The sequence below is a fragment of the Aidingimonas halophila genome, from assembly GCF_900106955.1.
In the GTDB taxonomy this organism is placed as follows: Bacteria; Pseudomonadota; Gammaproteobacteria; order Pseudomonadales; family Halomonadaceae; genus Aidingimonas; species Aidingimonas halophila.
Genome location: NZ_FNNI01000007.1, coordinates 288,358 through 346,028, shown reverse-complemented (window position 1 = coordinate 346,028; position 57,671 = coordinate 288,358). Strand labels below are relative to the sequence as shown.

Genomic DNA, 57,671 nt, shown 5'->3' with positions numbered 1-57,671 from the left:
ATGCGCTTCGGCGAGTCGTTGAGAGAGCGCCTCTGCCTGCGTAGCCTTTTCCTCTTCGGTGAGCTCGCGCGCGTAACCGCCTTCTCCCGACGCATCGACGCCGGTATCGATCATCTTCGCGCCCAACGACTCCACTTGTTCGCGAGCTTCGGCACGGATGTCATATGCCTCGACCTGTGCGCCAAGCCGCTTGGCAGTAGCGATCGCCTGAAGGCCGGCGACACCAGCACCGATGACCACCACCTTCGCCGGTCGAACGGTACCCGCCGCTGTCGTCAGCATGGGAAAGAACACCGGGGCGCGTTCGGCAGCCTGCAAGGCGGCATGGTAACCAGCCACTGCCGCCTGGGATGACAGCGCATCCATGCTTTGTGCCCGAGAGATCCTGGGCACCAACTCCATCGCCAGCGCAGTGATATTCCGCTTACGATAGATTTCCACCTGTTCCAGATTGGCATGCGCCGCCAGCAACCCGACCAGAACACACCCTTCCGGCAACGCTTCCGCCTCCTCAACGCTGGGGGCCCGCACACAGAGCACGGCAGTCGCATCTTGCATCCCCTCCTCGCGTTCCACGACAGCAAGCGGGTCACCATAGTGGTCGTCAGGAAAATGGGCATGTTCCCCGGCACCTTTCTCGATCGCCACCTGACAACCGTCTCGGGCGAAGCGTTTTGCTGTCGCGGGATCCAGAGCGACTCGTTGCTCTCCGGGTCGCCGTTCCCTTGGAATCAGGATTTTCATCATCGGCAAACTCCCTTCCTTATCTCAACGCATGATTACCAGCATCCGCATTCGCCGGCAATGGATGATGCTCCCCTGATACATGGCTGACGATCAAGACAACATCACGACTTACCAAAATGGATGACGTAGTTTTTTAACAAACATCGTTAAATGCAAGTCTTTCCCTGTAAAAAGTCTTCATATGCCTTACCTTATCGAATGCATAAGCTATGTTTTATAGATAATGACAATACCAACTGTCTGATAATAAAGGAGTTACCAAGAATATTAGTCATGAAAAATCCCTTATCATTATCATAAGCAATACGTTATCCTTGCACGCATCGCAAAGCCAATTGGTCTTACCAATACATGGCCATCCTGGATCAAAAATACTGTATCAATGCGTGGGTCGATTCGACTGATGCGCCTAGCGACTCGAGCTGCGCCAGGCTGAACCAGTGGCATGTCTCGGCATCCCAGTATCGACCATGATGATCTTCAAGCGCCAGGCAGGCACACGCATCCTGAGCGATACTCACCGACAGCCCGAGACAGAGGGCATGGCGGACACTGCTATTGACAGCCCCTGTGGTGGAGAAACCAGCCACCACCAATTGAGAAACGCCATGGCGACTCAGCCAGTTTTCCAGGTCAGTGCCGACGAAGGCACTGCTGACATGCTTGGTAACGATGCGCTCCCCCAAACGCGGCTGAACACACGGCTTGAACTCGGCCCCGACATGTCCACTCCGATACAGAGACCCCGGCGCATGCGAAAAATGCCGCACATGTACGATATGCCCATTCCCGCCGCGCCAGCATGCGAGTAGATCCGTCAGGCGTGACTCCATCAATGGATTGCTGCACTCGGTATCTCCGGCCAATTCATCGGTCGCTTGCTGGACATCGACAATCATCAGGGCAGCACATTCGTCACGCGCATCATAAAGACGCAACCGGGCATTGCTGGCATGAACACTCATGGACACCTCCTCCACCACACCCTTGCAGAATAGGAGTTGCAGACCAACCTTGCCCACTTGGCTGACACGATAGCCGCCGTCGAGGACGGGATCGCCTAAGCGATCAAGAAGAACAGGACAGGCAGACAGGAGGGGCATTGCGTGATGGCGCCTGCTGCCACGCTTCATAGCCGGGATGCTCGGTGAAGGGATCGGCAAGCAGTTGACGAAAGGTCTGCAACGGTTCGCTATCACCGGCTTCAGCCGACTCGATCACCGACTGAGCCAGATGGGTGCGCAGTACATAGCGGGGATTGACGCTAGCCATGTCAGCATGGCGCTGCCGGTGAGTACGTGTCTCGTGCTCGAGGCGTTCGGCGTAGCGCTGTAACCATTGCTGTAATGACGCCTCATCAGGGGCACATTCAAGTGCGTTTGCCACTTTTTCGATCGTCGTTGCCGTACCATCGTAATCCCCCAGTGCCAGGAAGGCACCGTGGAAATCGGCGCCGTGCTTCTCCAGCAGAGCGAGCCACGAGGAGACGAGTTCATGATCCTCCTCTCTTTCACAGGCCAGGCCCATGCGGTTCCGCATTTGCCGGGCATAGGTCGCCTGGAGGCGAGGCTCGAACGTATCAAGCGTTTCACGCAACCGTTCCACGTCGATCAGTGGTGTCAATGATTGCGCCAGCACCGCCAGGTTCCAAAGCGCTACACCGGGTTGCTGATTGAATGCATAGCGACCTTCCGTATCGGTATGGTTGGGAACCAGGCGAGGTTGATAACGATCCATGAACGCATACGGACCGTAATCAATGGTCAGTCCCAACAGTGACATGTTGTCCGTATTCATGACGGCATGCACGAAGCCGTATGCTTGCCAGGCAGCGACCAGATCGGCGGTACGCGCTACCGTATCGGCAAACAACGCCTCCAACGGCGCATTGGCATCGCGTAATGATGGCCGATACCGATCGATCACATGCCAGGCAAGACGTTTCATGTCCTCGGGGCGCTGGCGCTGATAAAGCCACTCGAAATGGCCGAAACGCACATGACTTTCAGCCAACCGCAAGAGGGTTGCACCAGGTTCGACACGCTCCCGCATGACCTTTTCGTCATTGACCGCCACTGCCAATGCCGTTGTCGTGGGAATTCCCAGACCGGCCATGGCTTCTCCCGCCAGGTATTCTCTGATCGACGAACGCAACACGGCACGCCCATCACCGAAACGGGAGTATGGCGTCTGACCGGCTCCCTTGAGATGAAGGTCGACAAAACTGTGCCCCGTCACGGCTTCTCCCAGCAGCAAGCCACGCCCATCACCGAGCGCCGGATTGTAGCTTCCGAATTGATGGCCGGTATATTTCTGGGCGATCGGGTCCATGCCGGACAGGAGTTCGCGGCCGGCCATCAACGCTGTCAACGCGGCATGTTCATTCTCATCGCGCCACAGCGCGTCGACATCCAGACCGAGTTGGTCCGCACCTAACGGGCTGATGTCCAGGATGCGCGTCCCCGACCAGGGGGTCGGCATGACACGTGTAAAGAAGTCATCAGGGAGCGTTGCCCAGGCATTATCGAAACGCAAATCGTGAAGCGTCATGGTGTACTCGGCTGGCATGTGCATTGACAGTCACTGTAACGCTAACCCCTCCACCCGACCAAGCTACATCATCTGCAGCTCTCACCAAGTCGGTCGATTCCATGACATGCTGTCGCTCAGCCACGAAAAAACCCTATCAGCGGCATCCCCGCTGATAGGGTTCGATTGTGCAGTACCGCTGATATCAGGTAGTCAGCAACTCATTGAGTCGTTTGACATACGCTGCCGGGTCATCAAGATGTCCGCCTTCGGCGATAATCGCCTGATCCAGCAGGATATGGGATAGATCTGAAAAGGCGTCTCCCTCGGATGACTCGAGACGCGTCACCAGCGCGTGCTCGGGATTGAGCTCGAGAATCGGTTTGACCTCCGGCAATGGCTGACCGGCCGCCTCCATGATACGACGCATCTGGAACCCCATCTCGTGTTCCGGCAATACCACACAGGCCGGTGAATCGGTCAGTCGGTGAGTGATTCGAACCTCCTGGACATCATCACCCAGCGATTCCTGAACGCGCTTGACGAGATCTTCCTTGGCCTTGGCCGTTTCTTCCTGCGCCTGCTTCTCCTCTTCACCCTCGATTTCGCCCAGGTCAAGGTCCCCTTTGGCGATATCCACGAACGATTTGCCGTCATATTCCGTCAGATGGCTCATCAACCATTCGTCGATGCGATCGGAAAGCAGCAGGACTTCGATGCCTTTCTTGCGGAAGATCTCCAGATGCGGGCTATGCTTGGCGGCATTGAAGCTGTCGGCAACGATATAATAGATCTTCTGCTGACCTTCCTTCATCCGCTCGACATAGGCTGCCAGAGACTGATCCTGAGTGGCACTGTCGGTATGCGTTGTCGAAAAGCGCAGCAATTCGGCGATCTTGTCGCGATTGCCATAATCTTCGGCCGGTCCTTCCTTGAGCACGCTGCCAAAGGTATTCCAGAACGTCTGATACTTTTCTTCATCCTTGGACAGCTTCTTGAGCATGTCCAGGGCGCGCTTGGTCAGGGCCGACTTGAGCTTCTCTACCTGAGGATCCTGCTGCAGTAATTCACGCGATACGTTGAGCGACAGATCCTTGGTGTCGATCACCCCTTTGACGAATCGCAGATACAGCGGCAGGAACTGCTCGGCGTCATCCATGATGAATACACGCTGCACATAGAGCTTCAGCCCCCGAGCCCCGTCTCGCTCATACAGATCGAAGGGGGCACGTTCCGGTACATACAACAGGCTGGTGTATTCCAGCTTGCCCTCGACCTTATTGTGACTCCAGGTCAACGGATCCGAGAAATCATGGGCCACATGCTTGTAGAACGCCTTGTATTCGTCCTCGGTAATCTCGGACTTGGGACGCACCCACAAGGCCGTCGCTTCGTTGACGGTTTCCCAGCCATACGTCTCATTGCCCTCGTCGTCCTTGTCGACCTTGGGCATGCGTACCGGCACCTCGATATGATCCGAGTACTTGCGAACCAGGCTCTTCAGTCGGAAATCGTCGGCAAATTCCTTGGCATCCTCTTTGAGATGCAGCACGATTTCGGTGCCACGGGCATCACGTTCGATATCCGCGATGGTGAATTCACCTTCTCCTTTGGAGTGCCATTCAACACCGGCATCGTGCGGGAGGTCAGCGCGACGGGTTCTGACCGTAACCTCATCGGCGACGATGAAACTCGAATAGAAGCCGACACCGAATTGACCGATCAGCTTGGCGTCCTTCTGTTGCTCACCGGAAAGTTGCTTGAGGAATTCAGCCGTACCACTCTTGGCAATGGTGCCGAGGTTCTGGATGACGTCCTCGCGGCTCATGCCGATGCCGTTGTCACGCAGGGTGACAGTGCCAGCTTCGGCATCATGCTCGATTTCGATACGTAGTTCGCTGTCACCCTCGTACAGGCTGTCGTTGTCCAGCGCCTGGTAACGCAGCTTGTCACACGCATCGGCGCCGTTGGAAATCAACTCGCGCAGAAAAATCTCCCGATTGGAGTACAGGGAGTGGATCATCAAGTGCAATAGCTGCTTGACTTCTGTCTGGAAGCCCAATGTTTCTTCATGGGTAGCGGTGGACATGAATCGAGACCCTCATCGATCACTCAAGACATGGATGAATGCCGACACGAAATGCCGGCCGTCGTATCGTGATCGAGATATGGGGCTCTGTTGGCACTTTTCAAGCGTTGAAATCAGTCGGAGGCCACCGCGTCCGGCGGTTCCCCTTTCCAGCGCCGATAGTCATCGAGGCTACGATCGACCCGGGTCAACAGCCACCCCACGATGACGACATCATCCAGCAGGCCAATCATCAGTATGAAATCGGGAATCAGGTCGAGAGGAGATAATAGGTAGAGGGCCGCCGCCGCCATCCATCCGAATGCCGGCCAGGGTACCGGCCGATAACGCCCCTTGACGACATCTGCCACCATGGGCAGAAACCACTGCAGCGCACGTCTCAGTCGCTTCAATGCACCGGCACGTTGACGCAAGCGGCCCCAAAGTACATGACGGGTAAGTTTTGGCATCGATGATCTCCAGTGACCAGACCACCGGGTAGCTCACGATGGTAGAATCGGATTGTCGGCTTCTGGCGACACTACTCAAACGACCTGCTTTCAGCGAGGATAGAGAGCATTCCAGTCCTCGGGCAAGCATAGGAGAGTCACCGGATGTGCAGATCAAGGCCTTTCGGACGATGGAGAGCGGCTTTAGCCGGCTTGGTGCTATGTCTCCCGATGACTACCCCAATGGCGGTCGCAGCCAGCGACAGTGACATGCGCCAGGCGTTGGAAGCCGCGAGAGCCAAGGAGTGGTCGCGTATCGATCAACCTGCGATCGAAGACCACGAACTCGCGGGATACGTCAGCTATCATCGATTAAAAAACCGCCTTCCGGACCTCTCGTCACAAGAAGTTCTTGCGTTCATTGATGCTCATTCGGACTCTCCCTTGTCCCAATGGATGCGCAACCAGGCGATTTCAGCCTATGGGGACAACGAAAAATACGGTGAATTACTGGCTGTCCGCGACGGTGAACCCGAGGGCACCGAACGACAATGCCATTACTATCGTGCGCTACTGGAACGTGATCCCCAGCAAGCGGCAGAGGGAGGACGTCAGTTGTGGCTTAGCGCCCAGTCCCAGCCTTCTGCCTGTGATTCGTTGTTTCAACGACTCCTCGGTAACGGCACGATTGACGACACCTTGATCTGGGAACGCATGATGTTGGCATGGCAAGCCGGGGAAACCGGGCTGATGCGATACCTGGACCGACAGCTTGACGCTGACTGGCAAGCAGGCATCGATGCCATCGAACGCATCCAGGAAGATTACTCCGCCATTACACAGGTCCCTACACGCATTGGCCCAAGCAATGAAGGGGGTGGCAGCCTCTTTGCCGCCGCCATGTACGGCTTCACCCGTGCCGACACTGAAGCCGCCATGGAGGCCTGGCGCAAGATTGCCGATCATGCGCCGGTCACCGAAGAACAACGTCACACCATCGAGCATGACCTGGCCTTCTATTCGATGGTTCGTGATATTCGCAACAATCGGGGCTGGGTCGATCAGGTACTGCCACGTCTGGGTGACCAGGAGTTGTTGACCCTGCGAGTGCGCAAGGCGCTGTCGGATCGCAACTGGCAGAGTGTCATCGACTGGATTCACACCATGCCCGATGAACCCAGACAGGAGGCTCGCTGGCAATACTGGCTGGGACGTGCACTCGAGCAACTGGGGGATCCCGAAACGGCCGAAACCGCCTATGCTGCGGCTGCCGGAGAGCGGAGCTTTTATGGTTTTGCCGCTGCCGACCGCTTGAATCGCCCGTACTCCCTGAATATGGAACGTGCCACCTTCAATGACGACTACCGACGAGAAGTCGCCGAGTGGCCACAGGTCAAACGTACCGAGGCGTTGATGCGAATTGGTGAGCCGGGGCTGGCCAATAGTGAATGGTTTTACGCCATAGATCAGGCGTCACCGCAGGAAGCACGTGCATTGGCAGACTATGCCGCCAATCGTGGCTGGCATCTCAAGGTCATCCAGAGCACAATCAATGCCGGGCTGTGGGATGCCCTGGAGTGGCGCTTTCCCAATGCGTACCAGGATCAATTCCTGAAATGGGGACGCCAGCATGACATCGATCCCTACTTGTTGATGGGTATCGCCCGCCGAGAGAGTTCATTCAACCCCAAAGCGGTATCCCCCGCCGGCGCTCAGGGGTTGATGCAACTGATGACGGGGACCGCCACCCACGTCAGTCAACGGCTCGGCATCGACGACCCGACCCCAAGACAGGTATTGAACCCTGAAACCAATATCCGCCTTGGCAGTGCCTATATCAGCGAGATGCTGAAACGCTATCGTGGTAACCGCCTGGCTGCGGCAGCCGCTTATAATGCCGGTCCCGGCCGGGTCGACCGGTGGCTGCGCGACGGTCCGGAAGATTTCGACTTGTTCGTGGAGAGCATCCCCTACCGTGAGACCCGGAACTACGTTCAGGCCGTCCTGGCATATCGTGTCATTTTCGAAAGCCTGGCCAACGGCGGCGATCCTCAGGGAGTCGCGATGATGACATCCAGCGAACGCAACGTCAGTTACACGGCGTCACTACTGGCCAGGCAATGATGGTGACGGCCCGCGTCAGCGGGCCGCCCATTCAAGCGGGGCGTTGATGCAGCGCCAGTTTGAGGCCAAAAGCGACCAATACCGCACCGGTGACGCCATCCAACCCCCGCGATACCCAGCGCTTGGCCAGCCAGCGTGCGGCGCTTCCCACCATGGCGGCAATCGCGATCTGCCAGATATTGGCAATCACGAAGTGTACACTCGCCAGCCACAGCGATTTGAGCAGCGCAGGTTCGCCCGGTGCAATGAATTGTGGCAGGAACGCCATATAGAACATGACCGTCTTGGGGTTGAGCACATTGGACAGCAACCCCTCACGTAGTGGTGTCCACATCGACACCCTCTGCCGTTCCGTCTGCACGTCTCCCATCGGCAGCTCACGTCCACGGCGGGCCTGATTCAGGCTCTGAAGTCCGAGCCATATCAGATAGGCGGCACCCGCCACTTTCAGTACATTGAATGCCCAGGCAGATTGCAGTAACAGCATCGAAATGCCCAGCGCCGACACGGAGGCATGCACGAACAGGCCGCTACAAATCGCCACGCTCGTCAATATGCCATCTCTCAACCCACCACGGCTGGCATTACGTATGACCAGCAGCGTATCGACACCGGGACTGAGGGTCAGCAATGTGATCGCCGCCAGGAACGAGAGAAACTGCGCATCAATCATTGAAAGATATCCCGCTTGGCATGACGCATCGATATCTGCTCATTGAGCGTCCAGAAGTCGTACAGTACCCCCAGAAGGAATAGACCACCGGTCAGTAAATACACGATGCCGGTTATCCACTTCCCCATATACATGCGATGTAGACCGAACACGCCCAGAAACGTCAGCAGTATCCAGGCTAGAGAATAGTTGGTAGGGCCTGCCTGGAATCGTATGTCGGCCTGGCGATCCATTGCCGGAATGAGAAACAGGTCGATCAACCAGCCGATCCCCAGCAATCCGAGGGTGAAAAACCAGATCGTGCCGGTCACCGGTTTGCCGTAATAGAAGCGATGCGCCCCCAGGAAACCAAACAACCATAAGAGGTACCCCAACAGCTTGCTATGCGTATCACTGGCCGCCATACCCGATATAGCCATACCGAATCCTTGTCATTCACACAGACTGGGTGTTTGCCATAGTGCGCATCTTGACCCAGCCGTGGCCAGACCGCAACGGCAAGGCCGGTATGCCTTGCTGACCTCCCCATGCAATTCTGATCGCCTCTTTGCTGGACGCCTGGCGTTTTTCCATCTACAGTGAATTTGCGGATCACGGAGCCGGCGAGCGGACTGCGATTTTGCTTGACGCGTCCAAAATCCTGCTGCATGATCCGTGGCGTAGGTTTGCAAGTAAGAAAGTCGTCAGTTGTTGATCGATTCCTTCGAGACTCCCCGTGCGCACTTCTTCTTTGCTGGACCCACGCACAACGGGTAGAGGACGTTTCCGTCCGGTCCCGGTAATATCATTTTGTTAGTTAGTTAAGGAAATCGACAATGGCAACTGGCACTGTCAAATGGTTCAACGACACCAAGGGTTATGGCTTCATCTCTCCGGATGAGGGCGGTGACGACCTGTTCGCTCACTTCTCCGAGATTCAGGCTGAAGGCTTCAAGACCCTGCAAGATGGCCAAAAGGTCAGCTTCGATGTCACCCAGGGCAAGAAAGGCCTTCAGGCCGCTAACATCAAGGTCACCAACTAAGTTTGATCTTGATATAGCCGTTAACCGTCGCTTCGCGGTCGATTGACGGCAACAAAGAGGGCCCACCATCGTGTGGGCCCTTTTTGTGTCAGTTGACATATCGACTTGTCATAGAGGGCTTCCCATGGGAAGCCCTCTATGACAACAGGAAACACGAGGGACAGCGATCAGCGGGATTCTCGCTCACTTGAACCGGACTCCTCGTCATCCCCTGTCTCTTCGCCGCTGCTCGGCTCTTCACCGATATCCGGATCTTCCTCAACATCCAGGTCTTCACTAATCTCAGGCTCGCTCTCTATACCTTCGAGATCATCGATATCGTCAATACTTTCCAGCCCTTCGGCAGGATCCTGGCTCTCGACCTCTTCGAACTGCTGATCGATCTCACGCTCGGCTTCATCGAAGCGGCGCTCTGTTTCCTTCAGGAACTCATCGACATCGGACCGACTCGTTTCCCCGGGGAGCGTGTTCTCATCATCGATGGATTCGGGTCCTTCACGCAAGGTCTCGGCTTCAGCGTCTTCCTGATCCTCAACTTCGCCCTCTTCCATCAGCCCTTCCTCATCGGCTGATCGGGATGCCGCCTGCTCGTCATCGGCAGCGCCATCGCTCACCTCGCCGCTCTCGTCATCCGCAGCGCCACCGTCCTCTTCGGCCGATTCGGATGGCTCGCCATTATCCGACTCGGCAACCGCCGCCTCATCTTCCTGAACGCTCGCTTCCGAGCCATTCCCGTCGTCTTGGGCGGTGTCGTCCTCCTCACTGTCACCACACCCGGCTAACCCTAGGGCCAGCACCAGGACCAAGGGCATCCAGGGTTTATTGATCATCCTCGTTCTCCAATCACATTTTCGGGCAATTACATAAAGTAGATGTATTGCACCAAAGCGCCTTGCCCGACGCAAGCGATGCCGGGCAATGTCTCGTGGTTTCTGCCAATCGAGTGGCGCTGTCAGGTTCGCTTACCGGATTCAATGACATCACCGCGTCATTCACCTGGCGAACAACTGGCCCTCGATATCGCGAAATGCTTTGAACTCGAGGGCATTACCGCTAGGGTCAAGGAAAAACATTGTCGCCTGCTCTCCGGGCTCTCCCTCGAAGCGTACATAAGGCTCGATCTCGAACTTCACCCCTTGAGCTCTGAGCCTTTCAGCCAGCGCCTCCCACTGGTCCATTTCCAGCACGACCCCGAAATGGGGTACAGGCACGCCATGGCCATCCACCGGATTCCGGTGCAGGCCGGCTCCGCCCTCGCCCAGTTCAGGATTCAAGTGGCAGACGAACTGGTGACCAAAGAAATTGAAATCGACCCAACGTTCACTCGACCGGCCTTCGGAACACCCCAGCAACTCACCATAGAAACGCCGCGCTGCGGTCAGGTCATGAACTGGCATCGCCAGATGAAATGGATTAGGCATGAGACAATCTCCTCAATTATAGAATCGTTGCTGCATCCAGCACTCACTGGTTAATGGCAAGCAGCGAATCATCCGCTTGCCGAAGACAGAAGCGAAGACGACGAGGGTAAAAGCAACTCCAAGCCGCCCGACATGAGCTCCACTGCAAAATGATCGACTCGAAACGATTCACCATCAAGGGTGATGGGTAAGGTATCTTCACCGTCAAACTGCAGTCCTGTCGTCTGAAAATACGAGACGAAATCACCACTCTGCGGTAATGATTCCAACTCAGTCAGCACTTGCTTGATATCGGCCACCGAATTGAAATGACGCACGACCAGTACATCCAGCAAGCCGTCATCCAACTTTGCAGACGGAGCCAGGCTCTGACCTCCACCAGCCTGAGACCCATTACAGAGCGCGATCAGAAAGAATGGGGTGCTGATATGTCCTTCCGGCCAACTCAACTTCCCACGGTAATAATGATGACTCAAGCCTTTCAAAGCCCCCATCAATGAATAAGCACTTCCACCAAGGACACGTTTCAAAGGCTCTGGCGTCGTCGACGTCACTTCTGCGCCGATCCCGCACGATGCCACATTCAGGAAATATTGCTCCCCCAGCCTTGCTACATCGACCTCTCGAGGGTCGGCCTTCAATGCGACGTCCAAGGCAGACAGTGGCTCCAGCGGCAGTCCGGCACCATTGGCAAAATCATTGGCAGAGCCCAGCGGCAGTATGCCCAGCGGCACACGCCGGTGTTTCGGCAACGACATCAGGCCATTGACGACTTCATTGACCGTTCCATCGCCACCGCCTGCGATGATTCGCTCCACCCCTGCCTCGACCGATTGGCATGCAAACCGTCGTGCATCACCGGCCTCCCAGGTGACAACCACGCCAAGGTCGAAACCAGAATCGCGTAGGGTGAATACCGCTTCTCTCACCTCGGGAAGCTGGGCCGATTTGCCGTTGAGTATCAAACGGGCTGACAGGCATGATTCCACCTTCGTTCTCCTTCGACAGATTCTACGGAGACTTTCACGCTTTACCCCGTCGTGCGCAATATTGGATAGCACGCCATACCGATATTCAAGGATGACCTGTACGTCCCGAAGCGCTAGCATCCCAAGATGGGAAGTATCGGCTATCACTTAGAGGACCGCTTTTGGAACCTGTTTATCTTGTCGCCGCCTTCTTTGGTGGACTTATTGCACTCATAGTCCGCTTGCCGCCCCTGGTCGGCTTTCTCGTCGCCGGCTTCCTGCTCAATGCCTTCGGATTTCCGCTGACGCCTTCACTACAAACCATTGCTGACATCGGTGTCACGCTACTTCTATTCAGCATCGGTCTGAAACTCGACGTCAGGAGCTTGCTACGCCAAGAAATATGGGGTACCGCTACGATACACATGCTGGGCTCTTCCCTGCTCATGATGGGGTTTCTTGGCCTCCTCAAACTCACTGGTCTCGGGATATTACGCGACAGTGACTGGACCGTGCTGGCCTTGTTGGGCTTTTCACTCTCATTTTCCAGTACTGTCTTCGTCGTCAAGGTGCTTGAAAAACGTAGTGAAGCCAAGACCGCCTATGGGCGTCTGGCCATCGGCATATTGATCATGCAGGACATCTTTGCAGTGATCTTCATAACTGCAAGCAAAGGGGACCTCCCAGAGCCGATGGCATTAGCTCTACTACTATTGATACCATTGGCCCCTCTTCTGCAAAAACTGCTGGCCAAACTCGGCCATGGTGAGATGCAGATGATTTTCGCCATGTCCATGGCATTGGTCGCCGGTTACCATTTATTCGAATACCTGGGTATCAAAGGTGACCTCGGCGCACTGATCGTCGGCCTCTTGTTGGCGCCTCACCCAGCAGCCCAGTCACTGGCACGATCTCTGTTCGATTTAAAGGAACTGTTATTAGTCGCCTTTTTCCTATCAATAGGGATGACAGCAACGCCGAATTGGGAAGCTCTGGGACTGGCGCTCTTGATTGTTGTAGCAGTACCAATCAAAACCGTACTTTATATAACATTATTCACACGCTACCGCCTAAGGCAGAGAACTTCTATATTGGCCACATTGGTGCTTTCCAACTATTCAGAATTCGGCCTGATTGTCGGAGCCCTGGCGACACAACAAGGGCTACTAGGCGAGCAGTGGCTGGTTATTCTTTCTCTTGCCGTTGCCATCAGCTTCGTTTTCTCCTCCCTGCTCAATACTGTCAACGAAACGCTATACCGGCATATTGCTCCCCGGTTGCCTGCCATACCTCAGGAACAACTCGACCCTGGAGATCGTCCGATCGAGGTGGGCGATGCACAGGCCGTTGTACTAGGAATGGGCCGTATAGGCAGAAGTGTCTACAGACGCTTGCAAAAGCACTATGGGCTACGAGTACTGGGAATCGACAGTAATCCCCATAGCGTTAATAAACTCCAACAAGAGGGATACCGGCTCATGGAGGGAGATGCCCTGGATTCCGACTTCTGGGACAAGTTACTGGTCTCGCCTGATGTCGAACTCGTCGTGCTGGCAATGCCTCACCATGCCGGTAATCTCTTTGCATTGGATCAGCTACGTGATCGTGACTTTCAAGGACACATCACCGCTATCGTGGAATATCCCGAGGAAATAGAGCCAATTCGCACACGAGGGGCCAATGCAGTGCACCACATCTATGATGAAGCCGGCCGATCTTTGGCAGATAGTGCGGCCGAAGAAGCAGGCTTGGTTTCCGCTACCAAACAACTCGGATAGCGACATAAGCGCAACGGAGAACAGAGTCCATCCTCCATCACTCTGCCGTCGGACACAGATAGAATGTAATGACATCGTCACGTTGGCGCAGGCTTGATGCGAGTCGTGTCAGGTTGTCTCGCTCAAGCGTCTGCAGCGTCATACGATACTCGAAGACTGACCCCTGCTGTATCAATGAGTAACTGATGGTTTTGATGCGACAATCATGTTCCTTGATCCACTGGCGAAGCGCATCCTCATCCGGCGTCGCTCCTGCCGCGAAACACACACTATGATCGGCGAAATGCTGACTCGGCATACGGGCTTCAGCCCAGCGAAACAGTGACAACGTCAACAGTGTCATCAGCGTGACGGTCACTGCCGGCATCAGAAACCCGATGCCAAAGAGAATGCCCAGGGCCGCCGTCATCCAGATCGACGCAGCCGTCGTCAGCCCCATGACCGTCAGGCCTTCCTTGAATATCACACCCGCTCCCAGAAAACCGATGCCGGTCATGATCCCCTGTGCCATTCGCGTCGGATCGGTATTGATCGCCGAGTCCGGCAGGACTGTCCCGAACCATTGTGCCTGGTGGGTCGTGACGATCATCAGCATCGATGACGCCAGGCATACCAGGGCGTGTGTTCGAAAACCCGCGGGACGGCCATGATAACTACGTTCAAGACCGATCAGACTACCGGCCAACCAAGCAGATACCAGATAAACCACGATCAACAGATGATCCATCGACATGAAGGCCGCCTCCCTGCAAAACGCGTCGGTAGTTATTGACCAGCATAGCGCAAGCGCGAACGGATTCAGGAATTTACCTGATCACACGACCTAGACTACCAGCCTCAATTGCAAGCTTGGTAGGATAACGCTTTATGCGTTGCGGGCTCCAAGGACAGACACATGCAAGACGAAGGTATTTCCAATTGGCTGGGCGAACGTATCGGAGAAGCCCTTCGCTTCGTCATCGACCTATTGTCACTCTTCTTCGCCAACATCCATGATGGCGTGGAACGCTTCGTCACAGGCTTGACCGATGCACTCGGCATCAGTCCCACCCTTTTCAGCCTGATATTTCTGTTGATCGGCTTGTGGCTGCTCTATCGTGGTGTCCGAGCTCTATTGAGTCGACGCTTCGTCGGCGGGTTGATCTGGCTGTTCGCGGCCATGATCATGCTGAGCTGGCTCGTCGGCTGAACGTACAGACCGCCCTTTTCGGGCGGTCTGAGTGTTAATTGCGCCGATCATGCAGTAGCGAGCGCCTTCTCGATCACTTCGTAGACGTTCGAGGATAATTCCTCAGCACGGATCCGCTCGAGCTCCGCTTTCATCAGCGCCTGTCGGGATTCGTCAAAACGCTGCCAACGTGTCAGTGGCGTAATGATGCGCGCTGCAATCTCGGGATTGAGCTTGTTCAGTTCAATGACCACATCGGCCAACAACCGGTAACCTTCGCCATCCGCTCGATGAAAATTGACACGATTCTGTCCGGCGAAAGCGCCGATCAAGGCTCTGACCTTATTGGGATTGGTCAAGGAAAAGGCGGGATGGTCCATCAAGAATTTCACCCGCTCCAGTGCATCCGACTGCGGACGCGTTACCTGAATGCTGAACCACTGATCCATTACCAGAGGATCGTGGGCCCACTTCTCGCCAAAGGCCTTGAGCGCTGGATCGGCGATGTCGCCACGAGAACTGTGAGTCAACAGCGTCAGGGCGGTACGCACGTCCGTCATGTTGTGGCCATCCTCGAACTGGTTGCGGGCCAACTCAACCGCTTCCTCGTCCTCGATCGCCATGAGATAGGACAGTGCCACGTTCTTCAGGCTGCGTTGAGCAATTTGTCGGGGCTCAGGGACATATGGCGCATCAGACTGGTTGGCACGATAGACCGCCATGAACTCATCGCGTAGCGCAAGAGCCAAGGCTTGTTTGACGAAGGTGCGAGCGGCGTGAATGGCATCGACATCCACTACCGGCTGCTGCTCAGCGATATAGGCCTCAGAGGGAAGGGTCAGCATCTCCGCCAACACAGCCTTGTCATCGGTGTCGGTCGTCAACAGCCCGCGAAACGCTTCCGTGACACGACTATCCATGACTTTTTCCACCCCGTTACGGTGTGCAGCAATCAGGTCATCCAAGGCCAGCAACGCCAATCGTTGGCCGGAATCCCAACGGTTGAATCCATCGGAATCGTGCTGGAGCAAGAAGGCCAGGTCTTCACGACCGTAAGGAAAGCGGAGCTTGACCGGCGCGGAGAAGCCACGCAACAGCGACGGTACAGGCGCCTCGGCAATATCCGTGAAGACGAACTCCTGCTCTTCGTCGCGAAGATGAATCACCGCATCGGTCCCCAGCGACTCTCCTTCCAGCGTCATGGAAAGGTCCTTGCCCGACTTGGTGCCCACCAATCCCATACGGACGGGAATATGCAGTGGCAGCTTCTCATGCTGGTCGGGAGTAGGCGGTGTTCGCTGCCGAAGCGTCAATCGATACTCGCCCTTGGCATAATCGTACTCGCCGATCGCATCGATTTCGGGCGTACCCGCCTGGAAATACCAACGCATGAACTGGCCGAGATCGAGCCCAGAGACTTCCGCCATGCATTCCACGAAGTCCTCGATCGTCACGGCCTGACCATCGTAACGCTGGAAATAGAGGTCACTCCCCTGACGGAAGGCTTCCCATCCCAACAGGTTCCGCAGCATTCGTACGATTTCAGCGCCCTTCTCGTAAATGGTCAGCGTATAGAAGTTGCCGATCTCGATATAATGGTCCGGCTGTACGGGATGTGCCGTGGGACCGGCATCCTCGGCAAACTGAGCCGTCCGGAAGAATGATACATCCTCGATGCGCTTGACCGGCGCCGAATTGGTATCGGCGGAAAAGCACTGATCACGAAATACCGTAAAACCTTCCTTGAGCGACAACTGAAACCAGTCGCGACACGTGACCCGATTCCCCGACCAGTTGTGGAAGTACTCATGGGCGACGATACCCTCGACACGCTGGAATGTCGCATCGGTCGCCGTCTGGGGATGAGTCAATACCGCCGCCGAATTGAAGATATTGAGTCCCTTGTTCTCCATCGCGCCCATGTTGAAATCATTGACGGCGACGATCATGAAGCGATCCAGGTCATATTCCCGTCCATAGGTCTCCTCGTCCCATTTCATCGCACGTTTCAAGGAAGCCATGGCGTGGTCGGTTTTGCTGAGGTTCTCCTCTTCAACCCATAACTGCAGCGTGACGTCACGTCCGCTCATGGTCGTGAAATGGTCCTCGACCTTCTGCAGATCACCTGCCACCAGCGCAAAGAGGTAGCAAGGCTTGGGATGCGGATCATCCCAGGTGACGAAATGCTTGCCGTTGGGCAGATCACCCTGTTCAACCGGATTTCCGTTGGACAACAGCACCGGCAGCGAGCCTTTGTCACCTATCACGGTCGTGGAAAAGGTCGCCATCACATCGGGGCGGTCAGGATAAAAAGTGATACGCCGGAATCCCTCGGCTTCACATTGCGTGCAGAACATGCCATTGGAAAGGTACAACCCTTCCAGCGCGGTGTTGGCCTCCGGATCGACCTCGACTTCGGTATCAAGCACGAAAGTGGAAGGAACCCGATAGACGGTCAAATGCGATTCATTCACGTCATATTCGTCATCTTCCAACGCCTGGCCATCAATGGCGATATGCAGCAATCGTAGCTGTTCGCCATCGAGGACCAGCGGCAACTCGCCTTCCTGACGTTCAGGATGACGCTCGAGGTGAAGCCTCGCAATGACACGGGTTGCCGAGGAGACCAGATCGAACTTGAGCTCCGTGTGAGTGACACGATAAGCCGGCGGACGGTAATCGTTCAGATAAATCGGCTGCGGTGCAGATGCAGACATCAAAGGAAGGCTCCTGTTGGATAATCGCCATTCATTGTAAGGGGGGCATGGCAATCGACTCAAAGCCGAGGACAAGCGATTGAAGACAGGCGAGTTTCACGGTCAGGCCGCCACGATGTCACGACTTATCCGTGACAGCAGAGCTATGGCGAGGTTCGGGGCGTGTCAGTATCCAGATCGCCAATCCCGTCAACCCCAAGGCAAGCCCCAGTTTCACGATCCACAAACTGACGGTCAGGATAATAATGAGTATGGACGCAGCCAGCATGACCACAGCCAGGATCTTGGCATGACGAGGAATGGCCCGCTCGCTCTCCCAGGCAACTACCGACGGACCGAACCGGGGATGCCCGCGAATCCAACGGGCAAAGCGAGGAGACCCTTTGGATGCCGCCCATACCGCCAACAACATGAAGCAGGTCGTTGGCATCAGAGGAAGAAACATGCCTATGACGCCCAGGCCGAAACTGAACCAGGCCAGAACCAGATATAACAATTGGCGTGCCGACCGAAAGACGGGGAACGTCGACTTGGTCAACGATCGTGGCATCCAACTTTCTCCTTGCAATACGATGTCGACGAAACGTCATCGACGACACCGCATTTATTTTCCACCCCGAGTCGAACCGGCATCGAACGACCTGTATAGTGTAGCATCATGAGTCATGTAACTGGTACGCGTTCGTACACACAACACGCCAGATTCATTAGCTTTCATTGAAACGCAACGTCCCGACTCGGGGAAATGGGTTCCATCTATAGGCTATCTAGAGGGTTTCAATTAGCGTTTCCAACGCATTACCCAGGATCATCACGACTCAGTCAGGCGGACTCCGGGCGAAAGGACTACGATGTCAATCTCACGCATTGTCCATTCTTGTCTAGTGACACTCACAATAGGCCTGATGCCCCTGTCGTCCGGGCCGGCAGCGTCTGAAGAACGGCTCGACATCGTTGCGACCACAGGGATGGTGGCCGATACCCTGCATCAGATCGGTGGAGACCATATCAGCATCCGCAACCTCATGGGACCAGGTGTCGACCCCCACCTGTATCGTCAGACACGAAGCGACATCGCTGCCATGACACGCGCGGATGCCATTTTCTGGAACGGCCTCTATCTGGAAGCCCAACTCGAGGAGTTTCTATTCCGGCTATCGGAGCACCGTCCCGTTTTCGCACTGGGCGAGGCGGTACCGGAGGATCAGCGCCTGTCTCATGAAGACTACAGCGATCAATATGACCCGCATATCTGGATGGATCCTCAGAGGTGGCGCTATGTCGCTGAAGCCGCCCGCGATGCCTTGATTGAACTCGACCCTGAGCACCGGGAGGATTACCAGGCCAATGCCGAGGACTTTCTGACACAGTTGGATCGCCTCGACGAATACGCCCGGAAAACCCTGTCCAGCGTCCCCGAGTCCTCGCAGATCCTCGTGACGGCACACGATGCGTTCGGCTATCTCGGTGATGCCTATGGCTATGACGTCCTGGGTATCCAGGGATTTTCCACCGAAAGTGAAGCCGGACTGGCCCGCATCGAGAATCTGGTCGATTTGCTGGTGGAGCGTCAAATCAGCGCCATTTTCATCGAATCCTCGGTACCACGCCGCAATATCGAGGCCTTGATCGAAGGCGCTGCCTCACAAGGCCATGACGTATCGGTGGGCGGCGAACTTTTCTCGGATGCCATGGGCCCTGCGGGAACGTATGAAGGAACCTATATTGGTATGATCGACCATAATGTCACGTACATCACACGTGCTCTGGGCGGTGAGGCTCCGGCTCACGGACTGAATGCCAAGCTGGCAGACGATGCGGAGGACAATCAGTGAAACCGTTCAATGCCTCGCAACATGCTGCCGATAGCAGCCCATTGGCCATCACTGGGTTGACGATCAGCTACGGTCAAAAACCAGTGGTCTTTTCGGTCGACTGTCATGTTCCTGCCGGCAGCTTGACAGCCATTGTCGGTCCGAACGGTGCCGGAAAATCGACGCTGCTCAAGGCAGCCTTGGGCATCGCACCCCGTCTATCCGGGGACATTCGGGTCTATGGTCAACCCTATCGTTCTCAGGCACATCGCCTGGCTTACGTGCCTCAACGCAGCAGCGTCGACTGGGACTTCCCGACCACGGTTCTGGAAGTCGTCCTCATGGGCCTGTTCCATACCATGCGATGGTGGCAGCTGACACGCCGTCACCATCGCAACAAGGCCATGGAGTGCCTGACCCGGGTTGGCATGGATGCCTTTGCCGAACGCCAGATCGGACAGTTGTCCGGCGGTCAGCAACAGCGCGTATTCCTGGCACGCGCCCTAGCCCAGGAGGCCGACCTGACCATCCTCGATGAACCCTTCGCCGGTGTCGATGCCGCCACCGAGAAAGCCATCATCGAGGTATTGAAATCACTCAAGCGGGAAGGCAAGACGCTGCTGTGCGTGCACCATGACCTGTCCACCGTTCGCGAGTACTTCGATCATGTCCTGCTGCTCAATATTCGCCGCATCGCCATGGGGCCGGTGGACGACGTCTTCACTGCCGAGAACCTTCAGCAGACTTATGGTGGTCGTCTCAACACGATTCAGCTTGAAAGAATCGCTACCCCGGACTCATCGACATCGCAGGTTTGAGTCATGATCGACTCGTTCTGGCAAGCACTGACATTCACCGCCGGCTACAATACCACTCTGGTCACTCTCGGTTCCGCCATGCTCGGAGCCAGTGCCGGAATGATCGGCAGTTTCATTGTCCTGCGCAAACGTTCGCTGGTCAGCGATGCCGTCAGTCACGCCACGTTGCCGGGACTGGTCCTGGCATTCATCATCCTTGCCCTGTTGACGGGAGATGGTCGCTGGCTCCCGGGACTGCTGATCGGAGCTGCCGCCAGTGCAGCGATCGGCTTGTGGGGTGTACAAGCCATCTCGAGCCGCACTCGCCTGGGAGAAGATGCCGCCATCGGTGCCGTTCTCTCGACCCTTTTCGGCCTTGGCGTCGTTCTGATCACGGTGGTACAAGCGCTGAATGTCAAAGGGCAATCAGGGATCGATAGCTACCTGGTCGGCGCCACGGCCGGAATGCTTGCCAGTGAAGCGCAACTGATCGGCATCAGCGCCCTGGTTGTGCTGATTGTCGTGTTCATGTTCCGGCGCCAGTTCCTACTGGTCTGCTTTGACCGGCAGTACGCCTATACCCGTGGCATCAATGCCGATCACATCGATATGATGATGTTGCTACTACTGCTTACGGTGACGGTCATCGGACTCAAGGTCACCGGTCTGATCCTGATCGTGGCGCTCACCATCATCCCGCCCGTGACAGGGCGATTCTGGACCGACCGACCGTCACGCCTCATCGCTATCGCCGCCTTGTGTGGCGCCTTGTCGGGTTATATCGGGGCCGCAGCATCCAGCAGCGCTTCAGGATTACCGACAGGACCGCTGATCGTGCTCACCGCTTTCTTGCTGTTCTCGATCGGTCTGCTGTTCTCGCCACGTCGCGGGATGGTGGCCATGCTGCTCGCTCAACACCGTTTCCGCCGTCGGGTCCACTTGCGTCAAGGGCTGCTTTCCCTGGCACGGGATGAGGCCATCTACGATGACCTGACGCTCAAGGTCCTGCGTCGCCATGGCTACATACGCCGGGATGGTGTGGCAACACCGCCTGGGCGGGTCGCCGCACGCGACGCCGAACATGAGGAACATCTGTGGAGCCTGTATCGGCAACTCTATCCAGATGAAGCGGCACAACTGGATCATCAGGGCCTGGACCCCATTGAAGAGTCGCTGCCTCCGGATATGGTGTCATCCTTGGAGAATCGTCTGCCCTCACCGGCAAGGAGTGCCCGATGAGCAGTGATTTTCTGATCCTCAGTCTGGCACCACTGCTGGTCGCGATCATCAGTAGCATGAGTTGCGCTCTGCTCGGCAACTTTCTGGTATTGCGTCGCCAGAGCCTGATAGGCGATGCCATCAGCCATGTGGCATTGCCAGGTATTGTCGCCAGCTTCCTGATCACGGGCACGCTTGCGGCTTCCGCCATGATGATCGGCGCCGGCGTGGCAGCCATCGTCACCCTGGTCTTGATCGAGGCTATCAAGCGACTGGGCCGGGTAGAGTCCAGTGCCGCCATGGGGGTGGCGTTCACCGCAATCTTCGCCCTCGGCGTATTGATGCTGGAAATGAGCGATGCCAGTGGCGTCCATATTGATGTCCAGCATGCGCTATACGGCAATCTGGAGAGCCTGATCTGGTTCGAGGGACTGGACTGGACCGCGCTGTTCGATCCCGCCGCGCTGGCTGAATTGCCACCGCAATTGCCACGTGTTGCCTGGGTTGGCCTCTTGGTAGCCATTTTCGTGGTCGTGGCCTGGCGCCCATTGGTCATCGGCAGTTTCGACCCGGCTTTTGCCGCCAGTGTCAGGGCCCATCCGCTATTAACCGATGTCACACTGGTCATCATGGTCGCCATCACCGCCATTGCCGCTTTCGAGGCGGTCGGCTCGATTCTCGTCATCGCCATGTTCATCTGTCCGGCTGCCAGCGCACGACTAATGACAGACAGGCTATTACCCCAGATCGCCTGGAGTCAGGTATTCGCCTTTGCCAGTGCAGTGCTCGGTTATGTTCTGGCCGGTTACGGGCCGGGTTGGTTCGGCCATGACGTGTCACTCAGTGCTGCCGGGATGATCGCCAGCGTCTCGGGGATCATTCTCCTCTTTGCCTGTCTCTTCGGCCCCAGGAGACATGGGGCCATGGCTCGCATGGCAGCCGACTGAATCGTCAGCACGTACGACAAGAGCCCGCCGAAGCGGGCCCTTGTCGTGTATCGCCTCCGGGATACATCACGAAGGTTGAATAGGAATGTCGCGCCGTGCCGAAGAGGCTTCAGGGTCGCGCGGCAGAGTGACGGTCAATACGCCATTGGCGAAATCGGCACGAATATCCTCGACGTTGGCGTCTCCGGGCAGATCCAGTACGCGCCGAAACCTTCCATAGACACGCTCGACACGCTGGTATCGATCATCGTCGTTCCGACTCTCCTGTCGCTTTTCACCCTCAACGACCAGACGATGGTCGTCCAGAGATAACTTCAAATCATCACGATCGACACCGGGGACTTCGATACTAAGACGGTATTCATCATCTCGTTCGGCGATATCGACACTGGGCCTCAACATGCCTTCCACGGAGCCGAATGCCTCCTGACCCACTGGAAAGTTCCAGCGTCGAAGCACATTATCCATCCAACGATCCAATTCACGATGCATCTGCCATACAGGCGAGATATCGCGCGAGGGTTCGACCGCGGAAGACACCGGCACCTGGCTTGTTTCCTGATCTTCGCTCTTGAACCAATTCCAGGGAGAGAGTTTGTGCAGATTCATACGCCACCTCCTTTTTTCCGTGACGCACATACAACACATGACCTAAGTCAACCAAACAGCGAAAACCAACGTCTTCAATGGACTATATAGGGACTAGACAGTGTTTTTCAAGGGAGGGGAAATCACCACCGTGAAGAAATATGCACTCAGCCGGCAATAGTAGTCTCCCGGCTGATCGGCTTGTCCATCTGCCAGGCGGCACATCCATCGGCATAGTAATCATCCAACCAGCGACGTAGCAGGAAGCCCGTGCGTCGGTAAAGCGCCAACGCGGCACGGTTATCGGCGCGCACCTCAAGCACCAGGCGATCGCACTGACGTCTTGCTGCATCGCACTCCACGGCCTCGATCAGACGCCGACCGACACCGCGCCTTCGCACCTCGGGAACAACGCAGAATGAATACAGCCGCGCCACACGGCTGTTGCGTCGATACAGGATAATGGCATACCCCAGCGCCTCTTCCAGATCGCCCATCGCTATCCAGACACTGGCATTGGCTCGTGCCAGCATGTGCATCAGTTGACGGCGGTTGAAAGCGTCCTCATCGAAACAGCACCGTTCAAGACGATACATCTCATCCAGATCAGCCGGGTATGCATACCGGAGGTGGATGGTCATTGTTCACGTTCCCTCGACTGTCTGTCAGCTGACCATGACCTCGTAACCGGTAAATTTGCGCAAGTTGATTACCCCTGTATCAAACAGCAGATACTGCCCTTTGATACCCATCAATATTCCGGCTACATCACGCCGTTTATCAAAATTATGCGAGACAATCTTGCGAGGAAATTCATGAACCGGATAGTTGAGCTCAACCGGTGGCGCATCGAGTGTACGAATGGCTTCTTCCCCAAACCGTTCACGCAGATTCGACAGCCCACTAGCGAGTTGATCGAGCAATCGGTCGCGTTCGGCCCGCAGATCGAGTCTATCGACCTCCCCCTTGAGCATGGCTCGCCAGTTGGTACGGTCTGCAACCTGCTCCTTGAACAGAACCTCAACGAAACCGGCTTGTTGGCGGGTATCGACTTCCAGGATGGGCAGGGCCTGGATGGCTCCCTGATCCAGCCATCGTGTGGGAACTTGAGTGCGCCGCGTAATCCCGACCTTGAGCCCGGAAGAGTTGGCCAGATAGATCACATGGGGCTGAAAACAGTGGCGCTCTCCCCATTCGGGTTCCCGGCAGGTGCCTTCGAAGAAATGACAGAGTTCCGGTTTGACGATACAGGTATCGCATTGCGCCAACGTCTTGAAACAAGGGTAACAATACCCTTGTGCGAAACTCTTGCGGGTGGGCCTGCCACAGTGCGTACAGGCGATGGCCCCCGTCCATTCGAGTGTCAGCCGTTGCCCTAGCCGTACATTGAGATCCAGTTCGCCGTTTCCGGCACGCAGGGCATAACTGGCCGGCGCCCCTGACAGCCCCGGCTCGACAGCCATCTTTGTCAAGCACCCATGCAGGTCGGCTCGCCGACCGTTCAGTTCACCCACGTCACACCGTCCTCTTTCATCCCATGCCGATCTTCACTGCCACACCCCGAACGATCCAGATAGCCCACCCGTTGCGATTCGGGCACCTGATGCTCGATCTCGTACTTGATGACAGCTTCCAGGCATAGCTCGACCTGATCGCGACTGAGCTCACGGCCATCAGGCCATTTACGCAGTTGCACCGCCTGTTTGAGACTGTCATAAATTGACGGCGTCATCTGCTGAACCATCTTGTCGAACGTCATTTCACTCATATCGCCACTCGCGGAATCGAAACGTACCTGCACCTCATGACCGGCGCATGCGCCCTGAATAATACCAGCCCAGCGCCAGCCCCACGACAAGACCACCCAAATGGGCCTCATTGGCAACATTGCCGAAGCCCACGACAGCGGCAAAGTCGGTCATCGTGAATACCATCCAGGCCAACATGAAAACGACCAGCATCTGGGGGACGAAGAAACCACTGTGGGGCACACGACGAGACATCAGCCACACGTACCCCAACAATGCAAAATCGACACCGGACATTCCGCCGAACAACACGGTTCCCGTGGCATATTGGGCGATATTCCCTCCCAGCATGCTTGCCGCCACGAGCAATGCCATGCGGCCACTGCCCTGAATCGACTCGACCTGACGGCCGAAATACCACAGCCACATCATGTTGAAGATCAGGTGCATCCAACCGAAATGCAGCAGCGCCGGAGAAAACAAGCGCCATACTTGCCCCGATGCCAGGGTCGTCGTCAGATCGCCGGTACTCAGGCTGCCGTTGACAACACCGATCGGCACGATGGTCAACATGGCGATGGCCAGATCTCCCAGTATCGCCATCAACCCGAAGACGATCAGACACAGCACCAGCAGTGCCGCTGTGAGAGGCGCCAGAGCGAATGTCTGTAACAATGTGGACGACCGGGCACGACGGCGAACTCGCTCCTCCGTCGGTAACAACGGTTCGCCCCGCTGCCAGCGTTCCAGCAGTCGCAACATCTCATCCTGCTGTTCCGGGTTGGCCAGCCACAACGTGTAGCCTTCATCATCCTCGGTGAAGCGGTGACCAATACGATGCGCCCATAGCGCTTCACGCAGCGGCCGTGTGTCAGTATCCCGCGGCAGCCTGAGAACCCTGTACATGCAACATCCTTAATACGGCAGCAAGGCGAATTATCCAATGATAACAATCACGGCCATTCATGCGGGTAAACGCGCAGAAAAAATCCGGCGGAGAGGGCCGCCGGATAAGAGCAAGGGATCATTCAAGGGAACACCTACTCTGATAACGACAAGCCCGATGAGTTCACACCAGATTCAGATAATTATGTAATAATTTGTTTCAGCATCAATCGAGTTCGATTTCCCAGGGCTGAGGCCGGATCCGCTCCTCTTTCGGCACACTCACCCAGGTAAAATGATCCGCATCGAGACGAGACTCACCGCACCAGCGATACGCCACCAATCGCCCCTGTTTTACTGCGCTATAGTCCAGGCAGGCAATATTCGACGTAGGGAGTGCCGGAATTCCCTCGCACCAGTAATGGCCGATAAACAGTGGTGGTTGCTCAGGGCCATAGTAGCTCAACTGTTGTCGCTCGGCCTCGGAAAGCTCCCGCCACTCCAGCTCACCTGGCAAGTTGTCCGGCTGGAAGATCACATCGCCATAGGTTCTCGGATGTCGTGCCCAGAAGTGGGTTCGAAAACTGCGACGGATAAAACCGTCGCCAGATCGAACTTCGACATCCGAGGGTAACGGCAGTTGAGTGCCTCGCGTCAGCCGGTCGAGGATAGCAAACGCTTCCGTACCGGGATGCACTGAACGCTGGAGAAAATCCTCGTCGATACGACCATCGGGATATGACTGTCGCAATGTATCGATGAGCACCTGATCCCAGCAGGCATGCACAACCCGGAATTCGTCGAATTCCAGGAACAGCGGCAGACGCATGAACCAATCCAGTGTCTCCAGCCATTCTCCGGGATGCTGACGATACTGTTCCAACGTCTCCTTGATGACACGGTTATGTCGTGGCGTATGAGCACGCAGCCACCGGTGTGTATCGCCGGCTTCCCGGCGGCTATACGTCAATGCATTGATCTCGTGATTTCCCAGCACGATAAACGCCTCCCCGGCATCGACCATTCGCTTGGCAATGGTCACCGCGAGGCGTACTCGAGGCCCCCGATCGATGAGATCGCCGAGGAAGATGGCACACCGATACGGATGCCGATAGACACCACCATGCTGCTGATAGCCCAGTCGCTCCAGAAGCGCGGCCAGAGTAGCGCCACAACCGTGAACATCACCAATCAGATCGTAGCCTTCACTCTCCATTAATCCCCCAGCCGACTGCTCCAACCAAGCTTGCTGCGGCAGACCTCGTAGTAATTGTGACCGAAAGGATGCAGCAATTTCAGCCGTTGCGGTTTGCGTCGCACGTAGAGAATATCGTCGGGCTTGGACACCACACGCGTTTGTCCGTCGCAACTCACATGCGGGTAGGTTTCGTTGGTTTCACCGATATGGATTCGAATTTCTGACGAGGCATCGACGACAATCGGCCGGCTGGATAGCGTATGTGGAAACATCGGGACCAGCGTGATGGCATCCAGCTTGGGTTGGACGATAGGCCCACCCCCGGACAATGCATAGGCTGTGGATCCGGTCGGTGTCGCCACGATCAAGCCATCACTGCGCTGGCTGTAAACGAACTGATCATTGATGAACAGCTCAAACTCGATCATTCGCACGGCCTTGCCGGGATGCATGACGACATCATTCAGGGCATCGGCCTCACCGATCAGTTTACCGCCTCGATACACCTCGGCATCCAGTAGAAAGCGCTCCTCCAGTTCATACTGACCGGCCAGCACTTCGCCAACCTTCTCCTCGATTTCATCGGGGGAGATATCCGTCAGGAATCCCAGCCGACCACGATTGACCCCCAGCACCGGGGTTCCACTACGACACAAGGCCCGTGCCGCACCCAGCAAGCTGCCATCGCCACCAACCACAATCACCAGATCACAGATTTCCCCCAGCATGGGGCGGCTGGCTTCCTGTTGACCATGATCGAGCAGGACTGTGGCGGTACGGTCCTCGAGAATGACGTGATACTCATGAGCATCGAGGAAACGTATCAAGCGTCGCAGCGTATCGACGACTCTGGCACTACCCATGCGACCAATCAGGCCGATCGTTTTGAATTTGGTCATGCGCACTCCCGCCTGCACCGAGCCCGTCATTATGCGGACTCGGTACGGGAGCGGCAAATCCTGTCCATCAACCCACCGACGTCACGGGCCGACGGTGGCGCTTGACCCACCACTCATTGACGACCAGCGACAGCACGATCACGGCGCCCCCCAGGAAAAGACGCACAAGGTCCGCATCACGGTTCCAGATCAGAAGGTTGACCGCCAAACCTGCCGGAATCAACGCATTATTCATGATCGCCAGCGCTCCCGCATCGACACGCGTGGCCCCCTGGTTCCAGAGGAAGTATCCCAATCCCGATGCAACCAGCCCCAACCAGGCGAGGACACCCCACTGCACTCCCGTAGAGGGTAATTGTCCGCTATTGCCAAACAGCCAATAAGCCAGAGCGGCAAATACGAGGGCCCCGACATAGAACCAGCCGAAAACACTGTATGCCGGCAACGACGCGGGAAGCCGCGGCATCAGATGTCGATAGGCAACCTGCCCTAGCGCAAAGCAAATATTGGCTCCCTGTACGACCAGGAACCCCAGCCAGAAACCACTATCCACGCCTTGATAACGTATGAGGGCCGCCCCGATGACAGCGAGCGCGGCGGTAACCAGATAGAATGGTGTGAAGCGTCCAGCCATGGCATCGTCTATCAGCGTGACGTATAGCGGTGTAAAAATGGTGAAAAGCAGGACTTCCGGCACCGATAACAGCAGGAAGGACTGGTAGAAGAAGATATACATGATGCCAAGCTGAACAGCACCGACGCCCATCAGCGCCAGCTTGAGCCGATGTGACAACGCATCAGGCCGCAAGAAAGGCAGGAACAATAGGGTGGCCAACGCAATTCGGATCAGAACGGCGAAGTAGCTATCTACCTGTCCGGAAAGGTAAACACCGATCAATGAGAACGAGAAGGCCCACAGGCCTGTGACACCGAGTAGCAACCCCATCAGTAAACTCCACCAGGATAACAAGTTGACAGCTATTATACGCCTGACGACCCGGCTCACGGCAATACGCCAGCTGACCTTTACAGCGACATCGGGAGCAATGTCGTCTTGCCAATGGACAGGAAAAGGCAATGGACGAGTCGAGGTCGTATCAGATAGCGACGGCCTGCGTTTCTATGAATCGGGAACGTTCAACCTCCGCGATCGCTCGGCCTCTGTCGCTTTCACCAATGTGTACCGGTGGCAGCCTCTGGAAGACAGGATCCAGTTATATCATGAACGCCGAGGCAGTGATCAGGCCGTCTGGCTGCTCGACCTGATCCCGGGGGATGATGAGAACACCCTGGTATCCGCCATCCCGCATTTATGCGGCGACGACCATTATGCCGCGCGGCTCACGCTCGATGCCCAAGGATTCACGTTATGCTGGACCATACGTGGCCCTCGCAAGGAAGAGTACCTTGCGTATCGTTACCAGTGAAAAACGAGTGACAATCATCGCCCCACAATGTTCTATTCCGAAATTAAATATGTAACATCGAAAAACCACTCTTCGTTGACGTTCTCCCTGAAGCACTCAATGACATGCCTTTTGGAATGAGGTAGTGGTGGGATCAGGCAGTATCCCTTAGCCTCCCTATTGATGTTCGCTTTTTGTTCGTATATGTTCGTTTTCAAACACCACACGACGTGATGCGACATGAACGATACTTCGACTCTCCCGCACTATGACCTGTTCGTCGTCGGCGGAGGCATTAATGGGACGGGAATCGCCAATGATGCAGCGGGGCGAGGCCTGGCCGTCGGCCTCTGCGAGCAGGCTGACTTGGCAAGTGCGACATCATCCGCCAGCAGCAAACTGATCCATGGCGGACTGCGTTATCTCGAACACTGCGAATTCCGTCTGGTGAGAGAAGCGCTTCAAGAGCGCGAAGTCTTGCTCCGAAAAGCGCCCCATATCGTCTGGCCCCTACGCTTCATCCTGCCCCACCAACCCCATCTCCGCCCGGCCTGGATGATTCGCCTGGGACTGTTCCTGTACGATCACCTCGGCAAACGGGACAGCCTGGCAGGCTCACGCGGCATTCGCTTTGGTATCGACACCCCGCTTCGGCAAGACATCGCCAAGGGCTTCGAATACTCTGATTGCTGGGTGGATGATGCTCGGCTGGTCATCCTCAATGCGATTCAAGCACGTCAATTCGGAGCCGACATCCGGGTACGCACCCGCTGCATCGATGCCCGCGAAATTGAAGGGGGCTGGGTTCTGACATTGGAAGATACGCAATCAGGCAAACGGTATATGTGCCGGGCAAGCGCATTGGTGAATGCTGCGGGGCCGTGGGTGGAATCCTTCATCAGACATGGTACGCAGCGCCAATCTCGTTATGGAATCCGCATGATCCAGGGCAGCCATCTGGTCGTGCCTCGCCTGAATCACGATGAACGTGCCTACATTCTCCAGAATCGCGATGGCCGCATCGTATTCGTACTGCCGTACCAGCAGGATTTCAGCCTGATCGGCACTACCGACCGTCGCTATGAAGGCGACTTGTCACACATCGCCATGGCCGATGACGAAGTGGACTATCTGCTGGAGGTGGTAAACCACCATTTCAAGGAAACTCTCGACCGGAAGGACATCGTCAGCCATTTCACAGGGGTACGCCCGCTCTGCGATGACGAGTCCGCAGACCCTTCGGCGATGACCCGCGATTACACGCTTGACCTGGATGCAGGCGGAGCACCGATGCTGTCCGTATACGGCGGCAAGATCACCACCTACCGCAAATTGGCCGAGTCAGCGATGCGGGAATTGGCTGACAGCTTCCCCGGGATGGGCAAGCCCTGGACGGCCGACAAACAACTGCCCGGCGGTGATATCGAATCACAGCATGATTTCGAGCAACAGTTATTAAGAGACTATCCTTTTCTTGGAGAGCATCGCGCACGGCGTTTCGCCTCGAGTTATGGAAGCCTGTGCTTGACGTTCCTGGAGAGCTGCCGCTCTGCCGCTGATCTAGGTGAGCACTTCGGCGCCGGCCTGACACAACGTGAAGTCGATTACCTCATCACTCACGAATGGGCAGCCGATGCCGAGGATATCCTCTGGCGCCGGACAAAGATCGGTCTACGTTTTGGTCCGACGGAACGCGATCATCTCCAGCACTACATGGCACGTCAACATTGCAGCGCCGCCACCGCTTGAGTCGGGCGACTCTCGAGCATCGCCCGCCCCTTCACGGTACGCCATCATCAGCGCCGGGCAATGATCCAGACGGCATGAACGATACCTGGCACATAGCCCAACAAGGTCAACAGGATGTTGACCCAAAAGTGCAGCCCCAGACCGACCTGCAGGAACACGCCCACCGGCGGCAACAGAATGGCAAAAATGATGCGAATCAGATCCATCTTGAACACTCCTCCATGATCTTGCCTCATTTCATGGCTCACCGATCGAGGCGTTACCGGTGAGCTGGCTGTCCTGACATCGCGGAAGGTCGCGGCATCCCTTGCCATGTCATTCACTGCTTTTTTCGCGCCCCCTCCTCCGAATCTGTCGCTCGTTCATCAGCGGGATTGTAGATTCCAACCCCATCCTGATAGTGCACATGTGCCTCGGGATCGATCTTCTGTTCGATCTGCTCGGCCCCTTCAGCCAGCGTATCGTGATACCTCTCCCAGTCCTCCCAATCATAGGGGGTGCCTGAATTGGGGCGATGCTGACTGGCTTCTCGGGCTCGTAACCAAGCCAGTTCTTCCAAGGTATTCGGTTTATCATCCTCGTCATCGAGGTTGATCCCTTTTTTAGCGAGATATTCGCGTGCATCCATGATGCCAGCCTCCACTACCGTCAGCGCTCTCACCGGCCATTGTCGTGCTATCGATACGTCCTGCTGCCAAGGTCGATGCAAACGGATGTATGTCCACACGATGTGCAGGCCAACCGGCGCCGTTTCAAGAGGAAAACCGGATACGACCTCCTGAATCATTGGAACCCAAGATCGTCGCCGTGTTCCCTTGCCAGCAGCCATGAGCGAGTGAGCATCACGAGACGGCACCTGACTCGATCCCCGAACGCTAGAGCACCTCGACACGCACCGTTGGCTATTGTCTTCAGCGCTTCACAGTTGGTGATGGCGAGACTCAGCTATGCTGATGTTGAACATAGCGTGTGTTCGGGTCACGCCCATGGGTATAAGGAGACTCACCATGACCAATAAGGCGCCCACCATTGTTCGCGACATCATGTCCCGCGACTGCTACCGGGTTAAAGCCAACACCTCGGTATCCACGCTGGTGTCCGGACTGGCACTGCATCGACTACCTGGCGCCCCGGTGGTCGATGACCGGGATTTCCTGATCGGCTTCATTTCCGAACAAGATGTTTTGGGAAAGCTGCTGGAAAGCGCCTATCTCAATGACGAACCACCATTGGTCCGCGAACTCATGCGCCACGAGGTGCTATCCGTTGCACCCAACAAGAGCATCACTGACCTGGCACAGGAGATGCTCGGCACCAAACCGAAGGTCTATCCAGTCGCGGAGCAAGAACGCTTGGCGGGTATCGTCACACGGCGGGATGTATTGAATGCCATCCTGCGAATGCGCACCGGGCGTTGAGCATGGCAACGGGATATCCATATAAAAGCCGCCACATGTTGCCATGTGGCGGCGAAAGGATCGAAACGACTAGCAAAGACGCGAAACCTGCATGACTGCTATTGCCAATGCCGAAATGCATGCGTCTGTCCTTATGACCGCGTAACGTAGAAATTTATCCATTCATCTCAAAAGAAATGTGTCAGAATGTTATCGTCGAGGAATGCAAAACGGTAAAACAAGGACTTACCCCTTTGAAACAAGAAGGGGGAGTTCCTCTCTTGCGTAATGTAAGCCACTGGATTTACTATGGATTTACCTTTGCGGGTGTAGCTCAATGGTAGAGCAGAAGCTTCCCAAGCTTAAGACGAGGGTTCGATTCCCTTCACCCGCTCCACATCGTATCCATACCGCTCTGCCGCCAAGTGCTCACCCACGATTGAGGCATGACGCGCAAACGGTCACGGGCTTCGGTCATGGCATTGTTTTTCTTGGTTTTTTCCGTTTGCCTGCTGATTTTCGGCAGTATGATCGGCATCTTGCTGGTTTCGCGGACCCCACGTTATCGCACGGAGCCCGAAGACCTGCTGGCACTGTTCGACAAGACCATCAAGGGGTATGTCACGGAAACCGAATGGAATGCTATCGTCGGCCACCCGGTACGTCACGATGACTATCTGGAAAGTGTACGACGTCGTGCTCAATACCTCATGGACGAATACGGCCGCCCCTGGCAGGTGTCTCAAGGGGGATCGTTACTTTCACGCACCGGACGGAAGGAACTGGCAGCCCTGCGAGATCACTTGGCCTCGCATGATGCACTCCGTCACCAGCAGGAACGTTGATCGATATACCGATCCCATCGAGCGTGTCTGGTAGGCGACGTCAATAATGACAACAACGCGCAGTATTCTTCTGCTCGCGAGGTAAAGTATGCCCAGCGCCATACGTTTGATACCACTCGACAACATGACCAAACACCACGATCACGATTTTCATCAGATAGTGGTCGGGTTATCGGGCAATGCCGAATTCGAGATAGAAGGGCTGGGAGGCTCGATTGCAGCTCTTTCCGGCTGTATCGTTCCAGCCAATCATGTCCACTACTACGAGGGAATCGGCGAGAACCGCCAGTTGATCCTGGATCTGCCACTCGACTCCCACGCCATGACCGGCCCCAACCGGGAACTGGCCCGATTGTTCGATGCGCCTCGATTTTTCGCGCTCGATGAGCCCTTGCGACTCTATATGGACTTTCTGACGCGTGAACTGGCTCAGTCACACAGTCAGTCAGGCGCACCGCAGACAACGACCGGCGACATGCTGGCAACCACCTTCCTGGGCTGCCTATATACGCGGCTACACCCACACCTCCCCTCCCGCCAAGCACGTCGTCTGGACATCAAGGCTCTGGACCGATTCATACAACGCCACCTTCACCGACGCTTGACAGTGGCGGACCTCGCCGCGGAAGCCTGTTTGAGTGAAGCTCACTTCAGCGAATGCTTCCGTGCTCAAACCGGGCTGACACCCTATCAATATCTGCTGCGACAGCGCCTTGGCACAGCACGCTACCTGCTGACCACTACCGACCAGCCGTTGTCGGAAATTGCAGCCAGTACCGGATTTGCCAACCAGAGCGCCCTCTCGCACGCCTTTCGCCGTGCCTACAATCATCCACCCAGCGAATTACGCCGTATGCCGGCCGCTTCGAATCAGGGGCTGGCCATTTCAAGAGCGCCGTGACGGGATATTCACGCTTGACGCTCCGCGTCCGTGCCAGTAGGATGCGCGTCCGTCGGCTACGTAGCTCAGTTGGTCAGAGCACATCACTCATAATGATGGGGTCCCCTGTTCGAGTCAGGGCGTAGCCACCAGATGTCACCCCCACCGGTTATCCCGTGGGGGTTATTTCTTGGTCCTCTCTGCTCTGCTCGATCAAATCAACTCGCGACGATTGACGAATGCCGTGAGTGCTCGGATCAAGTAATCCACATCGTCTGCGCCCGCCGTTTCACGAATCGAATGCATCGCCCACTGCGGCACGCCCACATCCAGTGTTGGCACGCCGATCTCCGTGGCCGTTATGGGACCAATCGTACTACCGCACCCCATATCCGCACGCGTCGCGAACGTCTGTACCGGTACTTCCGCCTCCCGGCAAAGATCGCGAAACAGTGCAGCGGTGCCGCTGTTGGTCGCATAGCGCTGATTGGCATTGACCTTGATGACCGGGCCCCCATTGAGCGTCGGTCCATGCGTCTCATCGTGTTTCTCGGGATAATTGGGGTGCAAGGCATGAGCGTTGTCGCACGAAATCATCCTCGATGCCTGGATCAGACGGATATACCCCTCCTCGCCCGGTTCACCAAGTTGTTCATTGACCCGTTTCAACACATCACCAAGGAAGGGTCCCTGAGCACCACACATGCTGGCACTACCGACTTCCTCATGATCGTTCGCGACAAAAGCCGCACCCTGACGGCCGTCGCTCGACAGCAGCGCCTCCAATCCCATGAAGCATGACAACAGGTTGTCTAGCCGGGCACTGGCAATCAACTCCTGATTCACCCCCACCCGCTGGGGCGCCTGAACATCATAGAGCAGCAACTCGAAATCCAGAATCGTGATATCGCCCAGCTGATGTTGCTCATGTACCCAGCGCTTGAGTAGCATGACGAAATCGTCTTTGTCGCCACCCTGCAACAATATTGGGGCCATTTGTGTCTGTGGATTGATGGTACGGCCATTATTTGCCTCACGATCCAGATGAATCGCCAGGCTAGGCACCATGGCGACGGGACGTTCGGCATCGATGAGCACTGATACGACCTGCCCATCATCTCGAAGCAAATGCACGCGTCCGGCAATACTCAGGTCACGATCGTACCAGGGGGCCAACAATGCACCGCCATACACTTCGACACCAAGTTGCAACCACCCGTGGGCTGTCTGAGCGGCGTTAGGCTTGAGTCGCAACCCGGGGCTGTCACTGTGGGCACCGATCATGCGCAGAGCGGTCAACCGATCTTCCGGCAGTTGCATGGCCACCAACGAAGAGTCATTACGTGTAACGAACACCTTGTCACCCGGGGACAATTGCCATGGAGCTGTCTCTTCCAGGCGACGAAACCCTGCCTGCTCGAGACGCCGCGACATGGTTGCCATAGCATGCCACGGTGTAGGAGAACGCTGTAAAAAGTCGAACAAGGGTTCCATAGTCGTCTCTAAGGGCATAAGTTCCTCATCGATAGGTCTATGTCTGGCGACACAGGCTGATACAATGCGAGTTCGGCAGGCGCAACTCGCACACCGAACCGCGAGTCTAGGGAAGAAAGTGTACATGAATTCGGGAGAGCTTCGATGAGCCTGATTGCAGCCATACGAAAGGCCAGCATCCTCGCATTGATGCTGCCGTTCGGCATCGCGGTCGCGGAACCGCTTGACCCCTCAGAGGAGCAGCGCCAGGCCGCCATCGAAGTTGCCGAATCGCTACGCTACGGCCACTATGCCGATGTCAGCCTCGACGATGAATGGTCCAGGCAGGCCTTCGATCGTTATCTCAATGTCCTCGATTCTCAACGCGCTTACCTGCTCCAGCGTGATGTCGAGGCTTTCGAAGACCTTGAAACCGAGATGGACGATGCGCTGCTCAGTGGTGAACTGGAGCGCCCCTTTGCGCTGTATAAGCGTTTCCAGGAGCGTCAGGAAGATCGACTGAATTGGATCCTCGATAAAATCGATGCCGGACTCGATTTCAGTTTCGATGACGATGAGCGACTGGAGCTCGATCGCGAGGATGCCTCTCGCCCCCGACGTATCGAGGAGCTCGACGATCTGTGGCGCAAGCGGCTGAAGAATGCTGCTCTGACGCTTGCTCTCAGTGAGCAGGACGACGACGCCATCGAAGAGAATCTCCGCCAACGCTATGAAGGGCAACTGACACGACTCGAACAAACCAGTAGTGAGGATGTGTTCGGTCTATTCATGGCGGCCGTCAATGGCACCATCGATCCCCATACCGAATACCTATCTCCTCGCCAGGGTGAATCGTTCGATATCCAGATGCGCCTGTCACTGGAAGGGATCGGCGCCATGCTGCAAAGCGAGAATGAGTATGTGAAGGTCTCCAGCCTCGTCCCGGGAGGCCCTGCTGAAAAATCAGGCAAACTCGAACCGGCTGACCGCATCGTCGCAGTGGGGCAAGAGGACAGTGACGAAATGGTCAATGTCATCGGCATGCGACTCGACGATGTCGTGGAACTGATTCGTGGCCCCAAAGGGTCGGTTGTCAAACTGGAGATCGTCCCGGCCCAGGCAGTAGACATTACACGCACGGAAACGATCGAGATTACCCGCGACACCGTCAATCTGGAAGATCAGGCTGCCAGCAGCGAGGTCGTTGAAGTCGAGCGTGACGGAACGACACAAGAAATGGGCGTCATCGAAATCCCCAATTTCTATGTGGATTTCGATGCCTGGCAGGCCGGCGAGGACGATTATCGCAGCACCACTCGTGATGTCGCCAAGGAAATCGAGAAACTCAAGGAAGCCAATGTTGAAGGGATCATTCTTGATCTGCGCAACAACGGCGGGGGCGCCTTGCAGGAAGCCAACTCATTGATCGGCCTGTTCATTGATCGCGGCCCCACCGTCCAGGTTCGTGACGCTCGCGGGCGTATCAGTCTGTACGGTGATACCGAGCAAGGCGTTCTTTACGACGGCCCATTGGGCGTCATGGTCAACAGATTGTCGGCATCAGCATCGGAGATTTTCGCTGGCGCGATCCAGGATTACGGTCGAGGCCTGGTACTAGGCAATCGGACCTTCGGCAAAGGCACCGTCCAAGCCATGAATGAACTCAGCCATGGCGAAATCAAGCTGACACGCGCCAAGTTCTACCGCATTTCCGGCGAAAGCACCCAGCACCGTGGTGTCGAGCCCGACATCACCTATCCCAGCCTGATCGATCCGGATGACATCGGCGAAAGCAGCCTCGACAACGCCCTCGAATGGGATACGGTGCGTGAGGTGCAGTATCGCCAATACGGAACACCGGAGAAGTATCTCGACGAACTCACTCATAGCCATGAAAAGCGAATCAACGAGGATCCCAACTTCGTCTATCTCCAGCGTCAGGCTGAGCTCGCGAAACGACTGCGCGAGCAGCATACCAGCGTCAGTCTCAACCGCGACCAGCGCCAGCGTGAAATGGATGCTCAGGAGCGTGAACAATTGTCCTTGGAGAACCAGCGCCGCGAAGCGCTCGGGATGGAGCCCATCGAGGACTGGAGTGAAGCGCGAGGCGATGAAGACGATGAAACACTCGAGAGCGAAAGCGGCATGGATGCCGTGAACGGCACCGACAATGAACCCATCGATCGCGCCCAGATCATCGAAAGTGCCGAAATACTACTGGATTATGCCCAACTGACCCGCGAAGAGTAAGCGCAACCGCGTCAACGGGGCCGACAATTCGAGACAGGATGCATCGCCAGGGAGGGCAGGATGGCATCACCCCTTTCGTCGTCATCGCGGCGATTCCGATCATATCGTGCGACGAGGTCCTGCGTCGCTCTGGGTTCCGGAATACTGTTGCTATGGCTGGGTGGCTTTTCGCCGACCACGGTAGCCAACGACTGTTCTACCGGCGCCGAAACACCCACGGCACAGGACATGGAACACCTGGAAGCAACCATCGCGGCTTGGGATGACGCTTACTATGACCAGGGTGAGCGACAGGTTCCCGATGCGGTTTATGATCAGGCCAGGCATCGGCTGCAAACGTGGCGAGCATGTCTCCCGAATACCGTCGACGTCCCAGCCCTGCCAGTGGCCCCCCAAGGAGAACGTCGACACCCTGTCGCCCAGACAGGACTGGACAAGCTCTCTGACGAACAGGCCATGAAACGCTGGGTTGCAGATAGGCAGCAACACGAGCTTTGGGTCCAACCCAAGGTGGATGGCGTGGCCGTCACCCTGGTCTATGAGCAGGGACAGCTCGATCAGGCAATCAGTCGTGGTAATGGCATCACAGGGCAGGATTGGACGATGCACCTTCGGCATGTCCAGACCATCCCGAAACGGCTACCCGGAAATCCACCGGCGCGAGTCGTATTGCAGGGCGAGCTCTACCTGCGCCGGGATGGACACATTCAAGCTGAAATGGGGAGTGCCGGTGCCCGCAGCGACATTATCGGCTTGATGTCTCGCCATGAATGGCATCAGAGCGATACGGCTCGCATCGGCCTGTTCATCTGGGACTGGCCGAACGGACCTTCCGATATGGCTCAGCGCCTGTCGCAACTCACGTCCTGGGGTTTCGAAGATAGCGCCGACTACAGCCAGCCCATCGAACAGGCGGAAGACGTGGTTCGCTGGCGCCGCGACTGGTACCAGCATGCGCTTCCGTTCGCTACCGATGGTATCGTCATTCGTCAGTCCCGGCGCCCCGACAGCACGACATGGGAACCCTCTCCGCCCGACTGGGCAACAGCCTGGAAGCATCCGGCTCGTCAGGGGCTAGCTTATGTCCAGGAAATCAGCTTCACGATTGGCCGAACCGGCCGGATCACACCAGTGGCACGACTCGATCCCATCAAACTCGACGACAGGACGATTCGTCGGGTCAGCCTGGGCTCACTGAAACACTGGAAGGCTCTTGATGTCCGCCCCGGCGACCAAGTCACCATATCGCTGGCTGGTCAGACAATACCGAGACTGGACGATGTCTTGATTCCCGTTGAGCCCCGCCCTCCCGTATCGGCCCCCGATCCCGACCGTTATCATGAACTCAGTTGCCTTCGCTTACGCTCCGACTGTCATGAGCAATTCCTGGCTCGACTGGTCCGGATATCCGGGCAGAACGGCCTGGATATGCCCGGCATCGGAGAAGGGACCTGGGAAATACTGATCGATGCCGGATTGATCGATACGCTAATCGACTGGCAAGACTTGAACATCGACCAGCTGCGGACATTACCCGGGGTCGGCGACACGCGAGCACGGAACTGGTATACGACCTTTCAGAAGGCCGCCGACAAGTCGTTGGCGACATGGCTCTCGGCATTGGGAATACCACCTGCTGGCGAGGAAATCATTGGACAAATCGATGACATCGAGAGACTGGTATCGCTTCGCCGATGGACTCGGCAGGATTGGCAGCAATATGACGGCATCGGTCCCGATACGGCCGGTCGTCTCATAGCGTTTCTGAATGAACGGGAGATCGTATCATTGACGGAGGGCTGGCTCCCCGAGCAGGACTCGAACCTGCGACCCAGTGATTAACAGTCACTTGCTCTACCAACTGAGCTATCGGGGAATACCTGAGAGATTCAACTCGATCGTGTTTCCGTATTGGCTCCCCGAGCAGGACTCGAACCTGCGACCCAATGATTAACAGTCATTTGCTCTACCAACTGAGCTATCGGGGAACATCCCGGAACACGCGTGGCAGTATACGGATATCGTCTTTCAGGTCAAGGGGCAACGCCCTGAAAACCACTGAGACGAAACGGGAAGCGCCCGCTGGACCAACCATGCGGGCGCCTCATGATTCCGCTGGTGGCTACGCCCTGATTCGAACAGGGGACCCCATCATTATGAGTGATGTGCTCTAACCAGCTGAGCTACGTAGCCATCGCCGCCGTCACCCTGCCAATCAGCGATCACGCATCCGGCGACGGGAGCGAATTATGCACACGGACTTGCATCATGGCAAGTCCGCGATGCCCGATCACTCCTCAATCCCCAGCTCGGATTTGACAGCTGTCAGTCCATCATCGCCATCACGGGTATTGACACCATCGAGCCATTCGTCGAGTACGCCCGGATTCTCCTGGAGATAGGCGCGGGCCGCCTCACGTGGATCGGCATTCTCGTCCATGATCTCGGCCATCAACTGGTTCTCCATCTCCAGCGTGAACTGGAGGTTGTCGAGCAGTTCGCCTACATTGCCGCACTCATCGACATAACCGGCACGCGTGTTGGTATACACGGTCGCACCACCAAGATTCGGACCGAAATAATCATCGGCGCCTTCAAGATATTCGATCTCGAAGTTGGTATTCATCGGGTGCGGTTCCCAACCCAGGAAGACCATCCACTCCTCACTTCCCGTCTTGGAACGCACCTCGGCCAACATACCGGCTTCACTGGAATCAACCAGATCCCAGTCACCAAGACCGAACGCATCATCGTCAATCATGTCCTGGATCAATTCGTTGCCGTCGTTGCCAGCTTCGATACCATAGATCCGGTTGTCGAATTCGTCGGCATGTTCATCCAGGTCTTCGAGGGAGGTGACGCCCGCGTCATGGACATATTTCGGCACAGCCAACGTATACTTGGCTCCTTCCAGGTTGGCTCCGACACGATCCACATCGCCATCATCGATATAGGGCTCGCTGATGGATTCCATCGACGGCATCCAGTTGCCCAGAAAGATATCGAAGTCGCCATTGACCATCCCGGAATATGCCACCGGTACAGAGACAGTATCGACGCTGGTCTCGTAACCCAAGGCTTCCAGGACTTCTCGGGTCAGTGCGGTCGTTGCGGTGATGTCGGTCCAGCCGACTTCGGCAAAACGCACTGGCTCACAACTCTCCGCCTCTTGGGCCATCGCCGATGATGCACCCAGTGTGACAGCACTCGCACTCAACGCTAACAAGGACGTTTTCAGTGTCATGTTCTTCATCGAATCAACTCTCCTGATAGTCATCCTTCAGTTCAGGCTGCAACGGATATCGACAGCCATCGTTCCTGCTCCTTGTGCAACGACGCATGAAACGCGATTGTACAAGGAGTCATGCATACAACTTTTTTATTGATTGAACGTTCAATAAAAAAGAGGCATACTATTCACCATAATCGAAGTCGTCCTTCGTGGCTAGCCCGACTTCCTATCAGTAAAACGTACCTTGGCCGTGAAATCGATCGGACGACATTCAACAGAGGAGTGACTTGCGGTGCCTAAAATCGGAATGGAGCCCATTCGCCGCCGTCAACTGATCCAGGCCACCATGGAGGCCATCGATGATGTCGGCCTCGCCGATGCCACGGTTGTGCGAATTGCACGCCGTGCCGGTGTGTCGGCGGGCATCATCAGTCACTACTTCGGTGGCAAGGACGGTCTTCTCGAAGCCACCATGCGCCAGATATTGTGGGACTTGGGTCAGGCCGTAGCCCAACGGCGCAACAACCTCACATCGCAAGCGCCCCGCGATCACTTACGAGCCATCATCGATGGCAACTTCGATCGCAGCCAGGTCAGCCAATCGGTCATGAAAACCTGGCTGGCCTTCTGGGCCAGCAGCATGCACAAGGCCGATTTGCAACGCCTGCAATTCGTCAACGACAAACGGCTTTATTCCAATCTTTGCCACCAGTTTCGGCAGTGCATGTCAAAACAGCAAGCCCGACACTGCGCCAGAGGACTGGCTGCCATGATCGACGGATTGTGGCTGCGCGGTGCGTTGGCACCGGAAGGCCTCGATGTCGAACGTGCTAGACGCCTGGCCTACGATTATCTTGACAAGCAACTCGCACAAACGGCCGAGACGGCTTCGTAGCTAATAGCTCATTATTCAATCTTGGAGGATGCCATGACGACATTCGACACCCAGCAGCTTTATATCGGTGGCCGGCGAGTTGATGCCACTTCCGGTGAAACCTTCACGGTCACCAACCCCTTCAATGGCGAGCCGCTGGCTGAAATCCAGCAGGCATCACAGGCCGATGTCGACAAAGCGGTGTCCTCGGCACGTGAGGGACAGAAGGTCTGGGCGGCCATGAGCGGTATGGAGCGTGCCCGTATCCTGCAGCGTGCAGTGGCTCTCTTGCGTGAGCATAATGATGATATCGCCGAGATCGAGACACTCAATACCGGCAAACCAATCAGTGAAACCACGACGGTGGACATCGTCACTGGCGCCGATGCGCTCGAATACTTCGCGGGACTGGCGCCGGCGATCGAGGGAACCCAAGTGCCTCTACGCGAGACCTCATTCGTCTATACGCGTCGTGAACCACTGGGCGTAGTGGGCTCGATCGGTGCCTGGAATTACCCGATCCAGATCGCGTGCTGGAAATCGGCTCCCGCCCTGGCCGCCGGTAATGCCGTGGTTTTCAAACCCAGTGAAGTCACGCCGCTGACCACCATGAAACTGGCGGAAATCTTCACCGAAGCCGGACTCCCCGATGGTGTCTTCAACGTTGTCCAGGGTGATGGCCGGGTTGGACAGATGCTGACCAATCATGAGGGTATCGACAAGATTTCCTTCACTGGCGAAGTGGGTACCGGCAAGAAAGTGATGTCCGCCGCCGCGGGCTCCAGTCTCAAGGATGTCACCATGGAATTGGGCGGCAAGTCACCGCTGATCGTGTTTGACGATGCCGACCTCGACCGAGCGGCCGATGGTGCCATGATGGCCAACTTCTACTCCAGTGGTCAGGTCTGTACTAACGGTACCCGCGTCTTCGTCCATCGTTCGGTCAAGAGCGCCTTCGAGGACAAGATTCGTGAACGCGTGGCGCGTATTCATGCCGATGATCCGCGCAAACCCGAAACCAACTACGGCCCCCTGGTCAGCTTTGAGCACCAGGAAAAAGTGCTTTCCTACATCGAACTCGGCAAGCAGGAAGGAGCCCGCGTGCTGATCGGTGGCGATGACTGGAGTCAAGGTGACTTCGCCAAAGGCGCCTGGGCTGCGCCGACGGTCTTCACCGACTGTACTGACGACATGCGCATCGTGCAGGAAGAAATCTTCGGTCCGGTAATGTCGATCCTGACCTTCGACGACGAGGAAGAAGTCATCCGCCGTGCCAATGACACCCATTACGGTTTGGCGGCCGGACTTTTCACCGAGCGCCTCGATCGCGCCCATCGCACCATCCATCGACTCGAAGCCGGCATCTGCTGGATCAATACCTGGGGCGACTCCCCCGCTGAAATGCCGGTGGGCGGCTATAAGCAATCCGGGGTTGGCCGTGAGAACGGCTTCTCGACGCTGGAGCATTACACCCAGATCAAATCGATACAGTTGGAAATGGGCCCCTTCGAATCGGTGTTTTGAAACCTCGCTCCTTACTCGAAACGTTATTCATCCTTGAGCCGGCGCGGGCTGTCCCGTGCCGACCAGACCCCCTTTATCGACTGACAGGAGGGCTTGTCGATGCCGCAGGCTCGTGAATTCGACTACATCATCATCGGCGCCGGCTCAGCCGGCAACGTATTAGCGACACGCTTGACCGAGGATAAGGACGTCAAGGTACTGCTACTGGAAGCGGGTGGTCCGGATTATCGGTTCGACTTCCGTACCCAGATGCCGGCAGCACTGGCCTATCCGCTGCAAGGCAAACGCTACAACTGGGCGTTCGAAACCGATCCCGAGCCGTATATGGATAATCGCCGCATGGAGTGCGGTCGCGGCAAGGGGCTGGGTGGATCGTCATTGATCAACGGCATGTGCTATATCCGCGGCAATGCCCTGGACTACGACAATTGGGCTACGCAGCCGGGTCTGGACGATTGGACCTATGCCGACTGCCTTCCCTATTTCAAGAAGGCAGAAACTCGCGATATCGGTCCGAACGACTATCACGGTGGCGACGGCCCAGTCAGCGTAGCCACTCCCAAACCCGGCAACAATCCGCTATATCATGCCTTCATCGAGGCCGGTGTCGAAGCCGGCTATCCGCGCACCGAAGACGTCAACGGCTATCAACAGGAAGGATTCGGACCGATGGACCGTTTCGTTACGCCTGGAGGACGTCGAGCATCAACAGCACGCGGTTATCTCGATCAGGCCAAACAGCGTCACAACCTGACGATCCTGACGCGAGCCACGACCGACCGGATCCTGTTTGAAGGCAAGCGCGCCGTTGGCATACGTTTCCATCACAAGGGCGAAGTGACCGATGCCTACGTGCGTCGGGAAGTCCTGCTCAGCGCCGGCGCGATCGCTTCGCCTCAGATCCTGATGCGCTCAGGCGTCGGCGATCCAGAGCACCTCGCCGAGTTCGATATCCCGGTGGTACACGACAGCAAGGGGGTGGGTGAGAACCTGCAGGATCATCTGGAGATGTACATTCAATATGAGTGCACGCAACCCATCTCTCTTTACCCGGCCCTGAAATGGTACAACCAACCGAAGATCGGAGCCGAGTGGCTCTTCAAGGGCACCGGTATCGGTGCCAGCAACCAGTTCGAAGCCGCCGGTTTCATCCGTACGGACGACACGGAAGCATGGCCCAACCTGCAATACCATTTCCTGCCGATCGCAATCAGCTACAACGGCAAGAGTGCCGTGCAGGCTCATGGCTTCCAGGCTCATGTCGGTTCGATGCGCTCTGAAAGCCGCGGTCGTGTTCGACTGACGTCACGCGATCCGAAGGCAGCGCCAAGCATCCTGTTCAACTATATGTCGACTGAACGTGATTGGGAAGAATTCCGCGCCGCCATCCGTAAGACGCGCGAAATCATCGCCCAACCGGCAATGGATCCTTATCGAGGCCGTGAGATTTCGCCGGGGCCCGATGTTCAGTCAGATGCTGAACTCGATGCTTTCGTGCGCGCCAATGCAGAGACCGCCTATCATCCCTGCGGAACGTGTCGGATGGGCAATGACGAGTCGTCAGTCGTCGACGGTACCGGTCGCGTTCATGGCCTGGAGGGCCTGCGCGTCGTGGATGCCTCCCTGTTTCCGGTCATTCCCACCGGCAACCTCAATGCCCCGACGATCATGCTGGCGGAAAAGATAGCCGACAAGATTCGTGGCCGCGATCCGCTACCCCCTTCCGACGCGCCGTACTATGTGGCCGATGGGGCACCGGCCCAGAACACACCGGTACGCCCCTGATTCCTTCCGCGCCCCCTCCCCTGCCCCGCTACCTGAAGCCCCCCGTCCAACTATCGGGGCTTACTTCATACCGCGGGGCTTTTTTATATCTCTAGTCAAGGGCCGGCAAATACACTAATCTATAAATTCAAACGGCCGTTAGATTCTATCATCGATCGGCTCGTTCCTTTTCTGTCAGGAACGGAGGTTCCCCCATGGCCCAACTCGTTCTCGTCCTACTGACAGTCGCTGCGTTGCTAGTGATCATGCGTCGTGAAACCGGTGCCCTGGCCGCCACGATCGTTACAGGTGTCGCCGGTCTCGTTGGTTGGCTCATCGGAGCACCGTTACTGGGCACTGTGCTACTGATTGGCGCCGGTGCACTGGCAGCCTGCGGGCTACCGGCCTTTCGCCGTCGGTGGCTGACTCCTCGGCTGTTCAGCCTGTTCCAGCACATCGCCCCCAAGATCTCCGATACCGAGCGCACCGCACTGGATGCCGGCAGCGTCGGCTGGGACGGGGAACTCTTCACGGGACGTCCGGACTGGTCCCGGTTAATGGCCCAGCGCTTCGATGGCGTGAACGAAGTAGAGCAAGCATTCATCGACCACCAGTGCAATATCGCCGCCGGCATGTGCAATGCCTGGGAAATCGCTCGCGAGCGCGCCGATTTGCCGCCCGAACTCTGGGACTACCTCAAACGCGAAGGCTTCTTCGGCATGATCATCCCCAAGGAATATGGCGGTCTGGGGTTTTCGGCCAAGGCCCAGTCTCTGGTCTTACAGAAGCTGGCCGTCAACGAGACACTGATGGTCACGGTCGGCGTGCCAAATTCATTGGGACCAGGCGAACTGTTGCTCAAGTACGGTACCCAACAACAGAAAGACTATTACCTGCCTCGCCTGGCCGATGGTCGTGAAATTCCCTGCTTCGGCCTTACCGGCCCCCGTGCCGGTAGCGATGCCACCGCCCTCCCCGATACCGGCGTGGTCTGCAAACAGGTCGTCGACGGCCGGGAGGTTCTGGGCTTGCGGCTGAATTTCGAGAAACGCTGGATCACGCTGGCCCCCATCGCCACTGTTATCGGTCTTGCCTTTCGCATGTTCGATCCGGACGGTCTACTGAGCGATACCGAGGACCTGGGGATCACCTGCGCACTGATACCGCGCCAAACGCCCGGCATCGAGATCGGACGTCGTCACCACCCCATCGGTAGTCCTTTCATGAACGGGCCGATCAAGGGCACGGATGTCTTCGTCCCGATCGACACGATCATCGGCGGACCGGAAATGGCCGGGCAGGGCTGGCGAATGCTGGTCGAGTGCCTATCGGTCGGACGCTGCATCACGCTGCCCTCGGGCGCGACCGGAACGGCGCGATATGCACTGGGATGGACGGGAGGCTTTGCTCGCTTGCGCCGTCAATTCAATCTTCCGGTTGCCGAGATGGAAGGCGTTCAGGAACCGCTGGCGCGCATGACGGCATTGACGTATATCGCTCAAAGTACCGTCCTGCAAACCGCGAACATGATCGATCATGGCGAACGACCGGCCGTTCCCTCGGCCATTCTCAAGAGCCAGCTGACCGAATTTCAGCGTCGGATCCTGGCAGATGCCATGGATGTTCATGGCGGCAAGGCCGTCACGCTGGGGCCCCGCAACTATCTAGGTATCGGTTATAGCGCCAACCCGGTGGCGATCACCGTGGAAGGTGCCAATATCATGACCCGCAACCTGATGATCTTCGGCCAAGGGGCAATCCGTTGCCACCCCTATGTGCTCGATGAACTGGCCGCCAAGGACGCCAACGACGTCCAGGCCTTCGATAAGGCGTTCTTCGCCCATGCGGGCCTGATCTTCGGCAATGCCGCCCGGGCTCTGACGCAAGGGCTGGGAATCGGGAAAGCGGCGACACCGTTTGATGAAGTGGCCGCCCCCTATGCACGAGACGTCGCGCGTCTCTCGGCCGGGTTCGGGTTGTGTGCCGATGCGGCCATGGCCACCCTCGGCTCCCGGCTAAAGTCCCGGGAGATGCTATCAGCCAGGCTGGGGGATGTTCTGTCCAACCTCTATCTGACGTCCATGGTGCTGAAACAGTGGCATGAAAGTGACAATGTCGAGGGCGAAGCCGCCCTGCTTCACTACAGTTGCCGTTTCCTCCTCTACCGCGCGGAACAGGCTTTCGCCGAGCTATTCGACAATTTCCCCAACCGAGCACTGGCTCGCATGCTGGCACGGGTCATCATGCCGTTGGGTAGACGCTGGCACCAACCCACGGACGACCTAACACGGGAGATCGCTCAGGCAATATCGCGCCCGACCATGCTGCGTGAAAAACTGCTCGACAACACCTGGGACCATCAAGGCAGCGATCAACGCGACAATCCGCTGGCACGCTATAATGCGCTGCTGGAAGACTACCCACGCGCTGAACCGCTTTACCGTCGTATCGACAAGGCGCATGGCAAAGGTGAGATAGGCGCTGATGCGCTTCATCCCGAACAGCGACTGGAAGCGGCATATGAAGCCGGTCTCATCAATGAAGAAGACGCTATCTTCATGCGGAACTTCGAGGCTCGAGTGCTGGAGATGCTGACCGTCGACGACTTTGCCTTCGATGCCTTTGCGCTGCATCGGGACAAGGTAGTCCAACACGATATTGCCTGACCGGTCACGGCAATTCGATGCGTCTTACCCCGCAGCCGCTGGGGCTGGCTGCCGGAGTACGCGCTTGATCAGCAGCAGCATGGCCAGCGCTGACATCATCCCGGGCGGCACCCAGGTCAGAATGCCGCCAAGGACTTGATCCTGCTGGGGATCGATAGGCCAGGCCCGACCACATACGGCATAAACATCAAAGAGTTCAGTGCGGCTCAACGCAATATAGGCACCCAGTGCCAGCTGTAACACGGTCACGAACCACAGCAACACCATACGCCAGGCAACGCGCAAGGTGTGAGAACGCGGGTCCAGGATCAACCACCAGAACAACAAACCATCGAGCAGCATGCTCCAGTTCATCACCAGATATAGTTGATGGCTTAGCATGGCACGGAAGTGAATATCGGGAATCAGCCAGAAATACACCAGCCCGACGAACAGCACGCCTGCCACGGGAGGATATTGCAACACGCGATAAAGGCATTGTACGGGTGATGATGCCAACCATTTCGCCAATTGCTGCTTGATACGACCTGACGGGAAGCCTGCTGCGAGAATTGACCACGGATTCGCCAGCACGATCAGGAACGCAGCCACATGATGCAGTACGAGGTGCTGAATGCGGTGCACGAAGAACATGAACTGTGCGTAATAATCGAACTGGGTATGCATGACGACATACCCCAGCACCAACCCCGTCCAGAAGACACCGGAACGCCACCGTTCAGGCGCCTCCCCCTGACGGCGACACACCGCGACACCACGCCAGTAAAGTACCGCCAGACCACCGTAGAAAACGATAGCCAATGACGACCACTCATACGGCAACAGCGCATTCAGCCAGCCATCCCATGACATAGACCCAGCCCACCGGTTCTCACTGCAGATGCATCGGGTATCTTCGCTGTCCCGGCAGGTCGGGTCAAACCTCTATCGCTTCATGGTTTCCAACATCCGGTTCACCGCCTTGAGATGTTCCGGCTCGTTGTGGCACATCCCCTGAAACGTCGCACACAGATCGAGGAACTCCTTGAGTTCCATGCGCTGCCCCATCGTCATCAGGCGCTTGGTCAATCGTGTCGCCTTGGGCGGTTGATCAGCAATTCGTCCGGCCAGTTCATCGACACGAGTCATCAGCGAGTCAGGCTCGACGACATCCAGCACGATCCCCAGCCTCTGGGCTTCCTCGGCATCGATCACACGACCGCTCAGGGTCAACTCAAAGGCACGTTGATAACCAATCAGTCGTTGCAGATACCAGGCACCGCCATCCCCGGGGATGATCCCGAGATTGAGGAATGTCTCGCCAAACTTGGCGCGGCTGGACGCGATGCGAATATCGGCCATATTGGCCAGGTCGAACCCCGCTCCGATCGCCGGGCCGTTGACCGCGGCTATCACCGGCACTTCCAATGCCTGCATGGCGAGCGGAATTCGCTGAATCCCACGACGATAACGTTCGGCCACTTCGGCGGGATCACCGGCGAAATCTCCCTGCCGTTCCGCCATATCCTTGATGTTACCACCGGCCGAAAAACTCGATCCGGCCCCGGTAATCACCAGCACCGAGACATCCTCACAATCGTTGGCCCACACAGACGTCGCCACGATATCGTCGATGAGATGTGTGCCGGTCAATGCATTGCGCACATCATGACGATCCAGGGTCAAGGTGGCGACACGAGAGTCGAGCGACAAACGGGCATTCTGTAACGTAGGCTGCATCATGTAATGTCTCCCTCCGGCTGAATTGACGCCTTGTTATCGACGATAATGCGCGCATCCACCACCGCGTAGCCATCCGCATAGGCGATGACCGGATTGAGATCCAACGACTCGATCTCGGGATAAGCGGATACTATCGATGACACCTTCATCAATAGATCGACCAACGCCTCCTGATCGATCGCCACCGCACCACGAATCCCCTCGAACACTTTCTTGGCCTTGATCTGCGATACCATCGAGCGGGCATCCTGCCGCGTCAACGGAATGGCTCGAAATGCCACGTCCTCCAGTACCTCGACGAATATGCCCCCCAGCCCGAACATCAGTACCGGACCGAAGACAGGATCGCGAATCATCCCGATGATCACCTCGGTCCCCTTGCGAGCCATCGGCGTGACCAGAATGCCCTCGATATCGGCCGCCGGCACATGCGTCCGACAGGTATCGAGTATTCGAGTATATGCTTCGCGCAATGCCGACTCGCCATTGAGGTCAAGCTGGACACCACCCGCATCGGATTTGTGAAGGATGTCCTTCGATACCACCTTCATCGCCAGTGAACGATCCCCGAACGCCTCGGCGATCCCTCCCAGTTCGTCGATACTGCGCACCACTTTCTCCTCGGGGACCTGTAGACCGTGAGCGCCCAGGAGCGCCTTGGCCTCAGGTTCGAGCAGATCGCGTCTTTCCCGATGAGCGCGTGCAAGAACCGCCTGGTGCCCAGGATGCGGCGTCACCGTCGTCGCCCACTCGGGTGATGCCATGGCGTGCAGGTATGCCCCTCGCTCACCCAGCGCGGCGACGACTCGAACCGCATGCTCGATGGAGTGATAGACAGGTAATCCGGCTTCATGGAGGCGTCGCAATGCCGGCGGTTTGACCGGCGCATAGAGACTGTAGATCACCAGCGGTTTGTCGGTGCGGCGATCGAGTTCGATCATGGCCTCGGCGCCACGCATTTCATTCCCTAGCAGTTCCTCGGCAAACCGCAGGTGGTAGCCACCGAACATGCCAATCAGTAATACACTGTCGACATCGTCATCATCGGCCAGGATCGCCATGCACTCCGCCAGGATCGACGGATTGGCATCACTGGAACCGGCCACATCCACCGGATTGGCCAATGATGCCTGGGGCAACAACACCTCGGCCAGTTGCTGACGTGTCGAATCGCGCAACGTCGCCAGTTCCAGGCCGGCTTCGGCCAGGCGATCGGAAGCAATCGTCGCCTGCCCGCCACCATCGGCAAGGATCGCCACACGTTTGCCCCGCGCCTGCTGCAATAGCCCCAGCCCTTCCGCCACGGGCAGGATCTCGTCGGAATATTGCACGACACTCACACCGGACTGGCGAAGCAGATCGACAGTCATGGCGTAACTTCCAGCCAGGGCGCCCGTATGTGAACTCGCCGCTTTCTGCCCCAGGTCGGTACTGCCTGCCTTGTAAACCACCACCGGTTTGACTGCCGACACCGCCCTGGCAACGTCCAGGAAGCGCCGTCCGTCACGGAAACCTTCCACATATAGGGTCGCGACCCGAGTCTTCTCGTCTTCCCCCAGGTAACGAAGGTAGTCATCGAAACCAATGTCAGTCTGATTGCCGGGGCCCACATAAGTGCTGAAACCAACCTGACCGTTATGCTGAGCTTCCAGCGCCAGTGACAGCAGCATGTTGCCGGATTGTGACACAATGCCGATATCGCCGGGCCTGACGTTCTCCAGCGCCAGGAGATTGACCTTGTGATGGAGATTGAAAATGCCGGAGGTATTGGGACCAATGAGTCTCACGCCGGCTTCCCGGGCCGCAGCCAGTACCTCATGCTCCAGCACAGCCCCCTCTGGGCCGGTTTCCCCGAAGCCGCTGGCCAGAATCACGGCTCCCTTGGCGCCAGCTTCTCCACAATCCCGCAACAACGTGGGAACGGTGGATGCCGGCGTGCAGATCAGGGCCAGGTCGATCGGTCCGGGAAGGCTGGCCAGGTCCGGGTAGGCACGCACACCCAGCACATGTTCCAGCTTGGGATTAATCGGGTAGATCTCACCAGCAAAACCGTCTTTCACCAACCCGAGCATCGCCTTGTACCCACGCTTGGTCGGGTCTGGCGAGGCCCCGATCACTGCAATGGCATTCGGCGCCAGAAAGTCGTGCAACGGACTGCGATCGACGATGGGGGGATGTTCCATTGGATTCATGGTTCAACACCCCCGAAACACGGGCGACCGTTTCTCGGCAAAGGCATCCACGCCTTCCTGCCAATCCGCAGTGGTCGAGCAGGTAAAAACCGCATCCAGTTCCTGCTGGAGTTGGGACTCGAGATCGGTATGGCTTCCCTGGTTCACCAACCTCTTGAGCATCGCCATCGATACCGGCGCCTGGCAGGCCAGACTTTCCGCCAGTCGATCGACCTCTTCGGCCAAGGTATCGGCAGGCGAACTCGCTACGGCCAGGCCGATCCGTGTGGCCTCTTTCCCATCAATACGACGACCGGTATATAATAGTTCACGGGCCTTGCTCAGACCGACAAGTCGAGGCAGCAGCTTGGACACACCGCCTCCCACACAAGTACCGATTCCGGTTTCCGGAAAACCGAGTTGCGCTTCGTCATCCATGACGATGAAATCACACGCGACGGCCATTTCTGCACCGGCTCCCAGTGCATAGCCGTTGACCGCGGCTATGGCGGGCAGCTTCAAGCAAAGGATTCGTTCACAGACGTCATTACCGAGTTGCAGGTATCGGCGGCGCTCATACAGCGAACGCTGGGCCGAGCCATGCGCTTTCATATCGGCCCCGACACAGAACGCACGTCCTTCTCCTGTCAGTATCACAACTCGAATCGCAGGATCAGCTTCCGCTTGATCGAGGGCATCCAGCACCTCCCGATATAACGTTTCGATCACGGCATTGAGTCGATGCGGGCGGTTGAAACGGATCTCGGCAATCGGCCCACGATGCTTGACGATCAGCGTTTCATAAGACGGGCTGGTCATTAATGCTCCTTGGCATGCGAAGCCAGTGTGACGAAGACAAAACGTTAGTATCAAAATATAAAACAACATGACACATTCGTTTCAAAATCATGCTACGGGGAACTGGAAACATCTGTCAACACAAACGTACCTATACTTACATCACTCTGACTCAAATGTTTCAATAACGACCGTGTACTTCGGATACAATGCGCTCTTGCTCACGCCATAGGCAGAATGCCTGGCCCCGCGAATCAGAGAGGTCTCCATGCAGCCAGACGGTGCCGACACGACAACGACAAGCGACCTGGATGCCATCAATCAAGCTCTGGCCGCCTGCTATCCGGAACTGAGCCAGCAGCTCAAACTGGCCGCCCGCTATGTGCTGGATCATCCGGTGGAGGTGGCGTTCCAGTCGATTCGCAAGTCAGCCACGGCCGCCGGCGTAACACCATCGACCTTGATGCGTCTCGCCAAGCGACTGGAATTCGAAAGCTACGAGCAGTTTCGGGAGATATTTCAGGCGGCGATGCAGGCCGGTCCCATCGAACTGTCCGGCCGAGCCTCGAGCCTGAAAGCCCAGGCCAATACCGATGACCAGGTATTTCTGGATGTCGGTGATGCGGCTTTCGATAACATCGGACGCCTGTTCACGCCTGATACGCAGGGCAAGGTCAGACAAGCGGCACAACGTTTGCTGGCGGCGGGAAACGTGGCTGTCATCGGATTCCGCGATACCTTCGCGTGCGCCTACCATTTCGCCTACGTAGGGCGCATCGCCATGCCGAATGTGCAGTTGATTCGCGGACAGGAAGGCGGGTTATTGACCGAGCTTGCCCCTTTCGGGGAAGGCGACCTGGTCGTGGCCTTTGGCTTCGACCCTTATTGCGCCGAGACGGTACGTGCGCTGGACATCGCTCGGGCGAACGGTGTCGAGGCGATCGTCATCACGGACACCTTGCGATCCCCCCTGGTGCCGGGCGCAAGTATCACCTTCAATATCGCCACCTCGACGCCTCACTTCTTTCCATCGATTCTGTCAGCCATCACGCTCATCGAAGCCATCCTCGCCGAGTGCGTGGCTTATGGCCCCGAAAGCCTGGTCGATAATGTCACGAGGTTCGAGTCTCGCATGCGCGACCTCGGGGCCTATATCGACATCGAGTAGTCAGCCACGAGCGACGCTTCACGGCGTTCGCTCGTCACCCATCTCACGGGAGAAGAATCGTGGAGCCTGTCGTCTTCCTTGCTGCCAGGGAGTCCTGCGCCTTCCCCGCATCAGAAAGGGCGTAGCGCTGGGCGATATCGACCTTGACCTTGCCGCTTTCGAGCATGTCGAACAGATCGTTGGCCATCATCTCCAGTCGCTCACGGGTATCGGCGTAACCATTCAGACTGGGACGCGTCACGAACAGCGAGCCTTTCTGATTGAGAATGCCGATGTTGACCCCTTCGACCGGACCGGAGGCATTGCCGAAACTGACCATCAAGGCACGTTTCTTGAGGCAATCCAGCGACGTTTCCCAGGTATCCTTGCCGACAGAATCATAGACCACATCACACATCTCGCCCTGAGTAAGCTCACGGACCCGCTCGACCACATCTTCCTGGGTGTAGTCGATGGTTGCCCAGGCACCGTTGGCCTTGGCCAGATCGGCCTTCTCCTTCGAACTCACGGTCCCGATCAACTTGACGCCCAGTTCACGCGCCCACTGGCAAGCAATCGACCCGACCCCGCCGGCAGCGGCATGAAACAGGATCGTCTCGCCGCCTTCCAGCGGGTAGGTCTGACGCAACAGATATTGCACGGTCAAGCCCTTGAGCATGCTTCCGGCAGCTGTTTCCACATCGACATCATCGGGCAGGGCGACGACCTTGTCGGCCGGCAATGTGTGGTATTCAGCATAAGCCCCTAACGGGCCCTGGGCATAAGCGACGCGATCGCCCTCCCGGAGGTGAGACACGCCCTCTCCAACCGCATCGACGATACCAGCACCTTCAGTTCCCAACCCCGACGGCAACGACGGCGCTGGATACAAACCGGTCCGGAAATAGATATCGATGAAATTCAGCCCCACCGCTTCATTTCTGACGCACACCTCACCGGGCTCCGGCACCCTCGGCTCGACATCGACATAATCGAGCACTTCAGGGCCACCGGTACGAGAAAACTGAATGCGTTTTGCCATGACCTGTTTCCTTAGATCGCTAACGGGATACTTGCGTATCCAAGCGTCGAATACCGCCTCTCGTCAAGCAATTCCCCCACCATGATACGAATACTCCTTCCAATGAACATGTTACAACTACAGAAAATGCGATGAACTCATGCCAACAACCTATTCAAGGAGGTCATGTATGAATCCATTTTCTCTATCCGGCAGCATTGCCATGGTCACGGGCTGCAACAAGGGGCTCGGCCAGGCCATGGCTGTCGCCTTGGCCGAGGCAGGAGCCGATATTGTCGGCGTCAGCCGCAGTGAAGCGACCGCAACGCATGAAGCAATCGACGCTCTGGGACGGCACTTTTACCCGATCCACGCCGAGTTGGGCCGCGATGAGCCGGGTGAAATCGTGACCCGGGCGATTGAGCAGGCAGGCAAGCTGGATATTCTGGTCAATAACGCAGGGACCATCCGGCGGGCACCGGCACTGGAGTTCACCGAGGACGACTGGGATGCCGTCATCGACGTTAACCTGAAAGCAGCGTTTTTTCTCTCTCAACAGATGGCACGCCACCTCGTCGAACGCCGGAGTGGCGGGAAAATCGTGAATATTGCCTCGGTACTCTCCTTCCAGGGAGGTATTCGCGTGCCGTCGTATACCTCCAGCAAGAGCGGCATTCTGGGACTGACCAGACTGCTTGCCAATGAATGGGCTGCGTACGGCATCAACGTCAACGCCATCGCTCCCGGTTACATGGCAACCGACAATACCCAGGCCCTGCGCAACGACGAACAGCGCAGCGCCGAAATCCTCGGTCGCATTCCCGCCGCACGCTGGGGGACACCAGAAGATCTGGGCGGTGCCGTGGTCTTTCTCTGCTCCGATGCGGCGAACTATGTTCATGGCCATGCCCTGGCCGTGGATGGCGGTTGGTTGGCACGATAAGCCGATTGCCGTGCAATCTGCGCCGAACCAATCACATCGCTATGACGCGTGTGGCGCATCTTGGTGGCATGGGCTAGTTTTCATCTAGCTGTCATGTTTGGCCTCTAATTTAGACGAGCCATTGCTCAGGCAATGCGACAACAAACCCGGCCCATTCGTGACATGCCATCCCCCCAGGGATGACAACAACGATCAACAAGGAGTACGCCATGATGCGCTTCACCACTTCGACATTGGCTCTGGGCGTCGCCTGCGCTTCCGTTTCTCTCTCTGCTCACGCCGCAACCGAAATCGAATGGTGGCACGCCATGGGCGGCGAGTTGGGCGACAAGATCGACGAGATTGCCGAGGAATTCAACGACAGTCAGTCGGACTATGAAATCAAGCCCTCCTTCCGTGGCGATTACAGCGAGACCATGACCAGTGCGATTGCCGCCTTCCGTGCCGACGAGGCACCGGCCATCGTCCAGATCTTCGAAGTCGGTACAGCCACCATGATGGCAGCGGAAGGTGCGACCTATCCGGTACACGAGTTGATGAATGATCATGGAGCCGATTTCGATCCCGATGCCTACCTGCCGGCAGTCACTGGTTACTACACCAGCAGTGATGGCGATATGCTGTCCTTGCCTTTCAACTCCTCGACGCCTGTCGTTTATGCCAATCGCGATATCCTTGCGGAAGCCGGTGTGGATGACGTCCCCGAAACGTGGGAAGAACTCGGTGACGTGCTCACCCAGGTCGTCGAATCCGACGCCGCAAGCTGTGGCATGACGACCACCTGGCCTTCCTGGATCCAGTTGGAAAACTTCTCGGCCCGGCATGATATTCCCTTTGCCAGCGAGGAGAATGGCTTCGGCGGTCTCGATGCGCGACTACAGATCAATGAAACCGCCGCCGTCGATCACATCCAGCGCCTCAAGGATTGGCAGGAGGATGATCGTTTCCGTTATGACGGCCGTTTCGATGAGGCCGCTCCCGCCTTCTACACCGGTCGGTGCGCGCTGCTGATGGCCTCATCCGCCTCATTGGCCGGCGTACGCGCCAATGCCGAAGACTTCGAGTTCTCGGTCAATCCCCTGCCTTACTCATCCGAGGTCATCGACGAGCCGCAGAATTCCATTATCGGCGGTGCATCGCTGTGGGTCATGCGCGGCAAGAGTGATGAGGAGTATGAGGGCATCGCCGAGTTTTTCAGTTATCTTTCCTCACCGGAAGTCCAGGCCGACTGGCATCAATTCAGCGGCTATCTGCCGATTACCAATGCCGCTTATGAGTTGAGTCAGGAGCAGAACTTCTATGAGGAGAACCCCGGTACCGATGTCAGCATCGAACAGATGACCGCCACCGAGCCGACCGAAAACTCCAAGGGCATTCGCCTGGGTAACATGGTTCAGATCCGTGATGTCGTCGAGGAAGAACTCGAAAACATCTTCAGCGATGAGGTGGAAGTCCAGGAAGGCATGGACAATGCCGTCGAACGCAGCAACGACTTGCTCGAGCGGTTCCAGCGCGCCAACTCATGAGCCTGTGACGGGTCGGGCTCCCAGCCCGGCCCATTCCCGACAGCCTCATGAACCGGACGTTATTTCCATTCCCTGTGATCGCTAGGTATTCATGGCCACATTCCAACGCCATCGCCTGACTCCCTGGATCCTGCTGGCACCTCAGTTGGCTGTCATTGCCGTATTCTTTTTCTGGCCTGCGGCCCAAGCCATCGTTCAGGCATTCTATATCGAAGATCCATTCGGATTGGGTCACGAGTTCGTATGGTTCGAGAACTTCGCTCGTATCTTCACCTCGTTCGAGTATCTGCGTGCCCTGGGGGTCACCGCGCTGTTCAGTGTTTCCGTGGCCGTCGGTGCCATGTCGCTGGCACTGCTGCTTGCCGTACAGGCCGACCGGGTCATTCACGGCGCCCACAGTTACAAGACCTTGTTGATATGGCCCTATGCCGTTGCACCCGCCGTCGCCGGCGTACTGTGGATGTTCATGTTCGATCCCAACCTCGGGCTACTCAGCGCCGGCCTGGAAAATCTGGGGATCGGCTG

At 56.9% G+C, this 57,671-nt stretch carries 53 protein-coding genes and 5 tRNA genes (2 of these 58 only partly in view); 25 read left to right on the top strand and 33 right to left on the bottom strand.

The annotated features are described in order from the left end of the window. The 5 genes from BLW01_RS15210 to BLW01_RS19035 form a co-directional block, all read right to left on the bottom strand. On the bottom strand, positions 1-747 hold the 5' portion of the coding sequence (locus BLW01_RS15210) for a Re/Si-specific NAD(P)(+) transhydrogenase subunit alpha (RefSeq protein ID WP_092571186.1). 381 nt of this gene lie to the left of the window's left edge; only the first 747 of its 1,128 coding nucleotides appear in the window; its start codon is at positions 745-747; its stop codon lies beyond the left edge, outside the window. Positions 748-1,112: 365 nt separating this feature from the next. After that, on the bottom strand, positions 1,113-1,712 hold the full coding sequence (locus BLW01_RS15205; RefSeq protein WP_175529861.1) for an isochorismatase family protein: 600 nt from the start codon (positions 1,710-1,712) through the stop codon (positions 1,113-1,115). 103 nt (positions 1,713-1,815) lie between these two features. Further along, on the bottom strand, positions 1,816-3,297 hold the full coding sequence (locus tag BLW01_RS15200; RefSeq protein ID WP_217635550.1) for a protein adenylyltransferase SelO: 1,482 nt from the start codon (positions 3,295-3,297) through the stop codon (positions 1,816-1,818). A 184-nt stretch (positions 3,298-3,481) separates the two neighbouring features. Further along, entirely contained in the window at positions 3,482-5,365 is a 1,884-nt protein-coding gene (gene htpG, locus BLW01_RS15195; RefSeq protein ID WP_092571180.1) for a molecular chaperone HtpG, read from the bottom strand. A gap of 113 nt (positions 5,366-5,478) precedes the next feature. Further along, positions 5,479-5,814, bottom strand: a complete 336-nt coding sequence (locus tag BLW01_RS19035) for a YkvA family protein (RefSeq protein WP_175529860.1) — start codon at positions 5,812-5,814, stop codon at positions 5,479-5,481. 222 nt (positions 5,815-6,036) lie between these two features. Between BLW01_RS19035 and BLW01_RS15185 the strand changes: the two genes are divergently transcribed. Continuing rightward, positions 6,037-7,917, top strand: a complete 1,881-nt coding sequence (locus BLW01_RS15185) for a transglycosylase SLT domain-containing protein (protein WP_229806476.1) — start codon at positions 6,037-6,039, stop codon at positions 7,915-7,917. Positions 7,918-7,948: 31 nt separating this feature from the next. Here the strand turns inward: BLW01_RS15185 and BLW01_RS15180 are convergent, their stop codons facing one another. Continuing rightward, on the bottom strand, positions 7,949-8,590 hold the full coding sequence (locus BLW01_RS15180) for a LysE family translocator (RefSeq protein WP_092571176.1): 642 nt from the start codon (positions 8,588-8,590) through the stop codon (positions 7,949-7,951). Then, positions 8,587-9,009 (bottom strand): NINE protein, encoded by a 423-nt coding sequence (locus tag BLW01_RS15175; RefSeq protein ID WP_217635549.1) that lies wholly within the window; start codon positions 9,007-9,009, stop codon positions 8,587-8,589. The genes BLW01_RS15180 and BLW01_RS15175 overlap by 4 nt, the downstream gene beginning before the upstream one ends. Before the next feature lie 396 nt (positions 9,010-9,405). On the opposite strand from BLW01_RS15175, the gene BLW01_RS15170 reads away from it, so the two are divergent. Further along, complete coding sequence (locus BLW01_RS15170; protein WP_092571174.1) at positions 9,406-9,612, top strand: cold-shock protein; 207 nt, start codon at positions 9,406-9,408, stop codon at positions 9,610-9,612. Between the two features lie 167 nt (positions 9,613-9,779). Here BLW01_RS15170 and BLW01_RS15165 read toward each other — a convergent pair whose 3' ends face one another. From BLW01_RS15165 to yegS, 3 genes are all read right to left on the bottom strand, one after another. Next, the gene (locus BLW01_RS15165) at positions 9,780-10,442 is read right to left on the bottom strand and encodes a hypothetical protein (protein ID WP_092571172.1); all 663 of its coding nucleotides are present in this window, start codon (positions 10,440-10,442) and stop codon (positions 9,780-9,782) included. Positions 10,443-10,604: 162 nt separating this feature from the next. Next, positions 10,605-11,033, bottom strand: a complete 429-nt coding sequence (locus tag BLW01_RS15160) for a VOC family protein (RefSeq protein WP_092571171.1) — start codon at positions 11,031-11,033, stop codon at positions 10,605-10,607. A 68-nt stretch (positions 11,034-11,101) separates the two neighbouring features. Further along, positions 11,102-12,022, bottom strand: a complete 921-nt coding sequence (gene yegS, locus BLW01_RS15155; RefSeq protein ID WP_229806475.1) for a lipid kinase YegS — start codon at positions 12,020-12,022, stop codon at positions 11,102-11,104. Positions 12,023-12,183: 161 nt separating this feature from the next. Here yegS and BLW01_RS15150 point away from each other — a divergent pair, with 161 nt between their 5' ends. Then, complete coding sequence (locus BLW01_RS15150; protein ID WP_092571167.1) at positions 12,184-13,779, top strand: cation:proton antiporter family protein; 1,596 nt, start codon at positions 12,184-12,186, stop codon at positions 13,777-13,779. 37 nt (positions 13,780-13,816) lie between these two features. Here the strand turns inward: BLW01_RS15150 and BLW01_RS15145 are convergent, their stop codons facing one another. Further along, positions 13,817-14,512, bottom strand: coding sequence for an MgtC/SapB family protein (locus BLW01_RS15145; protein WP_092571165.1), 696 nt, complete (start codon positions 14,510-14,512; stop codon positions 13,817-13,819). 162 nt (positions 14,513-14,674) lie between these two features. Between BLW01_RS15145 and BLW01_RS15140 the strand changes: the two genes are divergently transcribed. Beyond that, positions 14,675-14,968 (top strand): hypothetical protein, encoded by a 294-nt coding sequence (locus tag BLW01_RS15140; RefSeq protein WP_092571163.1) that lies wholly within the window; start codon positions 14,675-14,677, stop codon positions 14,966-14,968. Between the two features lie 47 nt (positions 14,969-15,015). Here BLW01_RS15140 and pepN read toward each other — a convergent pair whose 3' ends face one another. Then, on the bottom strand, positions 15,016-17,664 hold the full coding sequence (pepN, locus tag BLW01_RS15135) for an aminopeptidase N (protein WP_092571161.1): 2,649 nt from the start codon (positions 17,662-17,664) through the stop codon (positions 15,016-15,018). Between the two features lie 118 nt (positions 17,665-17,782). Then, positions 17,783-18,214 (bottom strand): YbaN family protein, encoded by a 432-nt coding sequence (locus tag BLW01_RS15130; protein WP_092571159.1) that lies wholly within the window; start codon positions 18,212-18,214, stop codon positions 17,783-17,785. Positions 18,215-18,569: 355 nt separating this feature from the next. On the opposite strand from BLW01_RS15130, the gene BLW01_RS15125 reads away from it, so the two are divergent. Genes BLW01_RS15125 through BLW01_RS15110 form a run of 4 tightly spaced genes read left to right on the top strand, consistent with a single transcriptional unit; the run spans position 18,570 to position 22,440 of the window. Beyond that, positions 18,570-19,499: a metal ABC transporter solute-binding protein, Zn/Mn family gene (locus BLW01_RS15125; protein ID WP_217635548.1), complete on the top strand. Its 930-nt coding sequence runs from the start codon at positions 18,570-18,572 to the stop codon at positions 19,497-19,499. Further along, on the top strand, positions 19,496-20,296 hold the full coding sequence (locus tag BLW01_RS15120) for a metal ABC transporter ATP-binding protein (protein ID WP_092571155.1): 801 nt from the start codon (positions 19,496-19,498) through the stop codon (positions 20,294-20,296). Before BLW01_RS15125 ends, BLW01_RS15120 begins: the two co-directional genes overlap by 4 nt. 3 nt (positions 20,297-20,299) lie before the next feature. Then, on the top strand, positions 20,300-21,514 hold the full coding sequence (locus tag BLW01_RS15115; RefSeq protein WP_092571153.1) for a metal ABC transporter permease: 1,215 nt from the start codon (positions 20,300-20,302) through the stop codon (positions 21,512-21,514). Next, on the top strand, positions 21,511-22,440 hold the full coding sequence (locus BLW01_RS15110; protein WP_092571151.1) for a metal ABC transporter permease: 930 nt from the start codon (positions 21,511-21,513) through the stop codon (positions 22,438-22,440). The genes BLW01_RS15115 and BLW01_RS15110 overlap by 4 nt, the downstream gene beginning before the upstream one ends. Positions 22,441-22,506: 66 nt before the next feature. On the opposite strand, the gene BLW01_RS15105 is transcribed toward BLW01_RS15110, so the two are convergent. The 8 genes from BLW01_RS15105 to BLW01_RS15070 form a co-directional block, all read right to left on the bottom strand. After that, the gene (locus BLW01_RS15105; protein ID WP_175529859.1) at positions 22,507-23,049 is read right to left on the bottom strand and encodes an Hsp20/alpha crystallin family protein; all 543 of its coding nucleotides are present in this window, start codon (positions 23,047-23,049) and stop codon (positions 22,507-22,509) included. Positions 23,050-23,195: 146 nt separating this feature from the next. After that, entirely contained in the window at positions 23,196-23,669 is a 474-nt protein-coding gene (locus BLW01_RS15100) for a GNAT family N-acetyltransferase (RefSeq protein WP_092571147.1), read from the bottom strand. 24 nt (positions 23,670-23,693) lie between these two features. Beyond that, positions 23,694-24,491, bottom strand: a complete 798-nt coding sequence (locus tag BLW01_RS15095; protein WP_092571263.1) for a DUF2797 domain-containing protein — start codon at positions 24,489-24,491, stop codon at positions 23,694-23,696. A gap of 38 nt (positions 24,492-24,529) precedes the next feature. Continuing rightward, a complete protein-coding gene (locus BLW01_RS15090; protein ID WP_092571261.1) occupies positions 24,530-24,796 on the bottom strand; it encodes a YeaC family protein in 267 nt (88 codons plus the stop codon). A gap of 34 nt (positions 24,797-24,830) precedes the next feature. Next, positions 24,831-25,682, bottom strand: a complete 852-nt coding sequence (locus BLW01_RS15085) for a rhomboid family intramembrane serine protease (protein WP_092571145.1) — start codon at positions 25,680-25,682, stop codon at positions 24,831-24,833. Between the two features lie 205 nt (positions 25,683-25,887). Continuing rightward, entirely contained in the window at positions 25,888-26,877 is a 990-nt protein-coding gene (locus BLW01_RS15080; protein WP_092571143.1) for a metallophosphoesterase, read from the bottom strand. Further along, the gene (locus tag BLW01_RS15075; RefSeq protein WP_092571141.1) at positions 26,877-27,758 is read right to left on the bottom strand and encodes an NAD(+) kinase; all 882 of its coding nucleotides are present in this window, start codon (positions 27,756-27,758) and stop codon (positions 26,877-26,879) included. Before BLW01_RS15075 ends, BLW01_RS15080 begins: the two co-directional genes overlap by 1 nt. A gap of 67 nt (positions 27,759-27,825) precedes the next feature. Further along, entirely contained in the window at positions 27,826-28,704 is an 879-nt protein-coding gene (locus BLW01_RS15070; RefSeq protein ID WP_092571139.1) for a carboxylate/amino acid/amine transporter, read from the bottom strand. A gap of 25 nt (positions 28,705-28,729) precedes the next feature. Here BLW01_RS15070 and BLW01_RS15065 point away from each other — a divergent pair, with 25 nt between their 5' ends. Both BLW01_RS15065 and glpD read left to right on the top strand, forming a co-directional pair. Beyond that, entirely contained in the window at positions 28,730-29,185 is a 456-nt protein-coding gene (locus BLW01_RS15065) for a DUF6314 family protein (protein ID WP_139243941.1), read from the top strand. A 219-nt stretch (positions 29,186-29,404) separates the two neighbouring features. Further along, complete coding sequence (glpD, locus tag BLW01_RS15060; protein ID WP_092571135.1) at positions 29,405-30,913, top strand: glycerol-3-phosphate dehydrogenase; 1,509 nt, start codon at positions 29,405-29,407, stop codon at positions 30,911-30,913. A gap of 47 nt (positions 30,914-30,960) precedes the next feature. Here glpD and BLW01_RS15055 read toward each other — a convergent pair whose 3' ends face one another. Continuing rightward, complete coding sequence (locus tag BLW01_RS15055; protein ID WP_092571133.1) at positions 30,961-31,119, bottom strand: YqaE/Pmp3 family membrane protein; 159 nt, start codon at positions 31,117-31,119, stop codon at positions 30,961-30,963. A gap of 113 nt (positions 31,120-31,232) precedes the next feature. Further along, positions 31,233-31,541, bottom strand: coding sequence for a hypothetical protein (locus BLW01_RS15050; RefSeq protein ID WP_229806474.1), 309 nt, complete (start codon positions 31,539-31,541; stop codon positions 31,233-31,235). Between the two features lie 379 nt (positions 31,542-31,920). Here BLW01_RS15050 and BLW01_RS15045 point away from each other — a divergent pair, with 379 nt between their 5' ends. The 5 genes from BLW01_RS15045 to BLW01_RS15025 all read left to right on the top strand — a co-directional run bounded on the left by BLW01_RS15045 (position 31,921) and on the right by BLW01_RS15025 (position 34,187). Continuing rightward, the gene (locus tag BLW01_RS15045) at positions 31,921-32,331 is read left to right on the top strand and encodes a CBS domain-containing protein (RefSeq protein ID WP_092571131.1); all 411 of its coding nucleotides are present in this window, start codon (positions 31,921-31,923) and stop codon (positions 32,329-32,331) included. Positions 32,332-32,633: 302 nt separating this feature from the next. Beyond that, positions 32,634-32,707 (top strand) — tRNA-Gly (locus BLW01_RS15040). Positions 32,708-32,756: 49 nt separating this feature from the next. Further along, complete coding sequence (locus BLW01_RS15035) at positions 32,757-33,155, top strand: hypothetical protein (RefSeq protein ID WP_373294239.1); 399 nt, start codon at positions 32,757-32,759, stop codon at positions 33,153-33,155. Positions 33,156-33,243: 88 nt separating this feature from the next. After that, positions 33,244-34,056 (top strand): AraC family transcriptional regulator, encoded by an 813-nt coding sequence (locus BLW01_RS15030; RefSeq protein ID WP_092571129.1) that lies wholly within the window; start codon positions 33,244-33,246, stop codon positions 34,054-34,056. Between the two features lie 54 nt (positions 34,057-34,110). Then, a tRNA-Met gene (locus BLW01_RS15025) sits at positions 34,111-34,187 on the top strand. Positions 34,188-34,248: 61 nt separating this feature from the next. Here BLW01_RS15025 and BLW01_RS15020 read toward each other — a convergent pair. Beyond that, positions 34,249-35,529, bottom strand: coding sequence for a M18 family aminopeptidase (locus BLW01_RS15020; protein WP_229806473.1), 1,281 nt, complete (start codon positions 35,527-35,529; stop codon positions 34,249-34,251). Positions 35,530-35,673: 144 nt separating this feature from the next. Here BLW01_RS15020 and BLW01_RS15015 point away from each other — a divergent pair, with 144 nt between their 5' ends. After that, a complete protein-coding gene (locus BLW01_RS15015) occupies positions 35,674-37,758 on the top strand; it encodes a carboxy terminal-processing peptidase (RefSeq protein ID WP_092571125.1) in 2,085 nt (694 codons plus the stop codon). Positions 37,759-37,818: 60 nt separating this feature from the next. Continuing rightward, positions 37,819-39,600, top strand: coding sequence for an NAD-dependent DNA ligase LigB (gene ligB, locus BLW01_RS19030; protein ID WP_092571257.1), 1,782 nt, complete (start codon positions 37,819-37,821; stop codon positions 39,598-39,600). Here the strand turns inward: ligB and BLW01_RS15005 are convergent. From BLW01_RS15005 to BLW01_RS14990, 4 genes are all read right to left on the bottom strand, one after another. After that, a tRNA-Asn gene (locus BLW01_RS15005) sits at positions 39,559-39,634 on the bottom strand. The two genes, ligB and BLW01_RS15005, sit on opposite strands and share 42 nt — an antisense overlap. 36 nt (positions 39,635-39,670) lie before the next feature. Beyond that, positions 39,671-39,746 (bottom strand) — tRNA-Asn (locus tag BLW01_RS15000). Between the two features lie 128 nt (positions 39,747-39,874). After that, positions 39,875-39,951: transfer RNA gene (locus BLW01_RS14995), tRNA-Met, on the bottom strand. Positions 39,952-40,048: 97 nt separating this feature from the next. After that, entirely contained in the window at positions 40,049-41,011 is a 963-nt protein-coding gene (locus tag BLW01_RS14990) for a choline ABC transporter substrate-binding protein (RefSeq protein ID WP_229806471.1), read from the bottom strand. A 271-nt stretch (positions 41,012-41,282) separates the two neighbouring features. Between BLW01_RS14990 and betI the strand changes: the two genes are divergently transcribed. The 4 genes from betI (at position 41,283) to BLW01_RS14970 (ending at position 47,818) form a co-directional block, all read left to right on the top strand. Next, positions 41,283-41,885, top strand: coding sequence for a transcriptional regulator BetI (gene betI / locus BLW01_RS14985; protein ID WP_175529858.1), 603 nt, complete (start codon positions 41,283-41,285; stop codon positions 41,883-41,885). A gap of 33 nt (positions 41,886-41,918) precedes the next feature. Further along, on the top strand, positions 41,919-43,388 hold the full coding sequence (gene betB / locus BLW01_RS14980; protein WP_092571121.1) for a betaine-aldehyde dehydrogenase: 1,470 nt from the start codon (positions 41,919-41,921) through the stop codon (positions 43,386-43,388). Positions 43,389-43,487: 99 nt separating this feature from the next. Next, positions 43,488-45,173: a choline dehydrogenase gene (betA, locus tag BLW01_RS14975; RefSeq protein WP_092571120.1), complete on the top strand. Its 1,686-nt coding sequence runs from the start codon at positions 43,488-43,490 to the stop codon at positions 45,171-45,173. A 194-nt stretch (positions 45,174-45,367) separates the two neighbouring features. Further along, positions 45,368-47,818 carry an acyl-CoA dehydrogenase gene (locus BLW01_RS14970; RefSeq protein WP_092571118.1) on the top strand — a complete coding sequence of 817 codons (2,451 nt, stop codon included), beginning with the start codon at positions 45,368-45,370 and terminating at the stop codon, positions 47,816-47,818. Positions 47,819-47,842: 24 nt separating this feature from the next. Here the strand turns inward: BLW01_RS14970 and BLW01_RS14965 are convergent, their stop codons facing one another. From BLW01_RS14965 to BLW01_RS14950, 4 genes are all read right to left on the bottom strand, one after another. Beyond that, entirely contained in the window at positions 47,843-48,670 is an 828-nt protein-coding gene (locus BLW01_RS14965) for a cytochrome c oxidase assembly protein (protein ID WP_092571116.1), read from the bottom strand. A 72-nt stretch (positions 48,671-48,742) separates the two neighbouring features. After that, a complete protein-coding gene (locus BLW01_RS14960; RefSeq protein ID WP_092571114.1) occupies positions 48,743-49,540 on the bottom strand; it encodes an enoyl-CoA hydratase-related protein in 798 nt (265 codons plus the stop codon). Next, positions 49,537-51,732, bottom strand: coding sequence for an acetate--CoA ligase family protein (locus BLW01_RS14955; protein WP_092571112.1), 2,196 nt, complete (start codon positions 51,730-51,732; stop codon positions 49,537-49,539). Before BLW01_RS14955 ends, BLW01_RS14960 begins: the two co-directional genes overlap by 4 nt. A gap of 3 nt (positions 51,733-51,735) precedes the next feature. Beyond that, the gene (locus BLW01_RS14950) at positions 51,736-52,530 is read right to left on the bottom strand and encodes an enoyl-CoA hydratase/isomerase family protein (protein WP_092571110.1); all 795 of its coding nucleotides are present in this window, start codon (positions 52,528-52,530) and stop codon (positions 51,736-51,738) included. A 247-nt stretch (positions 52,531-52,777) separates the two neighbouring features. On the opposite strand from BLW01_RS14950, the gene BLW01_RS14945 reads away from it, so the two are divergent. Next, positions 52,778-53,677 (top strand): MurR/RpiR family transcriptional regulator, encoded by a 900-nt coding sequence (locus BLW01_RS14945; protein ID WP_092571108.1) that lies wholly within the window; start codon positions 52,778-52,780, stop codon positions 53,675-53,677. 43 nt (positions 53,678-53,720) lie between these two features. Here the strand turns inward: BLW01_RS14945 and BLW01_RS14940 are convergent, their stop codons facing one another. Further along, positions 53,721-54,698 (bottom strand): NADPH:quinone reductase, encoded by a 978-nt coding sequence (locus tag BLW01_RS14940; RefSeq protein ID WP_092571106.1) that lies wholly within the window; start codon positions 54,696-54,698, stop codon positions 53,721-53,723. A gap of 169 nt (positions 54,699-54,867) precedes the next feature. Here BLW01_RS14940 and kduD point away from each other — a divergent pair, with 169 nt between their 5' ends. From kduD to ugpA, 3 genes are all read left to right on the top strand, one after another. Next, positions 54,868-55,620 (top strand): 2-dehydro-3-deoxy-D-gluconate 5-dehydrogenase KduD, encoded by a 753-nt coding sequence (kduD, locus tag BLW01_RS14935; protein ID WP_092571104.1) that lies wholly within the window; start codon positions 54,868-54,870, stop codon positions 55,618-55,620. Between the two features lie 209 nt (positions 55,621-55,829). Then, complete coding sequence (gene ugpB / locus BLW01_RS14930) at positions 55,830-57,146, top strand: sn-glycerol-3-phosphate ABC transporter substrate-binding protein UgpB (RefSeq protein WP_092571102.1); 1,317 nt, start codon at positions 55,830-55,832, stop codon at positions 57,144-57,146. A gap of 91 nt (positions 57,147-57,237) precedes the next feature. Further along, positions 57,238-57,671 carry the 5' end (the start) of a sn-glycerol-3-phosphate ABC transporter permease UgpA gene (gene ugpA, locus BLW01_RS14925; protein WP_092571100.1) on the top strand. 442 nt of this gene lie beyond the right edge of the window, so only the first 434 of its 876 coding nucleotides appear in the window; its start codon is at positions 57,238-57,240; the stop codon falls past the right edge of the window.

Excerpts from the sequence above, each read along its gene's own strand:
- BLW01_RS15205 (WP_175529861.1), bottom strand. The coding sequence starts at position 1,712 with ATGAGTGTTCATGCCAGCAATGCCCGGTTGCGTCTTTATGATGCGCGT.
- BLW01_RS15200 (WP_217635550.1), bottom strand. The coding sequence starts at position 3,297 with ATGACGCTTCACGATTTGCGTTTCGATAATGCCTGGGCAACGCTCCCT.
- htpG (WP_092571180.1), bottom strand. The coding sequence starts at position 5,365 with ATGTCCACCGCTACCCATGAAGAAACATTGGGCTTCCAGACAGAAGTC.
- BLW01_RS19035 (WP_175529860.1), bottom strand. The coding sequence starts at position 5,814 with ATGCCAAAACTTACCCGTCATGTACTTTGGGGCCGCTTGCGTCAACGT.
- BLW01_RS15185 (WP_229806476.1), top strand. The coding sequence starts at position 6,037 with ATGGCGGTCGCAGCCAGCGACAGTGACATGCGCCAGGCGTTGGAAGCC.
- BLW01_RS15180 (WP_092571176.1), bottom strand. The coding sequence starts at position 8,590 with ATGATTGATGCGCAGTTTCTCTCGTTCCTGGCGGCGATCACATTGCTG.
- BLW01_RS15175 (WP_217635549.1), bottom strand. The coding sequence starts at position 9,009 with ATGGCTATATCGGGTATGGCGGCCAGTGATACGCATAGCAAGCTGTTG.
- BLW01_RS15170 (WP_092571174.1), top strand. The coding sequence starts at position 9,406 with ATGGCAACTGGCACTGTCAAATGGTTCAACGACACCAAGGGTTATGGC.
- BLW01_RS15165 (WP_092571172.1), bottom strand. The coding sequence starts at position 10,442 with ATGATCAATAAACCCTGGATGCCCTTGGTCCTGGTGCTGGCCCTAGGG.
- BLW01_RS15160 (WP_092571171.1), bottom strand. The coding sequence starts at position 11,033 with ATGCCTAATCCATTTCATCTGGCGATGCCAGTTCATGACCTGACCGCA.
- BLW01_RS15145 (WP_092571165.1), bottom strand. The coding sequence starts at position 14,512 with ATGTCGATGGATCATCTGTTGATCGTGGTTTATCTGGTATCTGCTTGG.
- BLW01_RS15140 (WP_092571163.1), top strand. The coding sequence starts at position 14,675 with ATGCAAGACGAAGGTATTTCCAATTGGCTGGGCGAACGTATCGGAGAA.
- pepN (WP_092571161.1), bottom strand. The coding sequence starts at position 17,664 with ATGTCTGCATCTGCACCGCAGCCGATTTATCTGAACGATTACCGTCCG.
- BLW01_RS15130 (WP_092571159.1), bottom strand. The coding sequence starts at position 18,214 with ATGCCACGATCGTTGACCAAGTCGACGTTCCCCGTCTTTCGGTCGGCA.
- BLW01_RS15125 (WP_217635548.1), top strand. The coding sequence starts at position 18,570 with ATGCCCCTGTCGTCCGGGCCGGCAGCGTCTGAAGAACGGCTCGACATC.
- BLW01_RS15115 (WP_092571153.1), top strand. The coding sequence starts at position 20,300 with ATGATCGACTCGTTCTGGCAAGCACTGACATTCACCGCCGGCTACAAT.
- BLW01_RS15110 (WP_092571151.1), top strand. The coding sequence starts at position 21,511 with ATGAGCAGTGATTTTCTGATCCTCAGTCTGGCACCACTGCTGGTCGCG.
- BLW01_RS15105 (WP_175529859.1), bottom strand. The coding sequence starts at position 23,049 with ATGAATCTGCACAAACTCTCTCCCTGGAATTGGTTCAAGAGCGAAGAT.
- BLW01_RS15100 (WP_092571147.1), bottom strand. The coding sequence starts at position 23,669 with ATGACCATCCACCTCCGGTATGCATACCCGGCTGATCTGGATGAGATG.
- BLW01_RS15095 (WP_092571263.1), bottom strand. The coding sequence starts at position 24,491 with ATGGCTGTCGAGCCGGGGCTGTCAGGGGCGCCGGCCAGTTATGCCCTG.
- BLW01_RS15090 (WP_092571261.1), bottom strand. The coding sequence starts at position 24,796 with ATGAGTGAAATGACGTTCGACAAGATGGTTCAGCAGATGACGCCGTCA.
- BLW01_RS15085 (WP_092571145.1), bottom strand. The coding sequence starts at position 25,682 with ATGTACAGGGTTCTCAGGCTGCCGCGGGATACTGACACACGGCCGCTG.
- BLW01_RS15080 (WP_092571143.1), bottom strand. The coding sequence starts at position 26,877 with ATGGAGAGTGAAGGCTACGATCTGATTGGTGATGTTCACGGTTGTGGC.
- BLW01_RS15075 (WP_092571141.1), bottom strand. The coding sequence starts at position 27,758 with ATGACCAAATTCAAAACGATCGGCCTGATTGGTCGCATGGGTAGTGCC.
- BLW01_RS15070 (WP_092571139.1), bottom strand. The coding sequence starts at position 28,704 with ATGGGGTTGCTACTCGGTGTCACAGGCCTGTGGGCCTTCTCGTTCTCA.
- glpD (WP_092571135.1), top strand. The coding sequence starts at position 29,405 with ATGAACGATACTTCGACTCTCCCGCACTATGACCTGTTCGTCGTCGGC.
- BLW01_RS15055 (WP_092571133.1), bottom strand. The coding sequence starts at position 31,119 with ATGGATCTGATTCGCATCATTTTTGCCATTCTGTTGCCGCCGGTGGGC.
- BLW01_RS15050 (WP_229806474.1), bottom strand. The coding sequence starts at position 31,541 with ATGGATGCACGCGAATATCTCGCTAAAAAAGGGATCAACCTCGATGAC.
- BLW01_RS15045 (WP_092571131.1), top strand. The coding sequence starts at position 31,921 with ATGACCAATAAGGCGCCCACCATTGTTCGCGACATCATGTCCCGCGAC.
- BLW01_RS15035 (WP_373294239.1), top strand. The coding sequence starts at position 32,757 with ATGACGCGCAAACGGTCACGGGCTTCGGTCATGGCATTGTTTTTCTTG.
- BLW01_RS15030 (WP_092571129.1), top strand. The coding sequence starts at position 33,244 with ATGCCCAGCGCCATACGTTTGATACCACTCGACAACATGACCAAACAC.
- BLW01_RS15020 (WP_229806473.1), bottom strand. The coding sequence starts at position 35,529 with ATGGAACCCTTGTTCGACTTTTTACAGCGTTCTCCTACACCGTGGCAT.
- BLW01_RS15015 (WP_092571125.1), top strand. The coding sequence starts at position 35,674 with ATGAGCCTGATTGCAGCCATACGAAAGGCCAGCATCCTCGCATTGATG.
- ligB (WP_092571257.1), top strand. The coding sequence starts at position 37,819 with ATGGCATCACCCCTTTCGTCGTCATCGCGGCGATTCCGATCATATCGT.
- BLW01_RS14990 (WP_229806471.1), bottom strand. The coding sequence starts at position 41,011 with ATGAAGAACATGACACTGAAAACGTCCTTGTTAGCGTTGAGTGCGAGT.
- betB (WP_092571121.1), top strand. The coding sequence starts at position 41,919 with ATGACGACATTCGACACCCAGCAGCTTTATATCGGTGGCCGGCGAGTT.
- betA (WP_092571120.1), top strand. The coding sequence starts at position 43,488 with ATGCCGCAGGCTCGTGAATTCGACTACATCATCATCGGCGCCGGCTCA.
- BLW01_RS14970 (WP_092571118.1), top strand. The coding sequence starts at position 45,368 with ATGGCCCAACTCGTTCTCGTCCTACTGACAGTCGCTGCGTTGCTAGTG.
- BLW01_RS14965 (WP_092571116.1), bottom strand. The coding sequence starts at position 48,670 with ATGTCATGGGATGGCTGGCTGAATGCGCTGTTGCCGTATGAGTGGTCG.
- BLW01_RS14960 (WP_092571114.1), bottom strand. The coding sequence starts at position 49,540 with ATGATGCAGCCTACGTTACAGAATGCCCGTTTGTCGCTCGACTCTCGT.
- BLW01_RS14955 (WP_092571112.1), bottom strand. The coding sequence starts at position 51,732 with ATGAATCCAATGGAACATCCCCCCATCGTCGATCGCAGTCCGTTGCAC.
- BLW01_RS14950 (WP_092571110.1), bottom strand. The coding sequence starts at position 52,530 with ATGACCAGCCCGTCTTATGAAACGCTGATCGTCAAGCATCGTGGGCCG.
- BLW01_RS14945 (WP_092571108.1), top strand. The coding sequence starts at position 52,778 with ATGCAGCCAGACGGTGCCGACACGACAACGACAAGCGACCTGGATGCC.
- BLW01_RS14940 (WP_092571106.1), bottom strand. The coding sequence starts at position 54,698 with ATGGCAAAACGCATTCAGTTTTCTCGTACCGGTGGCCCTGAAGTGCTC.
- kduD (WP_092571104.1), top strand. The coding sequence starts at position 54,868 with ATGAATCCATTTTCTCTATCCGGCAGCATTGCCATGGTCACGGGCTGC.
- ugpB (WP_092571102.1), top strand. The coding sequence starts at position 55,830 with ATGATGCGCTTCACCACTTCGACATTGGCTCTGGGCGTCGCCTGCGCT.